The sequence below is a fragment of the Nitrospira sp. MA-1 genome (genome assembly GCA_032139905.1).
Classification (GTDB): Bacteria; Nitrospirota; Nitrospiria; order Nitrospirales; family UBA8639; genus Nitrospira_E.
The window spans coordinates 173,015-230,685 of sequence record JAQJDB010000003.1; the positions used below are offsets into that span (position 1 = coordinate 173,015).

Here is a 57,671-nt window from a genome sequence, read left to right on the forward strand (position 1 = left end):
CCCATAAAGGACTTGATTGGCGAGCTCAAAGCTCACAACCTTGGTCCCTCGTTCTCCAGAAGCAATGTAATTAAGATAATCGACTTCTGAAAGGTTGAAATAGGCGAATACCTCACGATTATCAGACAGTGAGGTTAAGATGTCTCCTTCGGCTATCAAACTTCCTACTTTATTTGGAATACGGTTAATGAAACCGTCAAAGGGAGCTCGTATTTTTGAAAACGAAAGGTTTAATGCTTCCTGCTCTTTGTTGGCCATCGCTTCTTCCACGTCGGCTTTCAATGCATCTACCTTGGCTTGAATAACATACAGCTCCGATTTAGACACAATATTTTTTTCTACCAACACGGTCACGTTTGCTAGTTCAACTTTGGCAACCTTCAGGTCTGCCAAGGCACTTCGATACGCCGCGTTCGCTTTTTGCAATTCCTTTTCAAATACGTTATTGGTCAAGGCAAACAATAACTGCCCTTTCTTGACCGGTTGCCCTTCATCAACATAGATTTTTTCAATATAACCTCTAATCTTACTTCGTATCTCTACATAATTCACCGATTGAATTTGGGCGACATATTTGCTGCTATATTCCGCGTCTTCTACGACCGGATAAATCACCTGATGAGTATCGACAGTTTCAGCCTCTTTTTTATACGTGCAGGATACCGTGAGCAAACAGACTGAAATAAACAGAAATGGGCTAATTTTCATTTGAGTGTTTCTTCTATGTGAAATCGTGAACAATGGAACGAATTGAGCTCTCTTGATTCGATCAAATACCGATGGGGTTCCCAACCAGAGAAACTCTTCAGTGCAAAGAAATTGAGCCTGCACACGAAATAACGCCTACTCATAGGGAGAAACAGAGCCCAATCCAGTTGAGTAAAACAAGTGGAGGAGTCCGACACCCCATAACTAAAAAACCTATGCGTAAATATATTTTGGGTACAGCCTTACAGATATGGAAAGCACAGAAAGAAAAAATACACTTCCTCAAATCAAAACAAATCCGATTTGAGTGCAGGTAGGGATACACAATCGACAATCAGCATCCCCAAGAACACCATAGATCAAACCTAGGATTTTTTCCGCACCGACACTGGCTTTCCTCAACGTGAGTCCAAATGTTCTCTGCAATGACAGACAACGGGTTTTCATGGAAATGAAATAAAGCCCGATTGAGGACATAACGCAGGCGCCATAAATTTCATCCAGATTGCCAGCTACCTATTTTCTCTGAGAATTTGGGCCTCCCTCCCTTAATCACAAAATAAACCTATCCCAATTCATTTCATAAAAACAAAGCTCTCAGTTATCGTTGTTGCAGCCTCGACTTCCTGACATCGTGCGGATGGGACATTCCCACAAATTGGTTTCATTCGTGCGAGGTCAAAACTACCATGGCTATAAACTCCATGGACATTTAATGTTATGGCTTTCAAGACCAAACTGGACAGAACCATACCTAGGGATTTCATCCTTTCCTAAAGATAAAGAGAGCAAATTATGAGCCACAGCCCTCACCTTCGAGACGGGCTAAAAACTTCCAATAAATTGGTGGTAATTATAGGGCGCCATTTGAAAAATGATCCTTACATGTCAGGATGCCACGATCTATCACGCTATCCTCCACTAAACCACGAAAAACCGATATTTAAGCATATTGTTTTATTACCTGGAGTTCCTATCCTGAAGGATCAGCTAGCCTAGAACTGATTTCGTTAAAAAATTTTGATAACGCCCTTGACATACGCCTGCTTGCCTTCCCTTACTTAGTTTAAGTTATCACTGTCGAATAATGCAGTAAAGGCGTCAACACTTAATAAACGGCAGACTAAATGGTGCCACCGGCATACTCGGTCCGCGCTTTAGATATCTGGTTTATTAGGGAGAGATTCCATGGAAGGGCGAGAGGACCATTCATCGCAATAATCGCGACTTTCCTGCACATAGCTGCGAAAGGGATCGGCCATGACAAAAGCCGGACTCCCCTGAAGTTGCAAAACCGACCAATTGATGACATAAGGTGGCCGGCGCGGATCATGATGGCCTGTCGCCTTCTCTAAGAAATCTGCCCACCCTTCCTTAACGATATGGCGAATGATTTCTGATCGCCCGAACGCACGGGTATTTCGTGGTGGATGACCTTTCGCCAACTCGACCAGGTCGTTCGTCGTAAAGCGCGGCGCATCGCCTTCTTCTGCCATGCCATGGTACAGCCCTGCCTGTGGATCGACATTGTGATATTCCAAATCCAAACTTTTCAACCAGGGATCGTCCCATTCCAATTTCTCTGCTTCCCGAAAGGTTTCCAGCAACGAGAGCTTGGAGGCCCAATCAACCCGGCCCACCACCTCCTGATACCCTTTGTGTAAATCCTTCACGACCGATTCCCAATGGGCCAGAACCCAATCTGTTTCCTCATCCTGCCCGGCATAGTGTTTATCAGCGGCTTTCCAAAATTGCTCCTGGATATCCAAGGCAGAAAGGTGCTGGCCGGTTGAGAGAGTGACCATCCATTTTTGCTGAGGGTCGCGGGAGATGGCTCGCAAGGTCTGGACAGGATCATCGAAATCCAACCCTTGTGGGGCATGCCCTTCTTCGATTAATTGCAGGACCAATCCGGTTGTACCCATTTTCAATAGGGTGGCCTCTTCTGCCATGTTCGAATCGCCCATGAGCAAATGCAAACGCCGGAACCGTTCGGGGTCGGCCAAGGGCTCATCCCGGGTATTTACAATGGCCCGGTTGTGTTGGACCCATTCAAAAAAATCGTTGACGATGTAATCCGGACGCTGGGAAATTTGATAGACCACCCCCTCTGCCGCTGATCCCCGTGACCGGTCTCTCCCACGCCCTTCAATATCGTCCAGGTTAATCCAGCCATCCACGGAACGTGCCATCCCGATTCGGCCGGCGCCGGTAAAGACCTGGCGTGTCACAAGAAAAGGCATTAGTAACCCTAATCCTTTATAAGTAAAGGGAAAATCTCGCGTGACCAGGTAGTTTTCATGGCAGCCAAATGTCGCGTCTGTCTCATGATCAATATTATTTTTTATGATCGACACCAACTCAGAAAGCCCTAGTTCATCCAGACAGTCCTGCAATAGCCAATCTCCGGCACGGTCCACAGCCACGAGATCCCACAACGAATGGCATTCCGGCGAGGCATATTCAAGATGTCCCATATCGACATACATCCGGCCTGCGTTGAGCAAAAAGCCTCCATTGCCTGGAGGTTCATCATGCCCACGATAATGCCAATCAATCACGCCATGTTTTTTCTGGCCAAACAAATATTCAATGATCCGGCGTGCGACCCAGGAAGGAGACACGTCCGGTTGATCGGCCTTAATGAGCAGGCCATATTCGGTTTCAATGCCGAAGATTCGATTATGCATAGGAATCTCACTCTGCCAGGATTAGGTGGCAGGCTGGAACACGGGAGGAATGAAGGACTGTAATTCCGACTGACTCAGAACACGATAGGTTTCCATCTTCCCGCTCTCCCGATCCAGCAATACACATTCCAGTGCTTCCTTGGAGAGCGTTTCACGAATTCGTGAAGCAATGGCCTCATCGTCTGGAATGGTGGACATGGAAGTGGCTGCCGAAGAGGTGCTTGCCCCCTCTTCTGAATCCGAAGAGGGGGTCGAGGTTTGGAGGTGACTCGCAATCCCCCACAGCCGGAGACTCACCTCCACCGCCGACGGCAAAGAAGAGAGAGGACTATGGTTTTTCCATTCCTGAGTAAGACACCCACGGATTGACGGGGAAGCCGCCAGCAACCCGAATTCGCGTTGCTCCTCAAACATGCCATCATAATTGATGCTGAGCAAGCGGTCGCGATCCTGGGTAGCCCCGACTTCTGCCAGCAAAATTTTGGCAATGTAGGGTGCCTTGAAAATTTCTTCAAAAGCTTGCTTAATGACAGGGGCCAGACCATTTTTCATCAGGCGGGAAGCGGTCACATCCGCGGGTGACCGTTGAAACCCTTCCACGTGGGCCATATCCAAGAGGGTATACCGTAATTTCTCCAGATCAGCCGGGTGCCCCATGCCTCCTAGCGCAATGCGATCGTAAATTTCATAGATCTTTTCCGTACCCCGATTAAAGGTCAGCAACAGAATTCCTTGGGCAAAGGAAACACCGACTAATGGATTGCCTTGTGTGAATTGATCGTCCAGATAATTTCGTCGATTGGCGACAGCTTCAATCCATCGATAGGGTTCTTCATACATGATTCAGCACCTTTTCTGAAAACAGCGATTTCAACCGTTCGGCGGGAATGTTCCTCACTCCTTCAGGGGAAATGCGTTTGACGACGGGGTACAGTTGAGCCTGGGCGTCCACTCCACCGGTGGCAGAATCAAACTCTGCAGCACTGGTCATTAGCCGAAGCACGAACGTCAGGGCCTCTTCTTCATTCATCCCAGCCACGGGACCACTCCCCCACCGATTCATGTAAAACAAAATCCCCCGAATCGTAGAAGATCCTGATCCTGACACGGCATATTCTACCGCCTCGAATTCGGCTCCTAAGATGTCGTAGAAAAAGATCTTCCCGCATCCCTCAAGTTGATCATACCCCGCAAAAATTGGCGCCACGGTTCCGGTTCCTGCCAACGCCGCAGGCGCATTGTTTTTCAACAATGTCGATAAGGCTCGCAACTTTCCCTCAAAACTCAAATCCTGCAATTGGCTTCTCCGGTAATACTTAAAAGAATGCTCTAAGATTCTTGCCATTTCAAACGCGGTGGCAGGAACACCTGCAATGGCCATGACCGAAAAACGATCCAATTCCAAGACCTTATCAGTCCGATCATACATCACGACATTGCCGGCCGTTGCCCGCCGGTCACCAGCCACGAGGACACCATCTGCATACTTGATGGCAAAGACCGTCGTACCGGTTGTAATATCAACATGGGCTGATGGCCCGTTGACATTGAACGGCTGACAAAGATCGTCAACCGCATAGCCACGTTCTCGTAAAATCTGAATAAAATCTCCCTGTTGTCCCATCTTATTCCCCGGTCCGTTGGCGATATTTTTCCGCCTGCTTGGGATCCACCTTGCGCATGCGCTTCATGAGATTATCACGGGAAGGAGAATCAGTTTCCGGCTTTTTAGGACCTGATTCCTGATCACCAGGTCCAGATGGCTTTGAGAGTGGATCGATTGGCTGCTCTTTTCGTTCAAGGCCTCCGGTTTGGATATATGCATATGTGCTTTCCATAAATCTCATCCTCCACATGAACTTTTTATGCTTTCCAGAACAACATACATTAAACTTTACGTAAATACATACCTGTTTGAAAATTCCCACCATAAACAGGATAGCAGGACATAATGACCTCTAATCCTAGCTTCATTAACAACTCATCAATCCAACTGGGGTTGTAGCAAACGGCAGTTAAATTATTATTATCTTGCTTCCCACCGTTAGCAGGCAAATCACTATTCTCCAAAAAAATATAATTTGGCGTAAATTCCGGATTGCGCTTTGCCTCATATCGACTAAAACAGGTAAAAAAGGCAAAACCATTTCTTACCAATTTGTCAGAAATAAGGTTCATATACATTTCAAAATCTTTAATGTCCAAATGGGAAAAAACGCTCCATGCCCAAACCAAATCATATGAATCATCTAAAAAGTCAAAAACGGGTTCTTTTGTCGAAGCATTTGGGCTGTACATTTTATTCATATAATCAATATGGTTAAATGTGAACCGGTTATCCGACTGAAAGAACGCAATGTTTTCATTAATGTCATTACGATCCACATCAAAACCAGAATATTCGAACTCGACATTGATATGTGAATCTTCAGCCAATTTTCTTGGTATGCGCCCCTTCCCACATCCAACATCAAGTATTTTTATCTTTTTTCTCTGAAGGTCCTGAATGAGTGCGGTGAACCGTTGATACTCGTATACTTTTTTTTCATCAGAAAGCCAGAACCCGCCATCAGTGAGTCTAACAACTCTATTTCTTTCAAGGAAGTTAAAGGAGTTAGGCATGACTCCCTTATTGGTTCTTAGATCAACTAACAATTCTCAAAATTCCCTTTTTCATCCGGTGAAGTTCGGGGACGACTTTCCCCCGCCATCAGTAGGTTCGCTAGAAAGATTACCAACCAATTCATGGAGGTATTATTCCTAACCGGGAGTATAAATCACTCCAAATTTTTGCTAAATATTCTGCTAAGGTGAAGTGAAATATCCAAAAATTAGAATAATCTCACCTAAAATTACTGCTCCCCTGTCAGAGCTTTCATCATATCCAATGGAGTCGCGGCATATTCAATTACAGACCGACAGCGAGCCACTGACACCGGCTCAAGGTGATCCTGCAGATCAAGATGCAGTCCCCCATTTTGGCCACGAAAATGAACCCCTTCCCATTGTATCGACGCAATGTCTTTTTCAAATCGTTGGACACACAATCCACGGAGCCCCCCACGCGTATCGAGTGGTCCATGCTTCATGGCTTTCTGAATCTCTTGTTCCTGACATAGCGGGGTTGTTCGACCTTCGGATTCCAACCCGAAGAACAGGCCGCGATCAGGATTCAGATTATGATATTCCAGATCCAGACTGGCAAGCCAAGGGTCGTCCCAGCCGACGGCCTCGGCCTGGCTAAAGGTTTCGAGTAACCACCATTTTGTCACCCAGTCGATTTTCCCCACAAGCTGCAATCGATCCCGCTCGAGAAGGTCTAACACATGCTCCCATTCGCAAAGAATCCAGGTCGTCTCTTCATCCATTTCGATGAAGAACTTTCTGGCCAAATTTAGATATTCCCGTTGAATATCCAGCCCAGAAATCATGCCGCCAGTTTTCCGCTTCACAAGCGTGTTCAATTCAAAATCAAGCGACAGCGCCTGAATCGCCTGCACCGGGGAGTCTAATTCACAGGGCGGCACGAGCCCACCCGCAATCATATCTAACACCACCCGTGTCGTACCTATCTTCAAGGCGGTGGCATACTCACACATATTCGCATCGCCCACGATGAGATGGAGACGTCGATAGCGCTCGCGATTCGCATGGGGTTCGTCTCGTGTATTAAGAATGGGGCGGTTGTGCATGGTATCCACCCCCAACTCGGTCTCCATAAAATCTGCGCGTTGGGACAATTGAAACCCGCCGGGCACAAACCCGCGCTCTTGCGCTTCACGACCGACCTTGCCTGCGCCGGCAATCAATTGTCGGCTAACCAGGAAAGGCATGAGCCCGCGAGCCAATTTCTCGAAATTGAGTGTGCGCGAGACCAAATAATTATCATGGCAACCATAACTATGCCCATGAAAATCCGTGTTGTTTTTATACAGCTGGACCATCGGTCCGCCAAGGACCTTGTTTCGGCGTTGTGCCGCCATCCAAAGGATTCGTTCGCCAGCCCGGTCATGCGCGACCATATCCTTAAGAGACCGGCATTCCGGCGTGGAATATTCCGGATGAGTATGGTCATTATAAAATCGTGCGCCATTGGGGAGGACAAGGTCACTTTTCATTTCATGGAAGGAAAAAGGCCGATGGGCATCCTGCTCCGCAAACAGGTCCTCTTCTTTATCCTGAGCTAACTCGGTGACACGAAACCCCCGTTGATCTTCATGGGGATGTTCGCCCTGATAATCCCAACGGCGGGTAAAATGTCCGTCAAGATAGGCCCGCACCAACTCCATGGATTCCACCACAGGATCCGCGGTCTCGACATCTTCCCTCGCAATCCCATACTCGGTCTCAATGCCAAACAGGCGAATCGGGTTCATATCTTCCGATCTTTCAACTGAGAATGTCCCATTTGAGAGCTTGTTAGAAAGGGAGGTTTAAACAATTTGAGAGGTCCGATGTTCTTCTCCGTCTTTTCCAGGCTGAAGGGACGACACTCCAACAACCTGGTCGGGATGGTAATCCAAGAGTTTTAACCATTCCTCAGCTGAATCATCAGGGGGAAAAATTTCACTCTCCTTGAATTCTTCATTGGTGGCAATGAGTAAATCATCGAGGGTCAGCCCCGATGGTTCTTGGTCACCCGCTTGAATCGCCCGTTCAATGGCCCGTTCTTTGGCACGCCGGACGATTCCCGCCAACACCGCTCCACTCAATAAATCCCGCCGGTAGAGAATTTCCCGCCGGCCGTTACGCAACCGGATAGCCAGCACGCGATTCTCCTGGCTCCGCTGAAAGAGATTCTCTAACAGTCCGTCGATGATACGCGAAACCGGAGTCCCATCATCTTCTCCGCTGCCGGCAGATTTCTTCGTGTCGTAAGGAAGATCAGCGGTCAAATAGACACGCAAAATTTCCCCAACATCGATTCTCCCAGGTCGGCCAACTTTGATTTTTCGATCGATTCTTCCAGGTCGAAGCACCGCCGGATCAATCATATCCGGACGATTCGAGGCCAAAATCACGACCACCTGAGAAAGGCTTTCAATCCCGTCGAGTTCAGCGCAAAACATCGGAACCAGCGTGTTGGAGACATTGTAGGATCGCACTGCCCGTCTCGTCCCTAAAATAGATTCGGCTTCATCGATAAAAATAAACGGTAACTTTCCGGCCAGTCGTTGTTGCCGGGCTTGGAGAAATAAATCCCGGATGATTCGTTCGGATTCCCCGACCCACATATTCAAAACTTCAGGACCTTTGACATGCAGAAACACGCCACCTTCAATCGGCGGAAGTTGCGAGAGAGAATCCTGTCCCTGGGTTCCTACATGAGGCGTGGGCGTTTCACGTTCTTGCGCTAAAATTTGTCCAAGGCTCGCAGCCGTAGCCTGGCCGATCAGCGTTTTTCCGCAGCCGGGTGGGCCATAAAGTAGGAAACCCTTGGGTTGCTGGAATTGATAACGGGAGAACAACCCTTCATGCAGGAGCGGATATTCTATTGACCGGCGAATGGCCCCAATGGCTTCCTGCTGGCCACCAATATGCTCCCACCGCACAGTTGGTAACTCCGCTAAAAGATGCGATTGGCCTTGTGAATTTTCTAAACGTTCAATGGCAATTTTGTGAGTCGGGTCCAATCGAACCTCATCGCCAACCTTCAGGTCCGCACTTGCAAGCTCCTCCGCCCGTTGAATGAGAATGCCTTGTCTGCCGACCTCTTGATCAATTCGAAGACGGCCATCGCCTAAAATCTCTCGAACTTTCACAATTGGACCACTCCGATCATACCCAAGAGACCGGATGACGACATATGCCTCATTCACTAAAATCTGATGTCCAACCTTTAAGCCATCCCGCTCGAGCCTGGGATCGACATTGGCATAGTATTCCGCCCCACCAACCATGATTCTGGCTACGCCCTCATCAGGCTGACCCAACAACGTCCCGATTCGATTTGCCGGGGCCGTCAGCTTTTCAAGCACCCCCTGGAGTTTTTTCATGTCGGCTTCCTGTTGTTGAGAAGCCGTTGTTTGTTCAACAAGCCGGTGTCGAAGTTGATAGAGCAAGGGAATGCGTTGATCCCCTTCCGGCAATGATGCCAAACATTGGTCAATGAGTGCTAACGGCGAAATTCCCGACTGACGGGAGGATTTTGAAAATAAGGAACCACCTGACGGAGAAGAATCCTTAGGGGAAGAAAATTCTGAAGAATCGCTCATCGTATATATCTTTCCATTCTATTTCAGTTGGAAGATGAAAGCCGTGATGCACATTAAACCATTGCCGAGTCATCTTGTCCGGCAGTTGTCAAATCATTCTACAATGTTTCCTGACCATTACCCAAGGTATAAAAAAAGCAGAGGATCCAATACCGGATCCCCTGCTTCTATTAAAGTGTAACCTTTAGTGACTTAGTGCGTTACCAACGGTCTCCACCGCCACCACGGTTTCCTCCGCCGCCACGATTTCCGCCACCACCGCCACCACCAAATCCCGTTCGTGGCGCTTGAGGCTTCGCTTCATTGACCGTCAGGGTACGCCCTCCCATTTCGGTCCCATTCAGCGCCTCGATCGCGGCCTTGGCTTCAGCATCCGAGGCCATTTCCACAAAACCAAATCCCCGAGACTGCCCGGTGTATTTGTCCGTAATAATTTTAGCCGACGTCACGGCGCCGTGCTGCCCAAAAAGGTCAGCCAATTCCTGCTCTGCCGTGGAATACGGCAAGCCACCCACATAGATCTTTGAACCCATCGGGGTCCCTCCTTCTAAATGCGATATTGTTTTGCATGGTTCGAAGAGAAGAGAAGGGAAGGAACGGCCCGAGAACGCAAACCAGATGGCGACTTAGGACTAACTTCCAATCAGACTCCTTGCGGATTCCTTGGCAAAACAACATCAGTGATGGGCCCGTCACTCAAACATTCACCACGTGGCCCGAATGTCGTGATGAATTTCTTTTGATAAGCATAAGTCAGAATGGGAAAGAATGCAACAGACCCCAGGCGAGAAACAACTATTGAAGAGCATTATTTTCAGGAAATTAATTGGGGAACACCCCTGCCATCAATCGCCTCTTCAGTGATTACCACTCGCTTAATATCTTTCAGGGCTGGAACATCATACATCAAATCCAGCATCACTTCCTCCAGAATGGAACGCAATCCTCTGGCTCCAGTTTTCATAGACGAGGCCCTTGTGGCAATGGCCTGAACCGCCTCAGGGGTAAAATCCAACTGCACCCCATCTAATTGAAATAATGCTTGATATTGCTTCAGAAGAGCATTTTTCGGTTCCTGGAGAACCCGAACCATATCCTCCACGCGCAAATCATTCAGAGACGCCAGAATCGGGAATCTGCCCACAAATTCAGGGATGAGTCCATATTTTAAAAGATCCTCAGGCTTGAGTTTTCCCATTAATTGATCAGAGGTCAGTCCCTCACCATTAGCGGAAACTGCCCCAAAACCCATTCGCTTCTGATTGGTCCGTTGAGCAATAATATCCTCCACTCCGACAAACGCACCGCCACAAATAAAGAGAATATTGGAGGTATCCACCCTGAGGAATTCCTGCTCGGGATGTTTTCTGCCCCCCTTGGGAGGCACATTACATAACGTCCCTTCCACTAATTTCAGCAATGCTTGTTGGACACCTTCCCCGGACACATCCCGCGTAATAGATGCGCTTTCAGATTTCCGGCTAATCTTATCAATTTCATCGATATAGATAATACCCACTTGGGCTCTGGCCATATTAAAATCGCACGACTGCAATAACTTCAAGACCACATTTTCGACGTCTTCTCCAACATATCCCGCCTCCGTCACCGTAGTGGCATCCGCGATGGCAAAGGGCACATGCAAAATTTTCGCTAAGGTTTTCGCCAGTAAGGTCTTACCGGTTCCCGTCGGCCCGATCAACATTACATTCCCTTTTTCCAATTCCACATCAGGCAGGTCTTTGCCGCTAAACACCCGTTTATAATGATTGTGGACGGCAACCGCCAGAACCTTTTTGGCACGGTCCTGTCCAATCACATACTGGTCAAGCACCGCTTTGATTTCAGGAGGTGTCGGCAAGGGACCCGCTGGCGGCTCTATGACGGAGGGACCTTCGTTATGGCCTGATAAAAACTTGGAACATTGTTGGATGCAATCTGCACAAATCAACACCGACCCTGGTGCCTGACATTGCGTACAAGCCAATTTTGTCGGGGCCTGTATCAAATTCGTTGCTCCAGGTTTTGCCCGACCACAAAAGGAGCAGACCGCATCCGCACGATTTCGTCCTTGCTTCGAATCCCAAAAAGCCACAGCAGTTACCTTTCCTTACTCTTCGCCAGATATCAATCTAATCAGTGCGATCACTCACCCATGAAATGATGATCTTAATCTTCAAGAGGAAGGATATCAAATCATCTCCCTTTCAGGATAAACCTCCCAGGGATTCCTCCACAACCAGCGGCACAGCCTTCCATGACAATCCACGGTCCACCGTCCGAAAAAGTCCTTTTCCATTCGTGCCCACATAGAGTACATCGGAATCGACCGGGCTCATCGCTAAAGCTCGAATATTAACATTGGTCAAGCCCTCACTTCGAGCTTCCCAAGTTATTCCTCCATCTTCACTTCTAAAGACACCGTCACGATTGGTCACATACACGACATGGGGGTGGGTATGATCGAGAATGAGGTCACTCAACATTTGATCGGGGAGGATATCTCCAATGCGAGTCCAAACTTGCCCCCCATCCTTGGTGACGTATAATCCATTCAGAGTGGCAGTATACACGGTATCGGATTCACGAGGGTCAACCTTAATGCGAGTCACCCCCAGTGCCCTGGAAGATTTCAGGACGTCCGAGGCCACCAGCCCATTATTGACCATCCTCCAGCTTCGGGCACCATCAATGGATTTATAGACTCCCCCACTTGTTCCGGCATAGAGCGTTTGAGGTTGCCGGGGGTCGCAGTCAAGTGCCACCACCATGAGCACTTCTTTCATGCCCTCCATCCGCTTACTCCAGGTTTCTCCCCCATCGTCTGATTCAAACACCCCTAACGAGGTGGCGGCATAAACATGGGCACTGGAACCCGGAGCAAAGACCAATTGATGAACCACAGAAGAAATCGTCACATCATCCAATCCCGTCCGCCGTGACACCCATCGTTGGCCACCATCATAACTTTTATACACCGCGTCACCTTTAGTCCCGGCTACAATATTGGCCGGGAACAGGGGATCAATGGCCAGGGCAATGACGCGAGAATGGGTCATACCCGCAGACATGTTCTGCCAGGTCATTCCTTCATCCCGGGATTTATAAATATAGTCATTGGTAGCGAGGTAAAGAATCTTGGAGTTTGTGGGATGAAGGGCGATTTCCACCACCGCCTCACTTTTCCCACAGCCGGCCAACATCATGCAGGCAACCACTGTTGGCCAAAATAAACCCGGCCTAACGATCATTCCGTACCTTGGATTACTTTTACCCGGCTTCTCAGGAAGAGGCCGCACCATAGAGACACCTTCCACAGCTAGTGACGGAGACGAGCCCCGTTTGGTTGTTGTGGAGGAGGTTGAGCAGGAGATGGCATAATGGGGGGGAGATTGCCCACAGGCGCTTTCGCAGCCTTTTCATACAGACCCATGGCTTCAGGCATCCATTTCGTGAGATCGGCAATCCGGGTTTCATGGGCTGGATGGGTGGATAAAAATTCCGGTGGAGCGCCATCAGAAGTCGCTGCCATCCGTTCCCAGATGTGAATCGCTTCCCGTGGGTCGTACCCCGCGTCGCCGGCAAGCAGGATGCCGATATAATCGGCTTCTGATTCGTGTTTTCGGCTAAACGGTAACAGCACTCCTGTCTGCACCCCAAGCCCCATCGCCTGCATGGCTAACGCGTTTAACGCCGGATTTTGACCTTGGGTCGAAAGTAAAATCGACGCTGTGGTCATTCCATATTGAGCCACCAGTCCCTGGCTCATCCGTTCACCTCCATGTTCCGCCAATGCATGAACCACTTCATGCCCCATAATGGCCGCTAATCCGGCCTCATTTTTGGCCATGGGGAAAATGCCGGTATAGACCGCAATTTTCCCCCCAGGCAAAGCCCAGGCATTTTTCATATTGTCATCTTTAATGACAGTCACTTCCCAATCAAATCCTTTCGCCACCTCCGCGTATTTAGAACGCTTGGCCGCCTCAATAATACGAGCCGCGACCCGTTTGACCGGCTCAATTTCTGTGGGATCTTTGGAAATAACGACTTTCGGGTCCTGCAACACCTCACTATACTGGGCAGCCCCCATCTGACTCATCTGCCCCGACGGCATCAGGAGGAGTTGAGAGCGATTCGTATAGGGATTGGTCTGGCAACCAGAGAGCAGAATACTCAGGAGCAGTGCACAGGATAAGCCCGTACGAACCATGATGGCCCTCCACAATATCGGCATCTCAGAACCTCTCTGAATTCAGCATAGATCCCAAAGAGGCATCCAGCTCCCGTTACATGCAGCGCGGACCATCTACATTCCGGCAGAAGGCTCTGGAATGCGAATGTCCAATTCTTGAATTTTCTCGTAACGAGCCAATGCCGGTTTTGTGCCTACACGAGGGCCCACCACCAAAATGGCAAACTCCTTAGGTCTCAAATGTTTGTGTGCAGCCATTCGGACTTCAGCCGTGGTGACCTTTTCTATGCCCTGGCGAAATTCTCTCAGCCAGGTTGAAGGGTACCCATAATATTCATACGTCAGGTATTTACCAAGCACTTTCGTGGGAGAATCCACTGAAAAGACAAAGGAATTTAAAATGCTGGCTTTCGCGCTCGTCACTTCTTCATCCGTAGGAGGCTCAGCGACCATATTCCGAGCTTCCGCAATTAACGCATCAATTCCCTTCGCCGTCGTTTCTGTTTTCGTCGACATCGAAAGAATGGCCATGCCCGGATAGTCCCATTGTAACCCGACGCCCCCATGAACATCATAGGCCAGCCCTTGCTTGGACCGGATGTTATAAAATAATCGGGCCCCAAATGACCCCGAAAGAATTTGATTGACGATCACCAATGGATAATAATCAGGATCGTCCCGACGAATACCCAGATGTCCCATAGCAATTTTGGCTTGGGTCATATCGTTTTTTTCAACATAAAATACACCAGCCGGAACGTTTGCCTGAATGCCAACCTGAGCATCCGATACCTCTGGGCCTTTGGGCCAATCACCAAAAATCGATTGAATGAGCGCCAACGTCTTTTCTCGTTCGAAATCGCCACTCACACCTAAAATGATGCGATTAGGATGAAAGTATGTCGAATGCCACCGGATCACATCCTCTCGCGTGATAGATCCCACGGAGGCGTAAGTCGGCTCCCATGTATATGGTGATTCTTTCCCATAAATTAACTTTTTAAATTCTCGTGACGTAATCTCATCGGGATCATCGTTCTGACGCGAAATCCCCGCCATCACCTGATTTTGAGCAATTTTTAACTTCTCAGGATCAAATACGGGAAACCGCAACACATCCCCGAATATCTTCAACACATCCGGAAAATCTTCAGTGAGAGAACCCATCGATGCGGTTCCCGACGAGTCCCCAATGTGTGTTTCAATCGCGGCGGCCTTCCCCTCCAAATACTCATCCAGCGCATCTCCGCTCAGAGTTTTTGTCCCCCCGGTGCGAAGCACGGTTCCCGTTAAGGAGGCCAACCCAACTTTTGCTTCGGGTTCCAACCGAGATCCTGTCCTGATCATGGCTGACACACCCACCAATGGTAACTCATGGTCTTCCATCAGCAATACCACCAGTCCATTATCCAGAACCACGCGTTCAGGTTCAGGAATGACCAGTTCGGGTAAGGGTGGAAAATGCAACTCCTCGACTTTAGTCACCTGCGCTTGCACCCAAACGGGTACACAAAACATGACGAAGACGACCAATCCCGCGCTCAGGATTGACCATCGGCCTACTCCACACACCGCAGACTGCTGAGACATGATGCGATTCATGATTGACCCTCCCCGGAAGTGACTGCTTGAGGACTATCGGCAGGAGGAACCGTTTCAATCATGCCCACGATTCGGTTCGTGGATTGAAACATTGTGTTGGCGACCCGACGAATTTCGCTCTTGGTCACCTGATCCAACCGATCGATGGACCGGAATAACTCGCGCCAATCGCCAAACAACATCTGATAATCAGTCAGGTACATCGCCATGCCGAGGTTATTATTCAAGGCCCTGACTAGCCCGGCTTTCGCTCTGGTGCGAAATCGAGCCAACTCCTCATCGGAGACGTCCTGGGTTTTAAGCCGGTCAAACTCTTCTCGTAAGGCCTGTTGCACGGCCTGATTTGTCACGCCCCGGCCAGGAACAGCATAGGCCATCCACACATGCGGGTATTTGTCACCTGGATATTCCCCATAGGCTCCGACCGAAACCGCAATGCGTTTGTCCCGTATCAGCGATCGATACAACCGGGACGTCCTCCCATTCGTCAAAATATCGTCGATCGCATCGTACACCGGTTGATCAGTATGAGTTACAGGGGGTTTATGATACCCCTCGACATATAACGGTTGGGAAGGATCCTGCAGTTTCACAATTTTTTCGGCGATGGACGGAGGCTCAACGATTCGAAGCGGAGGGGGCGAGGGAGCAGAGGGAATTCGATTGAAATATTTTTCAAGAATCGGAATGACCGTCTCCGCTTTCACATCCCCGACGATCGCCGTTACTAAATTTGTAGGCACATACTGCGCCTCATAAAACTTCTTCGCGTCGGTCATCGTGTAGGATTGGATGTCGCTGGCAAAGCCAATCACCGGATGATGATACGGGTGAGCCATATAGGCCGTCGCGACAAACTGTTCGAGCAACCGGCCGAAGGGTTGGCTTTCCGTCCGCATTCGACGCTCTTCCATGACCACGTCCCGTTCCTCATAAAACTCTCGAAAGACCGGGTGCAGAAAGCGCTCAGACTCCAGATAGGCAAACAGTTCAACCTTATTGGCCGGAAGAGCATAAAAATACCCGGTCACATCAGCACCGGTGAACGCGTTTAAGGCGACCCCACCCTCTCGTTCAATGATATCGCCGAACTCATTTTTCACCACATAGGCAGAGGCCTCTTGTTGTCGTTTTTTAAAAACCGCATACAGGCGATCCACCCTCTCCGGGTCAGGATCGGAAGAAAATTTCTCCGTTTGATAAGCCTGGTAGGCCTCTTCCAATGCCTCTAGCGCAATCTTTTCTGCGTCGTAATCGGTTGTTCCAATGTGGGGTGTTCCTTTAAACGCCATATGTTCAAACATATGAGCCAGTCCCGTTTGCCCCATGATTTCCTGAGCCGATCCCACATTGACGCGCGTCATGAAGGCAAAGACAGGGGCCACTGGCCGTTCCACAATTATGAAGGTCCACCCGTTCTTTAACGTATGCTGGGTCACACGTTGTTCAAAGGAGGCCAGATCCTGACCAAACACGAACCCTCCGCTGACGAACCACGCCAGCCCCACAAGTCCGAGGGTCTTGCTCCATCCCATCATTCGGTTACCGATTCCCATTAATCACCATCCTGTTTAAGCAACGTATCTAATCTGACCATTAATTAATCCTACCCAGTAAATGAGAATTCTGGCAAGCAAGAAACGATTGAATGCGGAAACCGCATCGTAACAACACCTGCTCGTGTTATGACGGGATACCAATCTTGTCCTGAGACTTGCGGCAAAAAAGATTTGCCTTACCTAATTAAAAGAAAAGCTGTTGACAATGGGACCGCCGCCCGTGCGATAGAGATATTCGTGCACAACCCAGAAATGGTAACACTGAGTAATACTCTTGGCCTTCTAGCTCAACGCTCCTTTTATTCAACGACGATCACCGATGAGGGCTCATCTCTCATCTCCATCCCAAGCCCGGATTCTTCCCAGGGGTGCAATACGGGTCCCTCATATTGATACCCTCCTTGAATTGGATCCCCAGACAACAGTAGCGGCATATCAAGATCTAAAAATTCAAACCCTCCCAAGCCCAACACCAGACTCCAGGAGCAGCCCATCGCCACACGGCTTTCTACCATGCCACCAATCATGAGCCCGAGTCCTGAAGCCCGCGCCAACCCGGCAATATCCATAGACTCCACCACCCCGCATTTCGTAATCTTCAGATTCAGTACATCCACGGCGTTTCGTTCAATCAATCCTCTCGCATCCTCTACGGATCGAACCGATTCATCAGCGGCAAGAGGAATCGTTCCTTTCCGTCGCAAGGCCACGAATCCCTCAACATCCTCTCGGGCAACCGGTTGCTCGAATAACCTCACAGGTAGATGCAATCGCTCTATTGCTCTTATACACTCACTTGCCTGCTCCAATGAAAAACCTTGATTCGCATCAAGGACCAGCTTCGAATCGGGACATGCGGCAGACACTGCCTCCATCCGCCGGATATCCTCATCCACCTCCAAGCCGACTTTCATTTTAAATACCCGGAATCCCCTGGCAAACCACGCTTGGGCGGTGCCTACCATCTGGTCGAGTGGTCCAATTGGCAACGTAACATCGGTCTCCTGTCGTCGCACATCCGCCCCTCCCCAAAGTCCCCACAAGGGGATACTCATGCCACGGCACAATGCATCAAGGAGGGCCGTTTCAAGGCCACATCGCACGGCAGGAGTCCGGCGGGCCACCTCACGAAGCTGCTGTGCTAATTTTCTGAAATGAGTGACAGATTGTCCCAGACATTCCCTGGCTGCAAGAGGAAAGACTTGAAGGCAACCCGCCTGATCCTCTCCTGAAATATCAGGAAAGGGTGCCATTTCCCCAAAACCGTAGGCCCCGTTTCGAAGCGTGACACGGACAAAGACATTGTGAGCCTCCGTCATGGCTCCTGATGCCACGACAAAGGGTGCCAGGAGCGGCAAGGCGATTGGCCACGCTTCAATTTTGGTAATACAGAAAGGATCACGCACGGGCATAACTACATGAAGAGTCCACAGAAGAGAAAATGAGACGCGCTCTACCACGGTTTCCCGTCACGGCATTTCAACCATACCGATCATCATTCCAGGGAAGAGCGGTATTGGAATACCCACGCACTTCCCAGAATCCCCGCTCATCTCGTTCGGAAAACGTAATTTTTTTGACCCACTTTGCGCCTTTCCATCCATAAAGCTTGGGAATGATCACGCGTACCGGGCCACCATGATCCCTGGTTAATGGCCTCCCGCTCCAATGAGTTGCCAGAAGCACATCATCATCATTGCAAACCTTAAGAGTCACATTGGTCGTATATTCATCAAAGGCTTCGAATAACACATACTTCGCCTCGGGCAAGGGACGAACCAATTCCAACAGATGTTGAAACTTCACACCTCCCCACTCATTATCCAACATGCTCCAGGACGTCACACAGTGAAAATCAGCAGTCAACTGCACTTGGGGCTGTCGTTGAAAGGCCTCCCAATCCCAGGTCAATGGATTGGCCACGCATCCATCAATACTTAAGGCCCATTCCGCCAGCACGATCTCCGGCTTACAGCCTAAATCAAGGACTGGAAAATTATTCACAACATGTTGCCCGGGCGGAACACGCTCATCTTGAGGTTCATCCACCTCCCGACAGGAAAATTCCCGCCGATGTTGGGCAACCTGTTGCTTCGCTTTTACCATCCGTTCGTTGGGTTCCATTTTTGGCCTTTCCTCCTCGGGTCCAGGAGAGCAGTCTAAAGGAAGCGAAACATCCGTCCCGTAATCAAAATCTCACAGCAAAACACTGTTCCGCTTAGTATAGCGAGGTTGCCAGGCCAGGAATAGTCGAAGAAGGAGAGCCAGCCTACCCTGAACCATCGGCCTCTCTAGTCTTCACCGGATTACAAATTTGAAGGTTTTCAAGAATCCCAGGCATCTTTTCATCAAGCAGCAGAATATTTCCGGATCACATAGCCAAGAAAAAATATTTCTGATAGATTATTGCATTCGTTCACCAACAGTCTGGAAGCAAACGGTTGTTCCCCATCTCGTTTTAAACCGCCCCCATTTCCAGCCAACTGTTATATCAGCAATATTTTTTGCGGAGGATCAGTTTCATGGCACTGCATGTATTGGCTCGGATTGTCTGTAGCTTCTTGCTGGTGGCCTCGGCAATGGCCACATCTGCACAGGCGGATTCACAAGAGGGAGGCTCACCCATGACCGTTTCCGAAGGAAAGTCCGTCTCAATGGAGTATACCTTGACGTTGGAGAACAAAGAGGTGCTTGACACCAACGTGGGGGGAGAACCTTTGACGTTTACTCAGGGATCCCACCAAATCATTCCTGGATTGGAAACAGCCCTGGATGGCATGAAGGCGGGCGAGAGTAAGCAGGTGACGGTTGCCCCGGAAGAGGGATATGGGCCTATCAACCCTCAGGCCGTCCAGGAAGTCCCCATTGATCAAATTCCGACTGATGCACGAAAAGTCGGAGTAAAATTACAAGGAAAAGATGGCCAAGGGCGAATGGTCACCCCGACCGTGACGGAAGTGAAAGAACAAGTGGTCGTCTTAGACTTCAATCATCCCTTAGCGGGAAAAACACTCTACTTTGACGTGAAAATATTGGACGTCAAAACTGCCACTGCCCCATAAAATTAAGGGAATATTTCAACCAAGAACCCCGCCACTTTAGGCGGGGTTCTTGGTTCCCCGACACATCATCACTTCCACCCGAAACATCTTGCAGAAAGCCCTTTCAATAATACCCCGAAGAGGGCACCATTTCATTACTTTCTGTTGAGGGTGTCATTCCATTAATTTGGTTTAAATGTATCACCGCAGATTTGGCATGACTGGTAGCCACATCAGCATGCCCGGCTTCACCATGGGCAATGGCCTCCCCTAACTCGGCAATGGCCGCATCAAGGTGAGGATTATTCATGTCTTTTTTAGCGGCCTGCGCATGTTGAAGAGAAGCTTCCACATGCGTCACAACCACATCGGCATGCCCCATACCACCATGATCGACAGCTTCCTGTGCATGCGTTAACGCTTCCGCCACATGTGGATTGACCGTACCCGTTGAATAGGAAGCACAACCCGCCATAAGCCCCATACACAAAAGAGCAATAGTGAGCCGAGGGATCCAGGATAGCATCGTCACTACCTCCTTTTATTGAAATAAAAAGACCTCCCCACCAGCGAATTCTAGTGCAAAATGCATAGCTTCGTCCTCATCTTTCAATCATCCAGGACACAGGCCCTTCTCAAACGGCAGGTTATCCGGCATGAAGAGCTTCGTCATTTCGATTGTGCGTGGAGCAAATGCCACACCGAAGAGCAGGTCGGTTGCGATGGTCACGAGAGGACCGACAAAAAGGCTTTACTCATCGACATAAACCGGCAATACCAGGGGTATGATCGTTAGCAGCGGTGCTTCCGCGATTCGCCGTTTCCCTTTTGGCCTTAAACCGCCACCGGCGCAGTGCGATGCACCTCCCCTGCACATTCTCATACAGAAAAGTGTAACGCAGGTCATTGTCGAATCAGCCAAAAACCCCATAAACAACCTGGGGTCACAACCTGGACTAAAATGAGAAAAAAAGAAAAGGGGAGAAATAGAGACAATTCAAAAACGATGAAGCCCGGATCATTCTGACCCGGGCTTCAAGAAAAAACCCGCGATGCCCTTTATGAAGATAAAGAGGCTGCGTGTGATGGTTTAGGAAGCTAAGGTAGATGGACGCGGTCGGCGACCAGCCGGTCGGTCATGCCGTGCCGGACTTCCCGATCGGGGAGCGCCGAAACCTCTACCACCGGAATTTGGCCGAGGCCCACGTCTCTCCTGTGCAACGGGCGGCATCGGCGGCCGGCTTCCTGGGGCACAGGGAACCGCCTTCCCCAGCAATTTTTCGATCATTCGTAATGAACGATTATCCTCACCGGTCACAAAACTGGTGGCCCACCCTTTGGTATTCTTACGCGCCGTCCGACCAATACGATGAATATAATCTTCAGGCACATGGGGCAAATCATAATTGATCACGTGTTGAATATCGTCCACGTCCAATCCTCGGGCCGCAATATCAGTCGCGACTAAGATTTCAAAACGTCCACGGCGAAACCCTTCCAGCGCCGCTCGACGTTGAGGAAGCCGTCGGCCGGCATGCAACACTGCAACGCGACAACCGACCTTTTCCAGGGTTTCCCCGATCCGGTCAGCGCGATGTTTGGTCCTGGTAAACACGAGGACCGAACCTTCTGTCTCCTTTAAAATAGAAAGCAGGAGGGATGTTTTGTCGGAATTGGCCGTGTGATGCACGGTATGAGTCACGCCTTCAGCCGGTGTGGCCGATTTCGCCACCAAGGCTTTAAACGGATCGTTGAGAGACATCCGCGCCAAATCCGCCAGGTTATTTGGCATCGTAGCCGAGAAGAGTAAGGTTTGCCGGGATTCCGGTAACGCCTCAATGATTTGATTGAGCTGAGGGGCAAACCCCATATCAAGCATCCGATCGGCTTCGTCCAGAACAACCATCTGAAGCTTGGCAAAGGAAACCGTTCCCTGCCACATATGGTCAAGCAGACGACCGGGCGTGGCCACAATGATATCCGGACGCTGCCGTAACCCACGGACCTGTGCATGCATATCAGCGCCACCCACCAGGGTGGTCGCAAAAATCCCGCGCACGCGCCCATACTTATCAACTGTTTCTTGAATTTGAAAAGCCAATTCCCTGGTTGGCGCTAAAATCATCGCCCGTGGGTGGCCCTTCGGACCATCTGCCAATCGTTCAATGATGGGAATGACAAAGGCGGCAGTCTTTCCAGTGCCGGTCTGGGCACAACCCAGCACATCCCGACCTTCCAAAGCCGGAGGAATGGCCTGGATTTGAATCGGAGTCGGTTCAGTTATTCCGAGTTTATTTAAAACCCCAACCAATGTAGCAGACACACCAAGCGCACCAAACTGTGACAACGCAGTTGCAGACATAAAACTATTCCTTTTGTTACAAGGATCGTATATACACGGGGTCAGAAAACCGGGTGAAGCAGAAGTAGGTGGGAAGTCCGCTCCGAGCAGGATCTGGTCGCGATACGATCGCGGGGCCCGAAAATTTATAGGATGTTCCCGTCGTCGGACCGAATCGACATGAACAGACCACAGGTTACAGCACAATCCATATTGTGTCAAATTTCCCTTCACGATAACATCGCATGGTCAAACCTCTATCCAAATGATACGATCTCGGGCCAATCAACTGAGTAGAGTGAAAGACAGCAGCACTTCATGCACTCGAACTCCATAATGTTAAAGGAACAAAACCCATGAGCACCATTTACGATATTCCCTGCCAAAGCATTCAAGGAAAGGATGAGACTCTCGCCGCAAAAAAGGGCAAGCTCCTACTTATCGTCAATACGGCCTCCAAATGCGGGTTCACCCCTCAATTCCAAGGGCTCGAAGATCTCTATCAGAAATATTACGCCCAGGGCCTGGAAATTCTTGGATTTCCTTGCAACCAGTTCGGAAGTCAGGATCCGGGGAAGAACGAAGAAATCCTCACGTTCTGCCAAACACAGTATGGAGTAACCTTTCCCATGTTTGCCAAAGTTGACGTCAATGGGCCGGATGCCCATCCCCTCTTCAAACATCTCAAAACCGAGGCACCGGGAGTACTCGGATCAGAAGCCATCAAGTGGAACTTCACCAAATTTCTCGTGGACCAAACCGGTGCCGTCAAAGAACGCTTTGCGCCCGCAACCAAACCCTCAGATCTCGAGCCGGCCATCAAGGCACTTCTGAATACTCCGGCAAAGCCGGCATAAGTGACTCGAGGCTTTTCAAGCTCACCCAACTTTCATTCACAACTCGGAGCTTGCACGCCAAGCAACAGCCAGAACGCAACCCATTCCTTCCATCCGGGCCATTTGATATCATGGCACCCATGCTTGATATTTATACCATGATCCTTGCCGGTGGCCGCGGTGAACGGCTCCTCCCGCTCACCCAACACCGCGCCAAACCTGCTGTGCCCTTTGGAGGTAAATACCGCATCATCGACGTGACCTTGAGCAATTGCCTCAATTCAGGACTTCGCAAAATTTCCGTGCTCATTCAATATAAATCCCACTCATTAGACCGCCACATCCGAAGAGGTTGGTCGATTTTCAACCCGGAGCTGGGCGAATTCATTTTTTCCATCCCACCGCAGCAACGTATCAGCGCTGAATGGTACCGGGGCACAGCCGACGCGGTGCATCAAAACCTGTTCCTGCTGGAACAGGAACGCCCGAAGTTTTTATTAGTGCTGGCCGGCGATCACCTTTACAAAATGAACTACGCTGACATGCTCAGATTCATGCAGGAGACGGAAGCGGATGCCGTCGTGGGCGCCCTTGAATGGCCAGTCGAAGAAGCGCGACAATTCGGGGTCCTCGGGGTCGATGCATCCAACCGTGTCACCAGGTTTGAAGAAAAGCCGGCCAACCCGTTTCACTTACCCGATGATCCAACACATGCGTTTATTTCCATGGGCATTTACCTTTTTCGCACAGACCATCTCTATGAAGAACTGCGAAGAGATGCCGAAATGGCCACGGCCCATGACTTTGGGAAAAATATCATTCCCAACATGATTCAGAACAACAAAAAAGTTTTCGCCTATAATTTTGAAGATAAAAACAAAAAACAAGTCAAGTACTGGCGGGACATTGGTACCCTGGACGCCTACTACGAAGCCAACATGGATCTCGTCGGGGTTGATCCCCACCTCAACCTCTATGATGAGGTCTGGCCAATTCGCACGTATCAGGGCCAATACCCGCCAGCCAAATTTGTCTTTGCCGATGAGTTCACGGGAGGGCGCAGAGGCATGGCACTGGATTCTATTATCTCAGGAGGCTGCATTATCTCCGGAAGTCTGGTACAAAATTGTGTGCTCTCACCAAATGTTCGCATTGAGGCTCATGCCGAAGTCCGCGATTCCGTCATTATGGAAAATGTTAAAATCGGGGAACGGTCGCGTATTCGCCGGGCCATCATCGATAAGGGCGTCGTCATTCCACCCGATACCATCATCGGTCACGATATCGAGCACGACAGTCAACGCTTTTCTGTCACCAAAGATGGCGTGGCCGTGGTCACACAAGATTCACCAGGAAAGTAATCGAGTCCAACCGGAACAGGCACATCCCAATATCGGGCAATCCCTCAAGTCACAATCAACATCCACAGTCCACACACAATCAAGCCGATCCCGGCAACCCATCCCAAGCCTCCACTCCAGATGCCAGGGGGCAATATCTTTTCAAAAAAAACAAAGACTGTAATCATTGCGATCCAGAGCACGTTCATCACTCCGCCCACAAACAACAACCCCATCAAGGCCCAACAGCAGCCCAGACAAAACACACCATGATGAAGTCCCAAACGAAACGCGCCACACACGCCGGGTCGCCAATGCTCGCTAATAAAATGAGCAGGTGCCCGACAATGATCTAAGCAGGCAGCCTTCCAGGGGGTCATTTGATAGATGCCTGCGAGGATCAATAGCGCGGCTCCTACGACCTGACTGTTGGCCTTCATCATGGGCGAAAGCATGGCCATTTCATGCAATCCCCACTGCACAACAGTCGCGCCCACACTAAACACACTCCATAGAGCCAAATAGCCACCAACAAAGGCCCCCGTCGGAGCCATGTGAGTGCTCTGCCGCTCGGCTTTGCGAACCATGCCTGCATACAACAGGGTCATCGGGACGGCACCCGGCAACATCATCCCGACCATCATGACGGCCCACATCACATACACAAACACAAAGTCCATTGGCATCCACGGATGCAACTGCAGGATGGCCTCAGGCGCGTCAGCATTCATCATGGGCATCTTTGCCCAGAGATACAGGACATACGCCCAAGCTAAAACAATCACCCCAATCAGGGCTGAGAAAATCGTTATTCGATCACGCGTGGGTAACGAAGAAAATGAAGGCGCAGGAGAGGGGCTCATGGAAATGGACTATAAGAACCCCTGCAACAATCAGCAACTGACCGGTAAGTTGAAAAACTACGATGATGACTGACGAAGGAGTAACCGACAAGGATAAACGCATCCCACCACAATCAGGCCCTGATCACTCCATCCTGATTCATGTAAAGAATATTAAATTGCCCATAACTATTAGACAGATTCAATGCAATTCCGGCTTGAGCCTTCGTCGACCCATTGCCCACTTCGGCCACGGTGTATTCAAATCCCTCCGGTAAATTAATCCTGGCGCGATGGTCTCGTCCGGTATGGGGATTGGAGATGGGCGTACCCGTCGACTCGACCAAGCCCGGCACATTCACCGTGGCCTTTCTGGCGTCCACATCTATGGAAAGATCAATTGGAACAAACTGCGGTTCCAACACGTTGGACATCGTACTATTGAATACAAAAAAATGAGTAGCCCCCGGGATCGTCGCCTCGCCATGTAATATTTTCCGGAGGGCTTCGCGTTGCAAGGTATTCGCCCGTTCATCAATGAAAATCTGCTGCGTTCCATTTCCTTGTGCAATTTCCCCCGGCCATTGCAAGAGCATGACGTAGTTCAATCCATCCAGACGCGTGTCATTGAAATACCCCTCTTCAATATATCCCGAGCCCATTGCCTCGCAAAATCCGTTCGTCGAGGGGGCATTAAACTGGCATCCACACCCATAGCTACAGTTGCAATTGGAAAACTCGACACCGCGCAGCATCCATTGATCAGCCATCGTGCGCTCCTTTCAAAAGCAAGGCCGGATACCCCCCCAGTTCTTTTCATCTTTTACCATGCGGGCCACCAATGTTTCCATCATCACCAGGAGCATTTCCCAATCACGAGAGTTCTCGGGCGAGAACCTCTGTCCTACTTTTTATTTCCTTCTAAATTCCAACTTTCCACATCGCGCCATCTATACTTTTTCTCTCAGGTTCGCTACCATTCGCCTCCGAGCGGCACCATAGAAAAGCCGTACTACTAACAACACAAGGAGCACACCATGGGCAAGAGCCAGGACGCACGCAAAGAAACCAAAAAGAAACCAGCGAAAACCATGAAGGAAAAGCGGGCCGAGAAAAAAGGCAAAAAATAACTCCGAGCATCCCTGCCCAATAGATCAAGACTCATGGGTTGACGAGGCGGAAGGCAGCACCCCTCGTCAACGCTCAAACGATCTCTTCCACTTCTGCCAACCACAATTTCAAGTACCCATAGATCCAGAAAAAACAAACAGGGCTCCAGATGGACAGGACCACATCGCACCTCCTCACCTGTGTATCAGGAAAAGAGTACACGAGGAAGACCATCTAATTGAATGTTATTCAGCCATGGGGTGGAAACGTCAGCTGACAATTACTAGTTGGACGAAATATCATCGGAATGTGTGGAGCCAGCGGCTTGCGCCGCATGTTTTAACGCATCCAATCGTTTTGCATAGCGATGATCCGGGCGAATATGGGATAGCACCCGGAACCCTTCTAACGCCTGAGTCACGTGAGGTTGCATCCCCACAAAAAACAAATGCTGTTTATGGGCGCGAACGATACGCAGCATATCATCAATAGCTAATGCGGCTGTCCCATCGATTGCCGAAACGTCCGATAAATCCAACACACAACTGGTAAACTTTCGCAATCCCGGCACGGTCTCTAAGCGACGCACCATGTTTTTGGCTGACCCAAAACTCATCGGACCATCCACATGAATCAGCAATATTTTCCCGGCGTTGCGCTCCATAACGGCAACTTCTTCAGATCCCAGGGGTGATTCATCATGCACCTCTGTGATGACTTTCATATTGGCCAATTGCAAATCAGACATTTCCTTAACAAAAAATAAACTCGCCAGGACGACACCCACCGCGACAGCCGTGATTAAATCAACCGCCACGGTAATCAAAAAGACCACAATCATAATTCCCACATCCGTCTTCGGGGCATCCCAGATATGTTGCAAGAATCGCCAATCAATAATATCCACCCCGACCTTCAGCAGTATGCCTGCCAGTACCGCCAGCGGAATTTTTTCGGCCAACGGACCCAACCACAACAAGGTGGCTAGCAGCACAAGGCCCATCAGGGCACCGGAAATTGGGGTTCGCCCCCCGGATCGAATATTTGCCACCGACCGCATGGTCGCACCGGCACCAGGCAAGCCACCAAAAAGACCTGCCACCATATTGCCGATTCCCTGGCCAATGAGTTCACGGTTGGAGTTGTGCTGAGTGCGGGTCATGTTGTCGCACACCAAGGAGGTGAGCAAACTGTCAATCGAGCCCAGTAGGGCAAAGACACAGGCCCCTTCTAGCATGAGAGGCAGGAACTCGATCTCAAACGCAGGGACATGCAATGGCGGAAAATCAGAGGGGACTGAACCAATTACCGGTGCATCAGGAAAAAAGCCAATCGCGATTGGTGTACAGAGCAAAAGGGCCAATAACGGTGGTGGAACCACTCCTCCGATAGATGGGGGGGTAAGATATGTGATGAGCAAGGCGATCCCTCCCAATATGACCGCATGCAAGACGGGTTGTGTGAGAAACTCCACCACCCCCATCACATTGGGAATTACCCCTCCTGGTTTAGCCGCATGCCCAAATAGGGGACCGATTTGCAAAATAATAATGATGGCCCCAATGCCGCTCATAAACCCGGAAATGACTGGATAGGGCATAAGACGGATATACCGCCCGATTCCTAACATCCCCATTGCGATCAAAACCACACCACCTAAAATTACGGTCGTATACACCAGTTGCAGGTTGTCGGCCATTTCGATCATGAGGCCCGCAAACACCACCGTCATGGGGCCCGTTGGCCCTGAAGCCTGCGCAGGAGTCCCACCAAACAACGCTGCGAAGAATCCTACAAAGATTGCGCCATACAGGCCCGCTGCAGCACCGGCCCCCGAAGCCACGCCAAATGCCAAGGCTAAAGGGACCGCGATGACTGCGGCGACCACTCCTCCAAAGACATCTCCTTTTAGGTTGCGGAAATGAAGACCGTGAATCAGCATCATATCGCTAAGCTCACAGCTCTAGAGAGAAAGGACTCATCACAGGTAGAAGCGACTGAAAAAGGTTAACAAGGACGGCAACGTTGTGAGAATTCGATTGACCATAGGACTCGAGTGACCTAAGGATGCAATACCTCAGTACCCCAGACCTGAAACATCAGAATATCTTGAAGGGCCTACACTGATACCCACTCAACAAGGCACGAGCAAGGAAATTCTACGATGCCGGCATTTACTTCGCAACCAAAGATCATTTTTCTCGTTGAAACCAACCCAAATATTTCTTACGGACAATATACCAGCCGTGTTACCGGTCAAACTGAAAGGGTGAGCATCGTACGAATTCAGCTTCCACCAGGATGGGTGAAAAAAAGGAGGGTGCCCAGGAGGCCTTGTGTGATGGCCGGGTGCCCCAGAACGCGACCCCAATCACCACGACCATCACCATTCTGAAACAAGGCGAAATTTCCGCATCTTTGCACTCTACCCGTACCGGAGCTTGAGGATGAAAATCCAACCAGCTAGAAACAGCGCCACCATAATGGTGATGACGAATGGCCAATCTGGATTGATCAATCCCTACACGCTCCAGAGAACCAAGCCCGAAGTCAACATTGAATACATACTCAGGGAAAAATCTTTGGTTCGTTTCGTTTTTACGATTTGAATCGCCTGAGGAAGAAACAATAAGGTCGTGCATGCCTCCGCGACATACCCCATCACGGGTACCCAATACATGGTGCCTCCTGTGTGATTTCCCAATAAGCCAATGCGGTTGTTCCCGTGAATCACTTTGCTCAAATTTCTGCTCATGCCGTGCACTCTACCCATTGTCAGATAGGACGAACGAGATGACAGATTTTTGATTGGCAAAACCATTGAGCCGAAAGAGGCGTCACATGTTTTCCGGATCATGCAACCAGTTGAGTCCCGGAAAGAAAATGACGTATGTTGGATGGCGATCTTTCACGAAGGTTTAAAAGAAAGGATTCTCAGGACAATGACATTGCACGCTCATGCGGAAGCACTATATGCAGGCATCCGATCATTAATCGGTCAGCATGACGCGAACCAGGTGCAAGCTACACTGGAACGTGACCTGCGCCACATGATTCCAACCTGGAATCACACAACACCTGACTGTCCCGGATGGTATTGGTTTAAAGCGCCGGGCGTGAGTGAACCCCGACTATTGTATGTGGGTCATGGCAGGATTGACACCAAGCTCATGGCAGATTTGGGTCCGCCGAATAATCTTGTGGATGTGCAGCGCATTAAAGGTCAATGGGCGGGGCCCCTTCTTCCACCAACCTAAGGGAGAGTGTTAAAAAACATGCCCTGAGTCGGGCCGAAGGGCCCGCCAGCGGCGTTCTCGCCTCGTTGTCATGCTCACGTACTTGCGTGTACGCTCCGCGCGCTAACTTGCTGATGCCTTACTGGACAGGCTTTTTGAACACTCTCCGCATTGCTCTCGATTGCTCAGCAATGAAATAGTTAGGGCTGGAACTGGTGGGAATTTAAAATGATTCAACAGTCTTAAAATCTACCTTGTTTCTTCAGCCACTCCTAGTGGTCATATGGTCCAACTCCCGTTCCCCATTTCAAATCTGACTGGGGTCCAAATATTTGTGGACAACGCTCACCACATCCCGCAGCTTCTTCATCTCCGGTGAGTTATCGTAAATGAGCCAGATCCGGTCTTGAAGCGTGCCAATCAGTTTCACCGTTGGTTGATGATGAATGGACCCGACAGCCCACACGACTTCCGTGAGCACAGGAAATTCGATATCCGAGGAAGACCTAATCTTCAACACAGCATGGGACAGATACTTCAGCAACATCGTCATCACCTCAGCATCCCCGTCTGCTCGCAAAATTCTTCCTAAACCCTTGGCAGCGGCAGCTCGAATCGGGACCGGTTGGTCCTGACATTCAAACAGGTGTTGAAGATGCGGAACCACCTCATGGCCCAACCCGGACAGAGCGAAAATGGATTCATTAGGGGAATGCCCCTGTTCAATTCGTGTCAAGAGATAAGGAAGGGCTTCCCGGTCAGGGAACTGACGGAGCAAATCAAGAATAACCATTTGACGGGTTTGGGGTGTCTCAGGATCGGTGAGCAAGGCCACCAGTCGATGCGTCTGTCCCCATTCACTCAGTAGCATAACCGGAAAATCAAGTGTTTCAAGTTCCCGTGTGAGTTGTTCAAAGACAGAAGCTCCGATGTCTACGGCCTGAGCCTCTCGCGGAAGGACGGAATCCTCCTGAATGGAGGCACGCACTTCTTTGTGCCACCCAAGGTCCTTCCTCTCCAGGCGATAAGATAACTGGCAGGCCGGGCCATACCAGAGCCGGTCCGGCGTATGGGTCAGCTCAGCATCTCCGCCATAGCGTGCAACGCTTTGTTCGTGCTTCCGTTCTTCACAGATTACGTGGAATTCCACATCATGCGGTTGGGCGGCATCTGTGACCACCTGAAATCCGAGCTCTTCGAAACGCCGTTGGACCACGTTGAGGATAATCTCCGAGGACACAAAGCCATTTTCGCTCAGCGCCAGGGTAGAAATCCAAATTATTTGAATCCTGGAGAGCTGTGTTTTTTGTTCAGAAGTTAAAGAGGCGCGGCGGGCCAAACTGTCCGTGGGCCAGACCAACATCAGAAGAATAACGAGATGCACCACCATTCCCATCATGGCAATCTCCCTTATGGTCAAGACTACCAGAGATTCCTTTAATCGCAAACATTTTTTTGGTGGAAGGAAAAAGTTTGCGGATAAAGGCTAGGTTCCCTCTCCCAACGCCTATTGCTTCACAAGCAGCAGGGAAACAAGAATTTCAGGCGGAATAGTAGACAATTGCAGACAATTTCCAATGGGACCGCATCATCACTCATACAGCCGGACACTACGGCCTCATTATACACCAGGGCTCACTTCCCGAAGATTTCCTTTGAAAAGTGGAAAACGATAAGACAGAACGAACACGAAAATAAACGAATTCATTCTGGCGTATCAGGTAACGATGCCATATCGATGACGAAACGGAAACGGACGTCGCCCCGCAGGACGCGTTCGTAGGCTTCATTAATTTGTTGGATGGGAATGACTTCCACATCAGATGTGATGCCATGCTCCCCGCAAAAATTCAGCATGTCCTGCGTCTCGCGAATCCCGCCAACCAGGGAGCCCACCAGACGTCGCCGCCGCATGATAAGCTGAAACGCCCCAAGGGCAATCGGCTCACTCGGCGCACCGACAAGAATGTATGTGCCATCGGTTTTCAGTAATTCGAGATGAGCATTGTAATCATGCTGGCCCGAAACCGTATCAATGACAAAATCAAACTGAGCCGCCAAACGCCTAAACGTCCCCTCCTGCGAAGTCGCAGCAAATGCTGTGGCCCCAAGACGTTCAGCCTCCACCCGCTTTTGGTCGGTGCGGCTAAAAACAGTGACCTCCGCTCCAAGGGCCTTTCCAAATTTCACAGCCATATGGCCAAGCCCCCCCAACCCCACGACCCCGAGCTTATGTCCTTTTCCCACACCCCATTGTCGCAGCGGAGAGTAAGTCGTAATTCCGGCACACAAGAGTGGGGCTGCACCTTCCATCGAGAGAGTTTCCGGGATTTTCAGCACGTACTGTTCATTGACAACGATGTGGTGGGAATACCCGCCATAGGTGGGGTGACCGTTTTTATCCAGCCCGTTATAGGTCGGAATCATTCCCGGTTCACAATATTGTTCTACACCCTGGGTGCATGCCGGACAGGTGCGACATGAGTCGACAAAACATCCTACTCCGACCCTCTCACCTTGCCGAACCTTCCTGACGTCTTTTCCCACAATCGTCACGGTCCCGACAATCTCATGGCCCGGGACCATGGGAAAAATTGATCCGCCCCATTCGTCACGCGCCTGATGAATGTCGGAATGGCAGACTCCGCAATAGTCGATCTTGATCAGAACGTCATTCGATCCGACCGGTCGCCGGTCAAAGCTGAACGGTTCGAGTGTGGCGCCGGCTTGCAACGCCGCATACCCTTTGGTGTTTCCCATGGTTGCGCTCCTTTCTTTGGTCAAATCAATCCTGCCAGAGGGAAGGAGCATTATGATGGCTGATTGAGAAATCTTGGGCGATCCCTGACGGAAATCATTCGCATCAGATCCCTCACGGACAAAATTCCCACAATGGCATGGTTTTCCGTAATGGGCAGATGCCGAATATTTTTTTCGGCCATAAGATCGCTGGCATCATGCACAGTCCGGTTGATATCAATATCGATCAGCGCTTGCGTCATCACGGAACCCGCCCTGGCCTGAGTCAGATTCCGGTTCTGAGCCAAACCCTTATAGACCAGATCACGCTCCGTGACAATCCCCACCATCTCGCCGGCCTGCGTGACCATAAGGGCACCAATCCGCTTGTCGGTCATACGCTGGGCGACGGTGATGAGTGTCGCTTCCCGATCGATCGTTTCAATGTCACGCCGCATCAGCACACTGAGGGGCCGGTACACATCATCAAGATCGCGAATCGGCCCTTTCTCAGCATAAACAAAATGTTTCACCAGATCGCGAACGGAAATCAGCCCGACAACCCCTTCCCCTTCTGTCACACAAAGATGCCGAATGCCATTTTTCTCCATGAAATGGCTGGCATCCAGCATCGTTCGATCAGAGGGAATGGAGAGTAACGGGCTTGCCATAATCTGCCCCACGTTCGTTCCGGCCAGAGTCAGGTCCTTGGCTATGACCAGGCGAATAAGGTCGGTCTCTGAAATGAGCCCGATAATTTTTCTTTGCTGAGATTCCTGCCCTGCCGAATGGACAACGAGACTCCCAATCCGTCTGGCCGCCATAAGACTCACCGCATTCACCACAGAGGTGTCTTCGCTTACACCTTCAAGATCGCGCTGCATATTATGCCCGATGGTTTCACGAATATCGACGCTCATAATTTTTCCTTCTTTATCATGGGATAAATGCCGGCCGGGCCTCTCATGCTGATTCGAAAGTGGCCCCTGCTCTGGACATGCCGATTAGGTATGTTCCTGTTCTTGAATAAATTGCCTCGCATTGGTCAGTTCATCATACAGGCATAATTGATTCTTCACTAAGAGGTGCTCAATCGCGGCAATCCTGAACATCACTTCAGGTAGCATAATATCAAGGCGTTCATTGAGAGACTCAATTGTTTTGGCCAGCCCTCCCGGTGCCCGAGAAGAACGGGCGCGTTGAGGCTGTTGCGATTTTCTGGAGGCACCCACTTTTTTTCGAGTGGCTGTCCCTTTTTTGGAGGAAACTGTCCCTTTTTTGGAGGAGGCTGATCCTTTCTTGGAGGAAGCTGGTGTTTTTTTGCGAGAAGGCGTCTGTTTTTTGTTGGAAGAAGGAGTGCGTTTGTTAGGTGCTTGACGGATCGACTTCTTTTTTACGGCCATACTACCCTCCAATTAACCAAAAATGAATCTCACAAAGAACAACGGGGCACAGAGACTTGCGTCCTTTTGTCCATGAATACGCTAAACGACTATACACCACCATGTCAGATTTTTTCGAGCACACGGGATTCCATGGCAATGAACAGAGCCAGCACTGTTCTACCTGGTCACTTCGGGTTTTTCAACTCCTTCTCAATGGTAACCTGACAGTCGGGACAAACCCCGTGCGTCAGATTTGGCATGATTCCGCCACCTAGAAGATCAAGACGGGAAAGAGCTTCTTCCAGTTCCACCCAATTCTGATTCGAGAGGCAGGCTTTGATACACCAACTACAGATCCTGAGATATTGCCTTCCCCTCTTCACATCAGGGTCAAGTAAGGGAACGGGGCTCCGTGAGTCCTCACGAAGGGGATGTGTTGAGAACATCAGTTCGCCCTCAGGGAGAGGAGACACGGTAAGGAGAAAATATCGGCGACAGACTGAAGAATCACAGCGGAATTTGATTTCCTGAACTCTTTGTGTGGCCCTAACCGTATTCAAAATCAACCGATGAATCTGTCTGTTATCTTCCCCATCGATGAACTCCCAAAGCGACTTTCCGATGACATAGGCACGACTCAGGTGTGCTCCGTCATTTTGGCAGGCGAACTGCAACCAGGCCTCATTGATAAACCGGATATGATCGGTGCTGTCGATGCTGTATTGAATCGACATGACGCTGCAGGACCTCCTGCTTGTATGGGACTTCCCACAACAATCGTGAAGGGTGGGTTCATCTTACGCCAAATGGTAAACCAATTCAAAATCGACAGGAGGGACGTCTTGGATGGACCGTGCACCCGACACCGCATCCATTCCACGGCTGGTGGTCCTCATCTTCTGGAAGAAGTTTCGGTATTCTTGGTAGGGTGTGAAAGAACTTTTTCCCGGTTTCCCAAATCTTTCATGAGGAGTGGCTGAATGAAATATGTCCATCTTGGTCGATCAGGATTAAAAGTCAGTCGGTTGTGTTTGGGCACAATGAATTTTGGTCCGGAAACCACAGAAGCCGACAGTGGACCCATCATGGATACGGCATTGGAACTCGGCATCAATTTTTTCGATACCGCAGACGTATATGGTTGGGAGGTGGGGGAAGGGATTACCGAACAGATTATCGGGCGTTGGTTTGCACAAGGAGGCAACCGCCGGGAAAAAGTCGTGCTGGCCACCAAAGTGTTCGGGCGGATGGGAGACTGGCCCAACCAATCCCGTTTGTCCGCACTCCATATCAAGCGGGCCTGTGAAGCAAGTTTGCGACGGCTCCAAACCGATTATATTGACCTGTATCAAATGCACCATGTTGACCGGCATGCTCCATGGGAGGAAATCTGGCAGGCCATGGAACAACTCATGCGCGAGGGAAAAGTTTTATACGTGGGGAGTAGTAACTTTGCCGGATGGCATCTGGCCCAAGCGCAGGAAATGGCCAGGCACCGGAATTTCCTTGGACTGGTGGCCGAACAAAGTTTGTACAACCTGAATGACCGCATGATTGAGCTTGAGGTCATTCCGGCCTGTGAAGCATACGGCATTGGCTTAATTCCCTGGAGTCCGGTCGCGCGCGGCCTCCTGGCCGGGGCGCTTGAACCGGCGACGAGCGGACGACGGGCCGATGAGGATCTGCGGAAGAACGTGGAAAAATACCGTCCACGATTGGAAGCCTACGAAACGCTGTGCCGGGAATTAGGCGAAGCGCCTGCACATGTCGCCCTGGCCTGGCTCCTTCATCAACCAGCCGTCACGGCACCCATCATTGGTCCCCGAACTATGGACCAGTTAAAGGGCACCATGCGCACCACCGAATTAACTCTCTCCAAGGATGTGTTAAAAAAGCTCGATACGATCTTCCCCGGACCTGGGGGTCCGGCCCCCGAAGCCTACGCCTGGTGAAAGCCATCGGTGGGTGTCAAATAATTATAAATTGTGTCTAAAGGGATAACCCATAGGCAAAATAGTGACGTGTGCGTCCTGCCCTCACTTACCTCGTCATTATTCTAATTCCTTACAACTCAATAGGTTGTTTCCCCCCGAAACAAAACAATCACACACTTCTTCTTTGGCATAGCAGTTGCTCTAAACAACGGATTAGAAAGCTCACACACGACAAGGTAGTCGGGCAAAAGGCCTCAAGCCAAGGAGGATGTCATGCAAACGACAATCCCCATTCAAGCATGCGCCATCGGATTAGCCCTTGTTCTCGTTGGAGGAAAAATAGCCGAAGCCGAAATGCCGCCACCCGAACCGGACGAGGCCTACTTGGTCGACGAAGATATCAATATTGTAACCGGCCTCTACATGCGGGAATATTCCCTACGCAAAGACGGAATCGTGGATTACAAAACCGCCCGTCAAATCCTCATCTCGGAATATAATGAACATTGGAATTCAGTCGTCGAAACCAAAGAATGGCCCTTATTCTATTGGCATGATGTAAACCGGGATGGTCATTGGTCCATGTATGTGGATCGAAAGGTCAACGGCTGCACCTGCGATATTGTTCCTTACGAAGTGAAGACAGAGGACACGATCGCGCCGAACGATCCTTATTAGATATCCACTCCCACTCGTCAACCGTTACGCCACCCAACAGCATCTCCCGCTCCACAGGACCAGGCGCCCCGCTCCCTCGCCTATGCCTGGAAATCAACACGTTTCCTGCCTTCCTCCACACCACGGTTAGGAGCCTGCTTAACGTTGATCCTTTTCGCCAATGTGCCTGGGTACACTCTTAGGCTAATTTCTTGTTAATCTAGAATAGAATTATTCATACGGTTCGAATAATGAAAGGAGATAAACATGGGGCACACATTAGAACAGCTTCAAAAAATTGCAGATGATCTGAAGCGTCAGCGTGACGAGCTTCAGGTCAAACTCCACCTGGCCAAAGCGGATGCGCGTGATGAATGGGCGAAACTTGAAACACGGTGGGAAGACGTCAAGACCAAGATGGAAGCAGTCCGCAAGGAAGCCGGTCACACAACCGAGTCCGTGTCTTCCGGACTGGGACTTGTGCTGGACGAACTAAAAAAAGGCTACGACAACATTCGCAAGACATTGTAATCTGTGCCCCCTGTCGATTCCTCTTCCTTGTCTGATCTTGGTACCGATGAGGGACAGTACAATCATACAAATTAGATGAGGCCCTCCCAACTTCTCTAAACGCTCATCGGAACACCCAGGATGACCCGCGACGAATTCACCAAAATCATTGACCATACTGCGTTAAAACCGGAAATCACGAAAGACGAGATACGACAGGTCTGCGAAGAGGCCGGTACGTTCGGCTTCGGGGCGGTCTGTGTCGCACCGCTCTGGGTCCCGCTGGCCACGCGGTGCCTGGCGGGATCTCCAGTCCGAATTGCCACGGTCATTGGCTTTCCTCACGGCAACACGCTTCCGGACGTGAAAGCCTACGAGGCCAAACTGGCGATTGAAGCCGGGGCGCATGAATTGGATATGGTCATCCAGCTTGGCTTGCTTCGAGCGGGCAATCATGGAGCCGTCCTGGACGATATCCAGGGCGTCGTGAACGTCGCACGGCGTGCCCACTCTTCAAAAATCCTGGTCAAGGTCATTCTCGAAACGTCGCTCTTAAATAAGGAAGAACAGCAAATTGGCTGCCAACTGGTAGAGAAGGCCGGGGCCGACTTTGTGAAAACATCGACCGGATTCACCGGCAGCGGAGCCACGATTGAAGGCGTGGGTTTTCTGCGGGGCATTGTCGGACAACGGATAGGGGTCAAGGCTGCCGGCGGGATACGCGACCTGATCACGGCCGTGGCGTTGGTCAATGCCGGAGCCTCCCGCCTGGGAAGTTCGTCGTCCGTGGCCATTATGAAAATGTGGCCGGGTTAATGCCTGACTTCCTTCAAAATTCCCTCCCTCTCTCTCTATAGGCATTCCAATAAACTTCTGCTGTGTTCGGAGCAAAGTCATGCCTGCTTCCACCCACATCTTACTTACTGGAAATGATGTGAATCGTAGTATAGATGCCGGGTTTCGGCCCGGCAGCCGAGGTCCTTTTGTTTCGGCAAAAGGACCCAAAACCATTGACGCCCCGTCTGGCCTCCTTGAAGAGGAGGGACGCTAACTCTGAAGAGAGCGGACCAACTCGCTAGGCTCAAACAAGGTCCGCAAGCTGATAAGAGCGTCCCTCCTTTGGGCCAGCCGGCAGGCGTCGGATCATAATTAAAGCGTGCCGACGTAGGTCCATCGAGGGCGGACCAACTCGCGGAGCCTGACCTGAGTTTTCGAAGGGCTCAAACAGGGCCCGCCCGTTGATGAGAGCCTTCACCTCTGGGACCGGACGCCAGGCGCCGGTCAAGGGGAATGAATGGGTTGAGGGGCTTAGGGAACTACACATCGCATTTCACGATGTGCTGTGGTGTTGTGGACGTTCACCGGTTGGCCGGCAACGAACGATGGTGTTTTACCCAACCAGCAACATTTCGGAAATTATTTGGAATGACTATAAAATACCGGGTATCCTTTCCTTGCCCTTTCCATTCATCAATTCCGCCGGTCGTAAGCGGGAATCTATTCTTCCAGCTCGTCTCTTCCGTACCCGATCTTCCCGAATGCCGGCCGGGCATGATATCGTCTCATCCTGCTGGAGTGGTTGGCGACAACCTGGAGTAGCAAATGGAAACTGAATCCACATCCGAAATGGGGAAAGATGCCCAACACCATCCCCTCTTAGATGAGGTGATGAAGCAGCTCACTGATCATCGCCAGGCCTTTCACGCCTTCCTGACCCGCCGACTCGGCAATCCTGCCTTCGCCGAAGACCTCCTGCAACAATGCTTCATGAAAGCATTGGCCCATTTCCATTCCATCAAACAGATGGACCGGATCATCCCCTGGTTCTACCAAATCCTTCGACATGCGCTGATTGATTATTATCGAAGCAAAGAAACGGACAACAAACGGTTCCAGGCTTTTCTTGACGAGACCGAGACACTGGGCACCCATCAGGTCCCTTCTCTGGATGAACTACAACCGACGATTTGTGCCTGTCTGGATCGCCTCGTATTGACCCTCAAGCCCGAATATGCCGCCATCATTCGACGGATTGATTTGTCCGGAGAATCCCTTCAATCCGTCGCCAAGGATTTACAAATCACCACGAATAACCTCACGGTCCGTTTGCATCGGGCGCGCCATGCCTTGCGCAAGTCCCTGGAAGATTCCTGCGGGATTTGCAGTAAACATGGCTGCTTGAATTGCACCTGCGAATAAGTTTTCACGCCCCATTGCACGAAGCCTCCCGCTTCCCTCCTCATCTTTGTTTTACTAGAATTCCTTCCCTTTTCAACAGGTAAATTGTCCCAATGGAATGTTCAAAAAGGTCCGTCCAGCAAGGCCGCAGCCTCTTGAACGGGCGGAGCGTACGAAGGAGTACGTGAGCACGGCCAAGGGGTGAGAACGCCGCTGGCGGCCTTTTTCAACATTCCCAACTGTAAGAATCGAGGTAGGGCTCCGTCTATATAAACAAACGGGGCATGTCGGACACAGAACGTGACATGCCCCACACACAAACAAATTCCAACAAACGGAGGTTCCCATGGAAGATCTCACACTCACGATTCAAGGCATGAGCTGCGGTCATTGCGTTCAAGGCATCACCAACATCCTATCCAATTTGAAGGGTGTGAAGGTGGATCAGGTGAAAATTGGTGAGGCCACCCTTGGCTTTTATCCTCAAACCATCACACCAGAAGAAATTATTTACGCGATCGAGGAGGAAGGCTATAAAGCCCGGCTCAATGTGGAGGCCGTATGAGCACCATTGAATGGACCGTCATCATCGGTGGACTGACCGCGATTGTCTGGGTCAATTGGTACTTCTTCATGGCCCAGGCCATGGCGGGTAAGCGAATTCAGAACACCGAAGAAACCAGGCAATCATCCAAGCGGTGAACGGGAAATGAACCTTCGTTCTGCCGATTTTGTCATCCTGAGCCCCTGGCGAAGGATCTGTGCCCAGGTGCAGATATCTAGGCTGAGCGAGATCCTTCGCTTCATTCACTCAGGATGACAGAGTTCCTCAGGATGACAGCAGGGTGAGAGCTGAACCGAGGCAGTCGTATTTTTTTAATACCTGAATATTGAAATCACATGGTACCCACTTCACATCGAGCAACAAGAATAAGGAGACGTACATGAACACCGTCATCGCAAAAACAGAGAGAACACGATCGCATCCTCCCAGGAGGAAACGAGACGAACCGCCTGACATGGCCCCAACCCGGAAAGTGAGTCTCTCGGTCGGCGGGATGACCTGCGCCGCCTGCCAAATCCGCGTGCAACGCGCGCTGGACAAGGAACCCGGCGTCCTTCAGGCCTCAGTCAATCTCATGTTGAAATCGGCCGAGGTAACTTACGATCCCGGCACCACGAGCGCGGATTCGGTCAGACAGGCCATTACCCAGACCGGGTATAAAGCGGAGATCAATTCCCCCGACCACATGGACCAGGATGAGCAGGCCCAACAGGAACAGACTCAAGCTCAGGAATTTCGATCATTTCGCAACAAGGCGATTGTCAGCGGGATACTCGGGGTGGTCGCCATGGTGCTCTCCATGCCGCTCATGAGTTCCGGACCCACACACGCGCACGATGGGGTGACCGATCCGTTCATGCAATGGATTATGGGATGGATGACACCCTTCCTTAGATCATTCGCCCCCGGGCTCTATTCAGTGGATACGGCTTGGCTCTCGGTAACCCTGCTCGCCATGACCATCTTCGTCATGACCTGGGCAGGCAGGCATTTTTATACGCGGGCCTGGGCGGCCTTCCGCCACCATTCGGCCGACATGAATACCCTGGTGGCGGTTGGCACCGGGGCAGCCTTTCTCTTCTCCCTTCTGGCCACCCTCGCGCCGGAGATCTTTCTCAGCCGGGGCATGGCGCCGGAACTCTATTATGAGGCCGTCATCATGATCATTGCGTTGATCCTGACGGGAAATGCCCTTGAATCAAGAGCCAAGCGCCAAACATCAGCGGCCTTGCGAAAACTCATGACGCTTCAACCCCGAACCGCCCGGATCATCCGGGACGGCCGGGAACGGCAGATTCCGGTGGAAGAAATGCGAACCGGAGACACGGTGCTGGTCCGCCCAGGGGAACGCATCCCCGTGGATGGCACTTTGCTCGCCGGAACCAGCTCAGTCGACGAATCGATGCTGACGGGAGAATCCATGCCCGTCGACAAAAAACCCGGCGATCGCCTGATCGGGGGAACCATGAATACCACCGGCGCGTTTCAATATCACGCCACGACTTTGGGCACAGACAGTGTCCTCTCTCGCATTGTGCAACTCATGCGCGAGGCCCAGGGGTCCCGCGCACCAATTCAAAAACTGGCCGACCGTGTCAGCGGAATCTTTGTCCCCGTGGTCCTGTCGTTGGCGATTGCCACATTTATGGTGTGGTTTGTCATGGCGGATACTGCCCCTGCGATACGCGCCCTGGTCGCCGCCGTGTCGGTGCTGATCATCGCCTGCCCCTGTGCAATGGGATTGGCGGTGCCCACAGCCGTCATGGTGGCCACCGGAAAAGGAGCCGAACTGGGCGTACTCATTAAAGGTGGAGAAGCGCTCCAACGGGCCAGCCAGGTCACGACCATCGTCATGGACAAAACCGGTACGCTCACCGAAGGACAACCGGCCGTCACCGAAATTCTCTCCGCCCCCGGCACCACACATTCCTCCCAAGAAATCCTTCGTCTGGTCGCCTCAGTGGAAAGTTCGTCGGAACATCCGCTTGGCCAAGCCATCGTGCGGCATGCCGCAATCAGGAAAAACTCCTTACTCCCGGTGCACGCGTTTCAAGCGATGACCGGGCGAGGCGCCGTAGGTATGGTTGAGGGACGAAAGGTCGCAGTAGGGAATCTCGCACTCATGTCTGAGTTGGACATTCAGACCACCGCCATCCAACAGGATGTCGAGCGATTCGCCAGAGAAGGAAAAACCCCCGTGTATGTGGCCATCGACGGAATCGTGGCGGCCTTAGTGGCCATCGCGGACCCACTGAAAGCCTCTTCTCGCGAGGTGGTTGACCGCCTGCACCGGCTGGGGTATCAGGTCACGATGCTCACTGGCGATCACCAACGAACGGCAGAAGCGGTGGCACGAATGGCCGGAATCGCACGGGTGGTGGCGGGTGTCTTACCGGAAGGAAAGGTGGCGGAAATTACGCGGCTCCAATCGGCAGGAGAAGTCGTCGCCATGGTCGGTGACGGAATGAACGACGCACCCGCCCTCGCCCAAGCGGATATCGGCATCGCCATGGGAGCGGGATCCGATATCGCCATTGAGGCCAGCGATGTCGCGCTCATGCGCAATGATCTGCGAGCAGTCGGGTCTGCCATCGAGTTGGCCCGGCAGACCATGAAGACCATGAAGCAAAATTTATTCTGGGCTTTTATCTATAATGTGGTAGGCATTCCGATTGCGGCCGGTATCCTCTATCCCATCTGGGGCATTATGCTCAGCCCTATCCTGGCCAGTGCGGCCATGGCCCTAAGCTCAGTCAGTGTCGTCACCAACAGCCTCCGGCTCCGCATGTGGTCGCCGGAGAACTGAGCCTCGAAAGTCAACTTGAGGGACACCAGGCAGCCGGGAAGAAACGGACCCGTTTCCTCCCGGCTTTCTACGACAAGGAGACCGTAAAACTCTTGTCATCCTAAGTGGAACGAAGGATCTCGCTTAGCCGGTAGATCTACAGAAGACATAGAGCATAGTTCCCGTACTTGGCTTCAGGAAATGGAGCCAACGATTTTCAGCTCTCACAACATCATTCTGTTTGGCATGTTGTCTCCACATATCTCGAATCCTTTTCAATGGTGTCGACAGGCGATGCCACACAACGGGTTCACTCCTTTGCCCTCCTCACAAGGCCCGCCATATGTCACGTGTCTAACCTTTTCGTCTTTTTTTCCTTCCCAAACCATATTTTTCCCCTTCTGGCGGAAGCTGAAGACCTTCGCCTACCTTGGAAGGTACGCCCATTTGATACAATTATGGGTTACCCCTAATCAGAGCAAATATGACTTCTTTCACACCTGAAACCGCATTGATCAAAATGACCCCCTACGGCCTGTACTGTCCCCAGGGGAGGTTTTACATCGATCCGGTCCGAGGACCGATCGAGCGGGCCGTCATCACCCATGGACATGCCGATCATGCCAGAAATGTCGCCGAGACCTACTTCACCACCTTTGGATCGTCACCGATTTTGCAGAAACGTTTGTCCAACGACATTTCTTTGCATACGGTTTCCTATGGGGAACCATTTACTCTTGGGGAAACCACAGTCAGTTTGCACCCGGCCGGCCATATTTTGGGTTCGGCTCAGGTCCGCGTGGAGCATCAAGGAGAGGTGTGGGTGGTGACCGGGGATTTCAAACGGGACCACGATCCGACCTGTCAGCCGTTTGAGGTCGTTCCCTGCGATACGTTGATCAGCGAAGCCACGTTTGCCCTTCCGATTTATCGTTGGCCCCCCGCCGGGCAGGTGGCCCGGGACATCCTGGCGTGGTGGGACGAAAACATCGAACTCCACCAGGTCTCGGTTTTGTTCTGTTACGCATTGGGGAAGGCACAGCGCGTGTTGGCTGAGCTCAAAAAACTCACCGACCGCAGAGTGTTTCTGCATGGTGCCATCTTACCCATCGTGGATATCTATCGAGAAGCGGGCATTCCCATGGTGCCGGCGGAGAAAATCGACCTCCAAAACAAACGGGACTATGCCGGTGAAATGATTCTGGCTCCTCCCGGCGCGCTGGGATCGCCATGGATGCGACGGTTTAAAGGCGCTCAGACCGGCTTTTGTTCAGGCTGGATGCGGGTACGCGGCAATCGCCGTCGCCGCGGGTATGATCGGGGCTTTGTCCTGTCCGATCACGCAGACTGGCCATCGCTGCTGCAAACGTTTGAGGACAGCCGAGCGAGCCGTATCCAACTGCATCATGGGTATTCCGATATTTTGGTCCGATACCTCGGAGAGCAGGGCGTGGATGCGATCAGCCTGGGATCACCTTTTGCGGACCTGGAGTCGGGATGAAACGGTTTGCCAACCTTTACCGGGCTTTGGATCAGACCACCTCGACAAACGGCAAACTCACAGCCCTGCGCCGGTATTTTGAGTCGGTCCCCCCGGCGGATGCCGCCTGGGCGCTGTATTTTCTGTCCGGCCGCCGGTTCAAGCGAAAGGTGGGACCGGCCAACTTGAGGCAATGGATGATCGAGGCCTCGAATCTTCCGGCCTGGTTGGTGGAGGAAACGTACGCCAGTGTCGGGGACCTGGCTGAAACTGCGGCACTACTGACCGATACCCGAGCGCCAACTTCAATCAAACATTCCCTATCGGAATGGATGGAGAAAGAAATGCTGGTGTTAGGCATGGAACCTCCTGACCAACAACGACGGCGGATCCAAAGTTGGTGGCAATATCTTGATTACGATACGTGCTATTTGGTGAATAAACTCCTGACCGGCTCGCTCCGGGTTGGCGTCTCCCATCTTCTCGTCGCCCGCGCATTAGCCGACAGCGCCAATTTACCGCGGCCGGTCATTCTGCACCGGCTGATGGGCCATTGGGAACCGACCCCGCAATTTTATGACCAATTGATCGCTCCGGATGACGGCTCCACCGATCATTCCCGCCCGTACCCTTTTTGCCTGGCCAGCCCCTTTGAGCAACAGAAAACTCCTCATGAGCTGAAGGCGCAATTGGGCGACTCGCGCGAGTGGTTGGTGGAATGGAAGTGGGATGGCATCCGAGCTCAACTCTTGCGACGGCCTGGGGCATGTTACATCTGGACCCGCGGAGAAGAACTGGTCACTGATCGCTATCCTGAAGTGAGGGACGCCGCGTATGGATTACCTGATGGGACCGTGCTCGACGGAGAAATTCTGGCCTGGTCCGAGGAAACGGGCGTCATGCCCTTTACGATCCTGCAACGCCGGCTTGGCCGCAAGACGGTCGGCAAAAAACTGCTGCAGGACATTCCCATTTGTTTCATGGCGTATGACCTCATCGAGCATGAAGGCCAGGACATGCGTCAGCATACGACGACGGAACGGCGTGCCCTGCTGGACACGCTCCTCGATCAAGCCGGACCGGTCCTGAAAATTTCGCCGCTGCTGTCTGCAGCCAGCTGGGAGGAGGCCGCACAGTTGCAGACGCAATCGCGGGAACGACTCGTGGAAGGATTGATGTTGAAACACCGGAACGCCATGTATGAAGTCGGGCGTCGGCGCGGACATTGGTGGAAATGGAAAATCACTCCTCACACCCTTGATACGGTCATGATGTATGCCCAACCGGGCCATGGGCGCCGCGCCAATTTATACACCGACTATACGTTCGGCGTGTGGCAGGATCAGGAATTGGTTCCGATTGCCAAAGCCTATTCCGGGCTGAGCAATGAGGAAATTTACGAATTAGATAAATGGATACGGCAAAATACCCTGAAACGATTCGGGCCCGTGCGCTCCGTGAAACCCGAACAAGTTTTCGAATTGGCCTTCGAGGCGATCAACCGGTCATCCCGCCACAAATCAGGTGTGGCCTTACGGTTTCCCCGAATTGCCCGATGGCGACGGGACCTTCATCCCAAAGATGCAGACTCGCTTGCCGATGTACATTCCCTGCCGGGGACGGGACAAGCATGAGGACAGGCGCACGCATCGACGCGTATTTCAAGACGAAAGGGTGGACCCGATTCCGCTTTCAACGGGAAGCCTGGCGGGCCTATCGCCAAGGGCGGTCTGGGTTGATCTATTCCCCGACCGGTAGCGGAAAAACCCTGGCCGCCTGGCTCGGGCCGGTTCGTCGGGCGCTCGAGACCCCCGCCGACAACAAAGGGTTGCAGGTTTTGTGGATTACTCCTCTGCGCGCGTTAGCCAACGACCTGGCAACGAATCTACGAGATTCGGTCGAGGCCCTGGATCTGCCCTGGCGGGTGGAGATCCGGACGGGCGATACCGGCTCTTCCGTCCGTTCCCGACAACGGCAAAAGCCTCCCAACACCCTCATCACCACCCCCGAAAGTTTGTCGTTGCTATTGAGCTACGCCGAAGCAGACCAATTTTTTTACCGTCTGCATACCGTGATCGTCGACGAATGGCATGAACTCATCGGAACCAAACGCGGGGTTCAGCTTGAGTTGTGTCTGGCCCGACTTCGAGGCTGGCGGCCGGACCTGCAGACCTGGGGTCTGTCGGCCACACTGGGGAATGTCGATGAGGCGATGGAGGCCTTGCTGGGTCCGCATGGGGAGGGAATGGTGATCCAGGATTCGCAGACCAAAACGACTCACATTGAGGCGGTCCTCCCGGTCTCAGCCGGAAAATTTCCCTGGAGCGGCCACCTGGGACTTCAGCTTCTTCCCCAGGTCATTGAACTTTTGGAAAACAGCAGAACCACCCTGCTGTTTACCAATACGCGGGCGCAGGCCGAACAGTGGGCGGAAGCTCTTTGTAAAGCCCGGCCCGACTGGACGCCGGTTATCGATCTCCACCATGGATCGATCGATCAGTCCTTGCGTCACCGTATCGAAGAAAAATTGCGGGACGGGGCCTTGCGCTGCGTGGTGTGCACTTCATCTCTGGACCTTGGGGTGGATTTCAGCCCCGTGGACCAGGTGATTCAGGTGGGAAGTCCGAAGGGCATTGCCCGCCTGTTACAACGGGCCGGCCGAAGCGGTCATCAACCTGGCGCCGAATCCCGAGTGGTGTGCGTCCCCACCCATGCGTTTGAACTCGTCGAAATCGCCGCCGCCCGGCATGCGGCGGAAGCCGGCCTTTTGGAATCCCGCCCCCCCCTCCGGTGGTGCCTGGATGTGCTCGCGCAGCATCTCATTACCATCGCCCTGGGCAGCGGCTTTGAAGCCGGGGCGATGCGGGAAGAAATTGAATCCACGATGGCTTTCGTCGGTCTTCAGAACGCGCAATGGCAATGGGTGTTGGACTTTATCACCCGGGGAGGCCAAACGCTGCAGGGCTATCCGCAGTTCCATAAAGTCATCGAGAGCCATGGGGTCTATCGGGTGGAGGATCGACGTATTGCGGCCCACCATCGGATGAGTATCGGAACGATCACGAGCAGCACGGCCATGCAGGTCCGGTGGCTACGTGGAGGGCTCCTCGGTCATATTGAAGAGGATTTTATCGCCAAACTCAGAAAAAACGATCGCTTTCTCTTTGCCGGCCGACTGGTCAAATTGATGATGGTCCAGGACATGACCGCTTACGTGCAGCATGCAAAGAACGGAGCGCGAACGGTCCCTCGATGGCAGGGCGGGCGCATGCCGCTCAGTAGTGAGTTGGCCGACAGCGTATTGGCTCTGCTCGGACGTTCCCGAGCGGGGGATGTTCCCGACCCCGAAATACAGGCCATCGGGGATCTGCTTACCCTCCAAAGCCGCTGGTCTCGCGTCCCCGATCCCTCCATCCTGTTATGTGAGACGGTAAAGGGACGGGACGGGGTGAGCATGTTTTGCTACCCCTTCGGCGGGCGGCTGGTGCATGAGGGCCTGGCGACCCTCCTGGCCTACAGGCTGACCCGCCTCCGTCCGATGACCTTCAAACTTTCCGTCAACGACTACGGCTTCGAATTATTATCGAAAGAAGACCCCGACCTGGACGAAACGCTTCTTGCAAAGATGTTGACGACCCAGAATTTGTTGGATGATCTTCACGGGTGTGTGAATACCACGGAACTCGCCCGGCGCCAGTTTCGAGATATCGCGCGCATCGCCGGACTCGTCTTTCAGGGATATCCCGGAAAAAGTAAAACCACCAAACAAATTCAGGCCTCGAGCAGTCTCATCTACGATGTATTCACGGCCTATGATCCCCATAACCTGCTACTCGATCAAGCGTGGCGCGAGGTATTGGAGAACCAACTTCAATCGGCCCGACTGGCCCGCATCCTCGAGCGCATAGGCACCCAAACCCTCGTTCTGACCCATCCGAAACGCCTGACGCCCCTGGCCTTTCCCCTCTGGGCCGGGCGAATACAAAGTCAAACGATTTCCAGCGAAACATGGAAGGAACGCGTGCTGAAAATGATTGCCACGCTGGAGCAGGAATCCCACGAGCGGCCAGGTGCCAGGATGGCACGCGTGTGAACCGGTCATCGCAGATGAAATCCACGCGAACCGGTCATCATCAAGAACTGGTCATGAACTGCGCGGGGGAAACCCTCATTCTCCATAGTCAACGAGCCCTCTTTCGTCCCGCCACCCGGACATTACTGGTAGCTGATATCCATCTGGGGAAAGAAGCGGCCTTTGGACGGGCCGGTTTGGCCATGCCGTACGGTATTCACCCCTCCAATCTTCTGCGTCTTTCCCGGCTCATCTCCTGGTGTCGGCCGGAACAGCTCATCGTGCTCGGCGATTTGATGCACACAGCCCCCGGAGATACCGAGACGTGGCCGGATGAATTTTTAGGATGGGTGAAAACTCATTTGTCGTTGGACATCGCCGTGATCGCCGGCAACCATGATTGCGTGAAGAGTCAGGGGATGTTCGGTTCGCGGGTCAAGTGGCTGAATGAACCCCATGTCGCGGCCCCCTTTGCCTATGCCCATCAACCCATGTCTTGTGAGGGACTGTTTACGCTCGCCGGGCATCTCCATCCCACCTTTGTACTTGCCAGCCGTGGAGACCGGCTCCGGAGCCCGGTCTTCTGGTTTCGGTCCGACTCGGCGGTCCTCCCGGCATTCGGCACGTTCACCGGGGGATACAATATCTCACGCATCCCCGGCGACCGAATTTTTTTTATCGGTACCGAAGAGATCATTGAAATCCCACCACGCTGAACTGTGAATCAATCCGCTGTTGAAGGCCGTTCACATAAAAGACGATGGGCAGGGACATATGGACTATGGTGGAGGGAACCTTTCTTCAGGTCTTCAAATACCATTAAAGATGTAGAAGCTCCGCAACCATCAAAAATGGCTGGCTCTTTGGCATGTCAAACAAAGGATTAGGAATTGGTGGATTCAAAATGATCGGGTCTCAAGACACTGGCATCGAGCACAAATAAACTTCCCGAATGCCGCTCGAGGAAGGGCTTCAGCGCCGAGAGGATGGGCTCGACCTTATCCTCAGGCACCACAGTCAGGACCATTTGCAAACTGCTCGTATCATTGAACATGAGGTGACCCTTATGGTATCCGCTGTGCCCTTTGCCTGAAACATCACTAAAGACGGTATACCCGCTGGCCTTGATTCGATCCAGCACATCGGTGACAAAACGGATATGTTCTCCTTCAAGAATGATTTTTATCTCTTTCATGGGGTATAGCCTGATGGTCATAACGTCGCACGCCTCCTTAAAAGGGAATTAAAGAATAATCCGCCACTCCTCCGGTGAATCATACAGAAAGAACTCCATGGTGACCGGGTCGAGGGCCACCAGATTGATCCACTGATTTCCGATTAAATTCTGCAAAAGTTGGTGCCTCGAAATGATGAGGGATATGCGTTCCAAAGGCGCTTCAATGATGCCAAAGAGCCGCATCGGTTCGTGGTAAGGCTTGGGACCATCATACACCGTCTGCAAGGGCAGTCCTATGCGCAAGTCACTCTGGGAACCAGACATCACCCCGATCCGGCCGACGACATTATGGTACACCTTACTCCCGGCTCCGTATACCTCGGGATCCACGGTGGAAAAATAATGTTCCATGTTGATCCAATTACCCACAATCAACGGGGCCGTCATAATAATCTCTAGATATTTTCCCGTGGGGTCCTGGAGGTAATCGTAGGAATGCAAAAATGCTCGTCCTTCCAGATTCAAGCCCCGCGTCAATAACCGCCGGCCGATGATGAACGTCGAGTGTCTCGACAAGCCCCATTCAGGCCTCACCTGGGACCAATCCCAACTTCGTCGTTTGGCCAGACTGAGACTTCTTGGCAACGACGGCGTGCCGCTCTCGTCCGGTAGGCGGCTCAATCGTTCCTGACTGTTTCGGCGTCCCGCTTCCTCCAGATCGTGTTGGAGGCGCTGAAGGTCTTTCCGGTGAGTGGCGGGAACGTCCTCCAAATCGTACAACTCCACTTCGTCGGTGGTGGTATTGTGTTGTCCCGGTAAAAAATGGGTGTCTGGCGGAATAAAAATATCTTTCTGGGCAAGAAGCTGCCGGACAAGAGGCTTATTGGCCATGGCCGCAAAAGCCCGCGCGTTCGAGATGCCCTCGTTACCGCCGCAAGCCCCGCAGTCCAGAGCCGACTCATAGGGATTGTTCTCCGATTCACTCCCATGGCCGCAGATCAATACTAGCCTGGCAAAGCCTGTGGTAAACCCGATAATCCGCAAAGCGGTTTCCACATAATAGGCCTGTTCATTTGTCGTAAACCCTTTCTGGGTAATCCGGTGCATGCGCCGGCTGACTGCCCGGTGATGAATGCCGGAGTCCTTTCGCAACTCTCCCAGAAACTGTTCATGGCCGCTGGCATTCCATCCTAACAACCGGTCTAGAGAATCTTCCTCCGTGCTATCCGTTTCAAGCTGCAAGGCCTGCCTGCGAAGTCGATCCACTTGATCGTGCGGAACGGCCAAACCCAGACGACCGTAGCGTTCGATTAAGAGACGATAAATTGTCGCCCGATGTTCAGACGCCACAATTTCTTCAGCCTCCTCCCTGGACAATTTGTCCACGGTTAAGGTGGTGGCAATCGGAATCGCAAACCATTCCTTCAACCAGGCGGTGAACGTCCGGTACCAGGCCGGAGCAATCGTCTGGCCGAAGAGTCTGAACCCGAAAAACCAGCCGATCGCCTCCACCATCACATACGGGGTAATCACATTTTCTTTCAAATCATGAAGCAGGGCATGTCCGGTCTTGGCCAGAGTCTGACGTTCGAGAAATCGTTCAGCCGCTTTTCCCTGAGAGGCACGGGGAATTTCCCTGACCACGTGTTTGGGTTTCAGCAGGACCGGACATTGATCCGTTTCCTGTTCACTCCCAAAACCCTGAAAACAGATGGGAAGGCCGAAAAATCCCGCGAATCCGAACGTTTCATTCCCCCCCGCTTCTTCAAGATGCCGGCGGAACCCCTCAGAGCGCACATCAATACAAAACATCGCCTGGGCCGGCGGTCTGGAAAAATTGGGTTTGTCCTTTTTGGAATCACTTTCATGCACGATGGCTAAATTGGGAGAAAGGCCCCTGACGAAGCCTTTCACATAGCTCATCTCAAAAGCCTGGAGCCAGAGGGGCCCATGCGTGGAGTCGGGAAAATTGGTGGTCCAATCCAGCAGCGTATCCAGGACTTCAAGCGGACATTCCACCAGGTCACTCAGCGGAAGTCCCAGTGATCCGGCCAGGTGACGAAGAAGCAACGTGTCTCCCTTGGCCGTTAAATCCTGTTGGACCGATCCCCATTTGGAGTCCGCTTCACGTCCTACGCCATCAAGCGTTTGCAAGGAAAGCGGGGTTGTGGAGAATAGAGTCTCGTCCAATGTGGGAAATATCTCCGGATCCAGCCTTCCAGCAAGAAACATCCGGTAGAGACCGAAGCCAAAAGGAAAATGCTCCATGGAGGACAGGATGGCCGTATAGGTGCCCGGAAGTCGGAGTCGATCCTGACACACCCGCTGCACCAACTCACGCTCGTAAAAGAGACGAACCGCCAGATATTGAACCAGATCGATGGGAAAGGCTGTCTGCCATTCATGGTCAACCTGGTCGGCTCGCCACTTCAAAAACCCGGTCCACCCTGGAAGCTGGGCCAAGTGCAGGGTAAACACATTGCTCCAAAGATCGTGAGGAACACCCATGGACTGGAGGCAGGCCAGGACGGCATCTTCCGGCCGGTCAGGAAGGTGTTGCAGTTTGCTTGTCCAATCCGGGATGCCCAGCAGGAACCCGGAGCCCTCCCGCTGAGCCAAAGCCTTCCAACTCCCATAAAACGTCTTTTCCCGCATGGGCATCGGCCAGGGAGCGTGCCCTTGATCCAGGAACCCCGCACACCACTTGATGAGCTCCTGATTGATCTCTTCCTGAATGGACGTGTCACACATCCGATCGCACCATGCGGCCAGCGTCTCCTGTGTCCCCAGATTCTTTCCGGCCTGATCTGTCTGATGGCGTAAGGAAAGGTGAGCGTCCCCATGCGTGCCACGGGGCTGAAGCCGGAGAAACAAATCCCTCACACGGGGGTCTTCACACGCCTTGAGAAACACGGCATTCCGGACATCATGGGGGACGGCGCCGGTCCCATGAATCAGGAGCATCCGCAAGATTTCGAGGTGGGAAATGTTCCGCGTACCGATCGTGACAAAATGGTTGCCGGCAAGCGGTGCGACGGCATCAGTAATCGCCTCCTCCAAAAACCGGCCCTGTTGATAGAGGTCACGGTAATCCTGATTGGGTAAATATCCCCGTCCTCCCAAAAACGTTCCGGCCTCCGCAATCGCCCGGTGGATGGGTAAGTGTTCCAGGCCATGAAGCGGATTGTGGTGAATGAAGGTCTGCATGGGCCAGAACTGGGAAATCGTTTCACTCGCTAAATGAATCAGCGACCTGACCTCGATGCGCTCGATTTCTTTAAATGACTCGACTTCCTGTGCCGTGGAACCTGTCATCGTCTCCATCCCTTGGTGTGTTGCATCAGACATTCAACCGTATTAAGCCATCATTCCGCACACGCTTGCCGTGCCCATCAACAGGAGCAATGTCCAGAGTTCATAGACCGATAAATCACGATGGGGGACATCGGGTCGGGGCTTTCCGAACGCGGTTTGATGCAGCATCGTGGTAAAGACCCAACTGACTGAAAGCCACACCGTGAACAACAACAGCCAAACCGGGAACAGGAAATGTGCCTCAGGGGCGTCGGGCGGAATATTCTGGAATGCGGCCACTACCGGCAGCACCGGTAACAGCATAATCAGAGAAATTAAAAACGTGAAGATGCCCCGAAAACGCGGCAGCCCGGCACCCAACCCTTGCAGAGTGTTCAGAGGATGAGCTCCGTATCGTTCGTGTAAAAAGGCATACGCACACAACAGCGCACTCATCAACAATGCGACCGCCATCCCGAAGGGAAGCCCCCATTCCGCAATATGAGAAAACTCACCACTCAACCCCCACAGTAACGCGAGGAAGGTGATCGTGGCATAGGCCAGGCCTTCACGAGGGAGGCGGTGTCCCATCGCTTTCAGGGAGGCATAGAGGGCGCTCACCAGCGCAAGCACCGGCAACACGCCCTTCCATTCCACATGGAGTATCAGCATGGCCTCCAGGTCCTGAAGCTGGGACAGCCCCGCAGCCAGCCAGACCACAAGCCAGACACTGCCGAGAGATTCACGGGAAGACCGGAGGATGCCCAAAAAGGGCAGATGAAAAGGCACAAGTGGCAAAAAGGTGAGTACCAGAAACAGCACTCCGACACCGCCACCTCCTTCCTCCATGAAGATCGCCAGCACAGCCAGCATCAGGGCTAACGAAACATGCACCAGAGCCAGGGTCTTTTGAAGAGAAGCAGTCAGGTGTCGGGCCAGAAAAAATCCGGCATAGGCGAGAAGACCGATCACAAAGATCCGGTTGACCGGCTCCATACCGAGCACTCCCCCCAGGCCCAGTCCGCCCAGCAGAAGGGTGGGCCCCACGTCATCGGAACCACGTGATGAGCCTTGTTGCCCAAGGATTCCACAGAAACAGGCAAGAAGAATGGCGGCGGCAAGGAGACGGTTGGAGGAATCGGATTCGGTGTCCCATCCAAATACGGTCAAGACTCCCCCGGCTACCAGAATGGTGCCTAACCCGATTCCCCACAACCCCGATGGCACGGTTCGCTCCATATTAATTCCCCACCCTCCAAAGGCCCTGCATTAAAGAGAAGGACGGACACCAGTCATGTTCAAGGTCCATATTCACCATACGTTCTCATTTGACCAAGACGAAGATTAATACCGGTATGCCACTTTCTCCGCCAACCGAAGCAGGGCAGAACCCAGTTTTTTAAACAGGCCATCCACATAACACCGGTTGATGAAAAGAACCCAACCGGTCTGCCGTATCGAGAGCACCCAATGAGGATTGAGAATTTTCTGTCCACGAGACGTGGTATACATAATCAGCCAGCCAAACAGCACCACCAGGGTCGCCACCAGGATCATCCCATCGAACACCTGTGGCGGGAAGGCGGCGGCCTGGAAAAATCCATTGGCGACGCCCGGATCCGGATACAGAAAATGCGTGAATGTTTCGCCCGCCCATAAATACACGAATCCGATAAAAAACAACGTCCCGATCATCGCACCGGCGACCTTCCAGGAGGCCACGGCCTGCAGGCGATAGAGACTGAAAATGGCCTGGGAGGCCGTTACCCATCCGAAAAAGAGAAAAATCACCGCCCCATGAGCATCCTGAAGCGGAACCTCTAACACCCCATGGGCCACCAGAAGAATGAACAACGGCATGAGCAGCGTGACGCTCAGCCCGGTCATCCAGGTCAGCCCGGTCGGCAGCCTGGTCGGTCGGTGACCGGAGGTCGGCGGAAATTTCGGTTCATGTCGCGCGGCTTGAATGAGACTGCCCGAAGCCAGAAACAGGGTGGCCTTGAAAAACCCATGGGCAATGAGATGGAAGATGGCCAGGGCAAACGCTCCCAGGCCGCATTCCATAATCATATAGCCCATTTGTCCCATCGTGGAGAACCCCAACGTTTTTTTGATGTCATTCTGAACCAACATCATCGAGGCGCCGAGCAGGACGGTGCCGGCCCCCACGATGAAAACGAGATGAAGAGTTGTGGGTGAGAGAGCGTACAATGGGGCCAACCGGTTCAGCAGGAACCCTCCGGCGTTGATGATCCCGGCATGCATGAGTGCGGAGACTGGCGTCGGGGAATCCATCGTATCCGGAAGCCAGACGTGGAGAGGAAATTGCGCGGATTTAGCCATCGCGCCCACAAAAATCAGCAGGGCGATAACCGGAACAATGCTGAGTTCAAGGGGGGAACCGGCCCACAACCGAATCATGGGAGGATCAGAAGCCGCTTGTTGAAACACGGCGGCAAATTCGAACGTACCAAAATATTGATAGATGAGCAGGAGGCCACAAAGAAAACTGACATCTCCAATTCGATGAACCAATAAGGTTTTTCGCGCATACTCGGAAGCCAGGGCATGAGAAACATTGAAGGCCAGGAGGAGATACAACACCCAACTCAAGAGTTGCCAGAACAGAAATAACACCAGGAAATTCGGGCTGGCCACCAATGAGAGGATGGTGAACGTCATTAACCCGAGTAACCCGAAAAACCGCTGGTACCCGGGATCACCCTCTAGATAGCGGCGGGAATACAGATGAATGACTGTGCTGACACTGGAGATGAGCACCATCATCACCGCTGTCAGCCGATCGACCAACATCCCCACGGTCAGGGAAGGAGCGGCTTCCTGCCCCCAGGACCAGAAGGTGAGGTGAATAGGACCCTGCGTACTGACGTGGTAGAGGGTCAGAAAAGAGAACAGGCTGGACCCGGCCGTGGCCACGATCCCGATCAAGGCAACATGGGACTGCAGTCGTTTGCCCTGCCATCCGATCAGCATGGCGGCGAGCAGCGGAAGGAGGGGAATGAAAATAGCCGTGTTCATGGGGAATCAACCACATTCTGGAAGGCGAAGCAGCATCGAGAACGCCCCGATGGCTCGTACGCCGCCACATGTTTTCCGGTTAATAATATTCCGTCTTGCTCCAATCAAGCATAATCCTTTTACTTAACGATTGATATTGCAATACGCAATAATGTGTTAGACCTAATTCATGGGCCTTTCGGTTCTCACCTCTTGATATCTTTTGGGGGAAAATTACCAAGGCACCGAACGGCTCCCTCCACCCCGCAGAAGAGGTGAACAGGTATCCACGGTGCGATTCTTCTGAAGAAGAATGGTTCCTGTCAGATCGTTTAGCGATGCGCAAGCCGAGCTAATCCTTCATGTACTATATAGGCCTCTTGATCCATGAGGATGAATTAAAAAATAAACGATAAAAAGAAGAAATAATTACACGGAGATCCTTTTTTAAAGATGACGGCCAAGAAAGAGGCTCCTGACCCACGCTTGACTTTCCTTCTGACAGGCCACCCCGTCCCCTACCAACCGGGAAAAGGTGCGACAAGAAACACACCCTTCTGGGACTTTTAAGATTTTCCGAACGACGGTTCCGAAAGGTATAATTCCCCTTCATTCTGCGCAGGTGAGGCCCTGGCGGAATTGATCGGTTTGAACCGGTGAGGAAAGCATCTATTGCGACCGTCTAATCTCAGAAGAAGGGAATCAACATGCCAGACAAAAAAATTATTGCCGTTGTGGGCGCCACGGGTGCGCAAGGTGGCGGTTTAATCCGTGCAATTGTGCATGACCAGAATAGTGGCTTCATTGCTCGCGCGTTGACGCGGGATATTCATTCGGACAAGGCCAAAGCTCTCGCCACCCTGGGGGTGGAGGTGGTAGCGACCGACTTAGACGATCCTGAGAGCTTGAAACGGGCTTTTGAGGGTGCCTACGGCGCATTCTGTCTCACAAGTTTTTGGGAGCATGGTTCCCCGGAGAAGGAGTTGGCTCAGGCCAAGGCGCAAGCGCACGCGGCCCAACAGGCCGGAGTGTCCCACGTCATCTGGTCCACGCTGGAAGACACCAGACAGTGGATTCCGCTCGAAGATACCCGCATGCCGACCTTGATGGGAAAGTACAAGGTCCCCCACTTCGACGCGAAGGGTGAGGCGAATGACGAGTTTTCGAAACGCGGGGTGCCGACAACCTTTTATCTGACATCATTCTATTGGGAGAACCTGATTAACTTTGGCATGGGCCCCAAGACGGGTCAGGACGGAATCCTCCGGATCACCCTGCCGATGGGAAACAAAAAACTTCCCGGTGTCGCAGTGGAAGATATCGGAAAGGGCGCACTGGGCATCCTGAAGAAAGGCCGGGAATTCATCGGAAAAACGGTCGGGATTGCCGGCGAGCATTTAACAGGCGACCAAATGGCGGCGGCACTCACCCGCGCCCTCGGACAGAAGGTGCAGTATCAATTAGTGAAACCGGCCGTCTATGCTACGTTCGGATTTCCCGGCGCGGATGACTTGGCCAACATGTTTCAGTTCAAGCAAGAGTTCGAATCACAGTTTTGCGGGGCACGCGATCCGGATCTCAGCCGAAGACTGAATCCGGACTTGGAAACCTTCGACCAATGGCTTGCGCAGAACAAAAACCGCATTCCGATCGAGTAACCCTGACGCCCCCTGTGTCCTGCTGAGCCCCTTCATGTGATCTTCATCCGTTCGCCTTGGCACAGGGTCGTTGCGGTCCGATCGCTCACCCATTTTGCCATTCCTGAAGTCTCTGGCAGAAATGAATCTGTCTCTCAAATGCGAAGGCCCTCACCCGTGGTGTCACTGGTTGGAACGGATTGGCTATCTATGCCAGAATGAAACGTGGAGGATAGGAAATGGCAACAATGAATGTGTCGGTTCCCGATCCCATGAAGGACTGGGTGCAGGGCCAAATTGGGACGGGAAAATATGCCAACGCCAGCGATTACGTGCGCAATCTGATCCGGCGGGATCAAGAAAAAATCGAGGTGTTACGGAAAACACTTCTCGAAGGAGAGCGTAGCGGTGTGAGCCGCCGGAAGGTTGAAGACATTATGAACGATGTCAAAAAACGACGTGTAGACAATGAGTGAGTATCAACTTTCGAAAAAGGCAGACCAGGACCTCCAGAGAACCTACGAA

General features: G+C 51.9%; 51 protein-coding genes and 1 pseudogene (2 of these 52 running past the window's edge). 21 read left to right on the top strand and 31 right to left on the bottom strand.

Translation table 11 applies throughout. From position 1 onward, the window contains the following. From PJI16_02725 to PJI16_02800, 16 genes and pseudogenes are all read right to left on the bottom strand, one after another. A protein-coding gene (locus tag PJI16_02725) for an efflux RND transporter periplasmic adaptor subunit (protein MDT3776471.1) crosses the window boundary here: on the bottom strand, positions 1–708 show its 5' portion. 387 nt of this gene lie to the left of the window's left edge; the window shows 708 of its 1,095 coding nt (coding positions 1–708); its start codon is at positions 706–708; the stop codon falls past the left edge of the window. A 1,157-nt stretch (positions 709–1,865) separates the two neighbouring features. Next, entirely contained in the window at positions 1,866–3,398 is a 1,533-nt protein-coding gene (locus PJI16_02730; protein MDT3776472.1) for a proteasome accessory factor PafA2 family protein, read from the bottom strand. Positions 3,399–3,419: 21 nt separating this feature from the next. Next, a complete protein-coding gene (locus PJI16_02735; protein MDT3776473.1) occupies positions 3,420–4,238 on the bottom strand; it encodes a hypothetical protein in 819 nt (272 codons plus the stop codon). After that, positions 4,231–5,022 (bottom strand): proteasome subunit alpha, encoded by a 792-nt coding sequence (locus PJI16_02740; GenBank protein MDT3776474.1) that lies wholly within the window; start codon positions 5,020–5,022, stop codon positions 4,231–4,233. Before PJI16_02740 ends, PJI16_02735 begins: the two co-directional genes overlap by 8 nt. 1 nt (position 5,023) lies before the next feature. After that, positions 5,024–5,236, bottom strand: a complete 213-nt coding sequence (locus tag PJI16_02745; GenBank protein ID MDT3776475.1) for a ubiquitin-like protein UBact — start codon at positions 5,234–5,236, stop codon at positions 5,024–5,026. 49 nt (positions 5,237–5,285) lie between these two features. Next, positions 5,286–6,020: a class I SAM-dependent methyltransferase gene (locus PJI16_02750; GenBank protein MDT3776476.1), complete on the bottom strand. Its 735-nt coding sequence runs from the start codon at positions 6,018–6,020 to the stop codon at positions 5,286–5,288. A 230-nt stretch (positions 6,021–6,250) separates the two neighbouring features. Further along, positions 6,251–7,774: a proteasome accessory factor PafA2 family protein gene (locus PJI16_02755; GenBank protein MDT3776477.1), complete on the bottom strand. Its 1,524-nt coding sequence runs from the start codon at positions 7,772–7,774 to the stop codon at positions 6,251–6,253. Positions 7,775–7,831: 57 nt separating this feature from the next. Beyond that, complete coding sequence (locus tag PJI16_02760) at positions 7,832–9,613, bottom strand: AAA family ATPase (protein MDT3776478.1); 1,782 nt, start codon at positions 9,611–9,613, stop codon at positions 7,832–7,834. A 212-nt stretch (positions 9,614–9,825) separates the two neighbouring features. Next, positions 9,826–10,146 (bottom strand): annotated as a pseudogene (locus PJI16_02765) (RNA-binding protein). Positions 10,147–10,427: 281 nt separating this feature from the next. Then, the gene (gene clpX, locus PJI16_02770) at positions 10,428–11,708 is read right to left on the bottom strand and encodes an ATP-dependent Clp protease ATP-binding subunit ClpX (protein MDT3776479.1); all 1,281 of its coding nucleotides are present in this window, start codon (positions 11,706–11,708) and stop codon (positions 10,428–10,430) included. A gap of 112 nt (positions 11,709–11,820) precedes the next feature. Further along, positions 11,821–12,915, bottom strand: coding sequence for a hypothetical protein (locus PJI16_02775; GenBank protein ID MDT3776480.1), 1,095 nt, complete (start codon positions 12,913–12,915; stop codon positions 11,821–11,823). A 17-nt stretch (positions 12,916–12,932) separates the two neighbouring features. Further along, complete coding sequence (locus PJI16_02780; GenBank protein MDT3776481.1) at positions 12,933–13,826, bottom strand: M48 family metallopeptidase; 894 nt, start codon at positions 13,824–13,826, stop codon at positions 12,933–12,935. Between the two features lie 96 nt (positions 13,827–13,922). Next, positions 13,923–15,410, bottom strand: a complete 1,488-nt coding sequence (locus tag PJI16_02785) for a pitrilysin family protein (GenBank protein MDT3776482.1) — start codon at positions 15,408–15,410, stop codon at positions 13,923–13,925. Next, a complete protein-coding gene (locus tag PJI16_02790; GenBank protein ID MDT3776483.1) occupies positions 15,407–16,966 on the bottom strand; it encodes a pitrilysin family protein in 1,560 nt (519 codons plus the stop codon). The genes PJI16_02785 and PJI16_02790 overlap by 4 nt, the downstream gene beginning before the upstream one ends. Before the next feature lie 302 nt (positions 16,967–17,268). Continuing rightward, the gene (locus tag PJI16_02795) at positions 17,269–18,375 is read right to left on the bottom strand and encodes a dipeptide epimerase (protein MDT3776484.1); all 1,107 of its coding nucleotides are present in this window, start codon (positions 18,373–18,375) and stop codon (positions 17,269–17,271) included. Between the two features lie 73 nt (positions 18,376–18,448). Then, positions 18,449–19,093 carry a sulfite oxidase-like oxidoreductase gene (locus PJI16_02800; GenBank protein ID MDT3776485.1) on the bottom strand — a complete coding sequence of 215 codons (645 nt, stop codon included), beginning with the start codon at positions 19,091–19,093 and terminating at the stop codon, positions 18,449–18,451. A gap of 398 nt (positions 19,094–19,491) precedes the next feature. Here PJI16_02800 and PJI16_02805 point away from each other — a divergent pair, with 398 nt between their 5' ends. Beyond that, positions 19,492–20,031, top strand: coding sequence for a peptidylprolyl isomerase (locus PJI16_02805; protein ID MDT3776486.1), 540 nt, complete (start codon positions 19,492–19,494; stop codon positions 20,029–20,031). Positions 20,032–20,134: 103 nt separating this feature from the next. Here the strand turns inward: PJI16_02805 and smbP are convergent, their stop codons facing one another. Next, entirely contained in the window at positions 20,135–20,536 is a 402-nt protein-coding gene (gene smbP, locus PJI16_02810; protein MDT3776487.1) for a small metal-binding protein SmbP, read from the bottom strand. Positions 20,537–21,100: 564 nt separating this feature from the next. Then, on the bottom strand, positions 21,101–22,372 hold the full coding sequence (locus PJI16_02815; GenBank protein ID MDT3776488.1) for a DEAD/DEAH box helicase: 1,272 nt from the start codon (positions 22,370–22,372) through the stop codon (positions 21,101–21,103). A gap of 335 nt (positions 22,373–22,707) precedes the next feature. Here PJI16_02815 and PJI16_02820 point away from each other — a divergent pair, with 335 nt between their 5' ends. Both PJI16_02820 and glgC read left to right on the top strand, forming a co-directional pair. After that, positions 22,708–23,208, top strand: coding sequence for a glutathione peroxidase (locus PJI16_02820; protein ID MDT3776489.1), 501 nt, complete (start codon positions 22,708–22,710; stop codon positions 23,206–23,208). A 119-nt stretch (positions 23,209–23,327) separates the two neighbouring features. Beyond that, entirely contained in the window at positions 23,328–24,548 is a 1,221-nt protein-coding gene (gene glgC / locus PJI16_02825) for a glucose-1-phosphate adenylyltransferase (GenBank protein MDT3776490.1), read from the top strand. Positions 24,549–24,592: 44 nt separating this feature from the next. Here the strand turns inward: glgC and PJI16_02830 are convergent, their stop codons facing one another. Next, positions 24,593–25,261: a DUF2182 domain-containing protein gene (locus PJI16_02830; GenBank protein MDT3776491.1), complete on the bottom strand. Its 669-nt coding sequence runs from the start codon at positions 25,259–25,261 to the stop codon at positions 24,593–24,595. Between PJI16_02830 and PJI16_02835 the strand changes: the two genes are divergently transcribed. Further along, positions 25,260–25,463 carry a hypothetical protein gene (locus PJI16_02835; protein ID MDT3776492.1) on the top strand — a complete coding sequence of 68 codons (204 nt, stop codon included), beginning with the start codon at positions 25,260–25,262 and terminating at the stop codon, positions 25,461–25,463. The two genes, PJI16_02830 and PJI16_02835, sit on opposite strands and share 2 nt — an antisense overlap. A gap of 40 nt (positions 25,464–25,503) precedes the next feature. Here PJI16_02835 and PJI16_02840 read toward each other — a convergent pair whose 3' ends face one another. The 3 genes from PJI16_02840 to PJI16_02850 all read right to left on the bottom strand — a co-directional run bounded on the left by PJI16_02840 (position 25,504) and on the right by PJI16_02850 (position 29,121). Beyond that, positions 25,504–26,139, bottom strand: coding sequence for a DUF1326 domain-containing protein (locus PJI16_02840; GenBank protein MDT3776493.1), 636 nt, complete (start codon positions 26,137–26,139; stop codon positions 25,504–25,506). 623 nt (positions 26,140–26,762) lie between these two features. Next, a complete protein-coding gene (locus PJI16_02845) occupies positions 26,763–28,424 on the bottom strand; it encodes a SulP family inorganic anion transporter (protein MDT3776494.1) in 1,662 nt (553 codons plus the stop codon). Positions 28,425–28,728: 304 nt separating this feature from the next. Further along, positions 28,729–29,121 carry a hypothetical protein gene (locus PJI16_02850; protein ID MDT3776495.1) on the bottom strand — a complete coding sequence of 131 codons (393 nt, stop codon included), beginning with the start codon at positions 29,119–29,121 and terminating at the stop codon, positions 28,729–28,731. Positions 29,122–29,421: 300 nt separating this feature from the next. On the opposite strand from PJI16_02850, the gene PJI16_02855 reads away from it, so the two are divergent. Continuing rightward, positions 29,422–29,736, top strand: a complete 315-nt coding sequence (locus PJI16_02855; GenBank protein ID MDT3776496.1) for a hypothetical protein — start codon at positions 29,422–29,424, stop codon at positions 29,734–29,736. Positions 29,737–30,022: 286 nt separating this feature from the next. On the opposite strand, the gene PJI16_02860 is transcribed toward PJI16_02855, so the two are convergent. From PJI16_02860 to PJI16_02880, 5 genes are all read right to left on the bottom strand, one after another. After that, a complete protein-coding gene (locus PJI16_02860; protein MDT3776497.1) occupies positions 30,023–31,114 on the bottom strand; it encodes a hypothetical protein in 1,092 nt (363 codons plus the stop codon). Positions 31,115–31,419: 305 nt separating this feature from the next. After that, positions 31,420–32,475: an NAD(P)-dependent alcohol dehydrogenase gene (locus PJI16_02865; GenBank protein MDT3776498.1), complete on the bottom strand. Its 1,056-nt coding sequence runs from the start codon at positions 32,473–32,475 to the stop codon at positions 31,420–31,422. A 50-nt stretch (positions 32,476–32,525) separates the two neighbouring features. Beyond that, entirely contained in the window at positions 32,526–33,374 is an 849-nt protein-coding gene (locus PJI16_02870) for a CBS domain-containing protein (protein ID MDT3776499.1), read from the bottom strand. A gap of 84 nt (positions 33,375–33,458) precedes the next feature. Continuing rightward, entirely contained in the window at positions 33,459–33,857 is a 399-nt protein-coding gene (locus PJI16_02875; protein MDT3776500.1) for a hypothetical protein, read from the bottom strand. A gap of 167 nt (positions 33,858–34,024) precedes the next feature. After that, positions 34,025–34,573, bottom strand: coding sequence for a PAS domain-containing protein (locus PJI16_02880; protein ID MDT3776501.1), 549 nt, complete (start codon positions 34,571–34,573; stop codon positions 34,025–34,027). A gap of 246 nt (positions 34,574–34,819) precedes the next feature. Between PJI16_02880 and PJI16_02885 the strand changes: the two genes are divergently transcribed. The 13 genes from PJI16_02885 (at position 34,820) to pdeM (ending at position 48,736) form a co-directional block, all read left to right on the top strand. Then, the gene (locus PJI16_02885) at positions 34,820–35,791 is read left to right on the top strand and encodes an aldo/keto reductase (GenBank protein MDT3776502.1); all 972 of its coding nucleotides are present in this window, start codon (positions 34,820–34,822) and stop codon (positions 35,789–35,791) included. Between the two features lie 255 nt (positions 35,792–36,046). Further along, the gene (locus PJI16_02890; GenBank protein MDT3776503.1) at positions 36,047–36,451 is read left to right on the top strand and encodes a hypothetical protein; all 405 of its coding nucleotides are present in this window, start codon (positions 36,047–36,049) and stop codon (positions 36,449–36,451) included. Between the two features lie 246 nt (positions 36,452–36,697). Then, entirely contained in the window at positions 36,698–36,961 is a 264-nt protein-coding gene (locus tag PJI16_02895) for a hypothetical protein (protein MDT3776504.1), read from the top strand. Between the two features lie 120 nt (positions 36,962–37,081). Continuing rightward, the gene (gene deoC / locus PJI16_02900) at positions 37,082–37,756 is read left to right on the top strand and encodes a deoxyribose-phosphate aldolase (GenBank protein MDT3776505.1); all 675 of its coding nucleotides are present in this window, start codon (positions 37,082–37,084) and stop codon (positions 37,754–37,756) included. Positions 37,757–38,181: 425 nt separating this feature from the next. Next, positions 38,182–38,553, top strand: a complete 372-nt coding sequence (locus tag PJI16_02905; GenBank protein ID MDT3776506.1) for a hypothetical protein — start codon at positions 38,182–38,184, stop codon at positions 38,551–38,553. Then, positions 38,543–39,139 (top strand): sigma-70 family RNA polymerase sigma factor, encoded by a 597-nt coding sequence (locus PJI16_02910; protein ID MDT3776507.1) that lies wholly within the window; start codon positions 38,543–38,545, stop codon positions 39,137–39,139. The genes PJI16_02905 and PJI16_02910 overlap by 11 nt, the downstream gene beginning before the upstream one ends. Before the next feature lie 325 nt (positions 39,140–39,464). Then, positions 39,465–39,683, top strand: coding sequence for a cation transporter (locus tag PJI16_02915; protein ID MDT3776508.1), 219 nt, complete (start codon positions 39,465–39,467; stop codon positions 39,681–39,683). Beyond that, complete coding sequence (locus tag PJI16_02920; protein ID MDT3776509.1) at positions 39,680–39,820, top strand: hypothetical protein; 141 nt, start codon at positions 39,680–39,682, stop codon at positions 39,818–39,820. Before PJI16_02915 ends, PJI16_02920 begins: the two co-directional genes overlap by 4 nt. A gap of 242 nt (positions 39,821–40,062) precedes the next feature. Next, positions 40,063–42,489, top strand: a complete 2,427-nt coding sequence (locus PJI16_02925) for a heavy metal translocating P-type ATPase (protein MDT3776510.1) — start codon at positions 40,063–40,065, stop codon at positions 42,487–42,489. Positions 42,490–42,952: 463 nt separating this feature from the next. Then, positions 42,953–43,969: a ligase-associated DNA damage response exonuclease gene (locus PJI16_02930; GenBank protein MDT3776511.1), complete on the top strand. Its 1,017-nt coding sequence runs from the start codon at positions 42,953–42,955 to the stop codon at positions 43,967–43,969. Beyond that, on the top strand, positions 43,966–45,582 hold the full coding sequence (locus PJI16_02935) for an ATP-dependent DNA ligase (GenBank protein MDT3776512.1): 1,617 nt from the start codon (positions 43,966–43,968) through the stop codon (positions 45,580–45,582). Before PJI16_02930 ends, PJI16_02935 begins: the two co-directional genes overlap by 4 nt. Beyond that, positions 45,579–48,041, top strand: a complete 2,463-nt coding sequence (locus tag PJI16_02940; GenBank protein MDT3776513.1) for a ligase-associated DNA damage response DEXH box helicase — start codon at positions 45,579–45,581, stop codon at positions 48,039–48,041. The genes PJI16_02935 and PJI16_02940 overlap by 4 nt, the downstream gene beginning before the upstream one ends. Then, positions 48,038–48,736 (top strand): ligase-associated DNA damage response endonuclease PdeM, encoded by a 699-nt coding sequence (pdeM, locus tag PJI16_02945; protein ID MDT3776514.1) that lies wholly within the window; start codon positions 48,038–48,040, stop codon positions 48,734–48,736. Before PJI16_02940 ends, pdeM begins: the two co-directional genes overlap by 4 nt. A 167-nt stretch (positions 48,737–48,903) precedes the next feature. On the opposite strand, the gene PJI16_02950 is transcribed toward pdeM, so the two are convergent. The 4 genes from PJI16_02950 to PJI16_02965 form a co-directional block, all read right to left on the bottom strand. After that, entirely contained in the window at positions 48,904–49,236 is a 333-nt protein-coding gene (locus tag PJI16_02950) for a P-II family nitrogen regulator (GenBank protein MDT3776515.1), read from the bottom strand. Between the two features lie 27 nt (positions 49,237–49,263). Further along, a complete protein-coding gene (locus tag PJI16_02955) occupies positions 49,264–52,512 on the bottom strand; it encodes a DUF2309 domain-containing protein (protein MDT3776516.1) in 3,249 nt (1,082 codons plus the stop codon). 42 nt (positions 52,513–52,554) lie between these two features. Further along, the gene (locus tag PJI16_02960) at positions 52,555–53,730 is read right to left on the bottom strand and encodes a hypothetical protein (GenBank protein ID MDT3776517.1); all 1,176 of its coding nucleotides are present in this window, start codon (positions 53,728–53,730) and stop codon (positions 52,555–52,557) included. A gap of 105 nt (positions 53,731–53,835) precedes the next feature. Then, positions 53,836–55,530, bottom strand: coding sequence for a proton-conducting transporter membrane subunit (locus PJI16_02965; GenBank protein ID MDT3776518.1), 1,695 nt, complete (start codon positions 55,528–55,530; stop codon positions 53,836–53,838). 686 nt (positions 55,531–56,216) lie between these two features. On the opposite strand from PJI16_02965, the gene PJI16_02970 reads away from it, so the two are divergent. The 3 genes from PJI16_02970 to PJI16_02980 form a co-directional block, all read left to right on the top strand. Beyond that, entirely contained in the window at positions 56,217–57,167 is a 951-nt protein-coding gene (locus PJI16_02970) for an NmrA/HSCARG family protein (GenBank protein MDT3776519.1), read from the top strand. Between the two features lie 218 nt (positions 57,168–57,385). Then, a complete protein-coding gene (locus PJI16_02975) occupies positions 57,386–57,622 on the top strand; it encodes a type II toxin-antitoxin system ParD family antitoxin (protein ID MDT3776520.1) in 237 nt (78 codons plus the stop codon). Continuing rightward, positions 57,615–57,671: the 5' portion of a type II toxin-antitoxin system RelE/ParE family toxin gene (locus tag PJI16_02980; protein MDT3776521.1), read on the top strand. 234 nt of this gene lie beyond the right edge of the window; the window shows 57 of its 291 coding nt (coding positions 1–57); the start codon lies at positions 57,615–57,617; its stop codon lies off the right edge, out of view. Before PJI16_02975 ends, PJI16_02980 begins: the two co-directional genes overlap by 8 nt.

Excerpts from the sequence above, each read along its gene's own strand:
- PJI16_02730 (MDT3776472.1), bottom strand. The coding sequence starts at position 3,398 with ATGCATAATCGAATCTTCGGCATTGAAACCGAATATGGCCTGCTCATT.
- PJI16_02735 (MDT3776473.1), bottom strand. The coding sequence starts at position 4,238 with ATGTATGAAGAACCCTATCGATGGATTGAAGCTGTCGCCAATCGACGA.
- PJI16_02740 (MDT3776474.1), bottom strand. The coding sequence starts at position 5,022 with ATGGGACAACAGGGAGATTTTATTCAGATTTTACGAGAACGTGGCTAT.
- PJI16_02745 (MDT3776475.1), bottom strand. The coding sequence starts at position 5,236 with ATGGAAAGCACATATGCATATATCCAAACCGGAGGCCTTGAACGAAAA.
- PJI16_02750 (MDT3776476.1), bottom strand. The coding sequence starts at position 6,020 with ATGCCTAACTCCTTTAACTTCCTTGAAAGAAATAGAGTTGTTAGACTC.
- PJI16_02755 (MDT3776477.1), bottom strand. The coding sequence starts at position 7,774 with ATGAACCCGATTCGCCTGTTTGGCATTGAGACCGAGTATGGGATTGCG.
- PJI16_02760 (MDT3776478.1), bottom strand. The coding sequence starts at position 9,613 with ATGAGCGATTCTTCAGAATTTTCTTCCCCTAAGGATTCTTCTCCGTCA.
- PJI16_02775 (MDT3776480.1), bottom strand. The coding sequence starts at position 12,915 with ATGGTGCGGCCTCTTCCTGAGAAGCCGGGTAAAAGTAATCCAAGGTAC.
- PJI16_02780 (MDT3776481.1), bottom strand. The coding sequence starts at position 13,826 with ATGGTTCGTACGGGCTTATCCTGTGCACTGCTCCTGAGTATTCTGCTC.
- PJI16_02785 (MDT3776482.1), bottom strand. The coding sequence starts at position 15,410 with ATGAATCGCATCATGTCTCAGCAGTCTGCGGTGTGTGGAGTAGGCCGA.
- PJI16_02790 (MDT3776483.1), bottom strand. The coding sequence starts at position 16,966 with ATGGGAATCGGTAACCGAATGATGGGATGGAGCAAGACCCTCGGACTT.
- PJI16_02800 (MDT3776485.1), bottom strand. The coding sequence starts at position 19,093 with ATGGAACCCAACGAACGGATGGTAAAAGCGAAGCAACAGGTTGCCCAA.
- PJI16_02805 (MDT3776486.1), top strand. The coding sequence starts at position 19,492 with ATGGCACTGCATGTATTGGCTCGGATTGTCTGTAGCTTCTTGCTGGTG.
- smbP (MDT3776487.1), bottom strand. The coding sequence starts at position 20,536 with ATGCTATCCTGGATCCCTCGGCTCACTATTGCTCTTTTGTGTATGGGG.
- PJI16_02815 (MDT3776488.1), bottom strand. The coding sequence starts at position 22,372 with ATGTCTGCAACTGCGTTGTCACAGTTTGGTGCGCTTGGTGTGTCTGCT.
- PJI16_02820 (MDT3776489.1), top strand. The coding sequence starts at position 22,708 with ATGAGCACCATTTACGATATTCCCTGCCAAAGCATTCAAGGAAAGGAT.
- glgC (MDT3776490.1), top strand. The coding sequence starts at position 23,328 with ATGCTTGATATTTATACCATGATCCTTGCCGGTGGCCGCGGTGAACGG.
- PJI16_02835 (MDT3776492.1), top strand. The coding sequence starts at position 25,260 with ATGGGCATCTTTGCCCAGAGATACAGGACATACGCCCAAGCTAAAACA.
- PJI16_02830 (MDT3776491.1), bottom strand. The coding sequence starts at position 25,261 with ATGATGAATGCTGACGCGCCTGAGGCCATCCTGCAGTTGCATCCGTGG.
- PJI16_02840 (MDT3776493.1), bottom strand. The coding sequence starts at position 26,139 with ATGGCTGATCAATGGATGCTGCGCGGTGTCGAGTTTTCCAATTGCAAC.
- PJI16_02845 (MDT3776494.1), bottom strand. The coding sequence starts at position 28,424 with ATGATGCTGATTCACGGTCTTCATTTCCGCAACCTAAAAGGAGATGTC.
- PJI16_02850 (MDT3776495.1), bottom strand. The coding sequence starts at position 29,121 with ATGCACGACCTTATTGTTTCTTCCTCAGGCGATTCAAATCGTAAAAAC.
- PJI16_02855 (MDT3776496.1), top strand. The coding sequence starts at position 29,422 with ATGACATTGCACGCTCATGCGGAAGCACTATATGCAGGCATCCGATCA.
- PJI16_02860 (MDT3776497.1), bottom strand. The coding sequence starts at position 31,114 with ATGATGGGAATGGTGGTGCATCTCGTTATTCTTCTGATGTTGGTCTGG.
- PJI16_02865 (MDT3776498.1), bottom strand. The coding sequence starts at position 32,475 with ATGGGAAACACCAAAGGGTATGCGGCGTTGCAAGCCGGCGCCACACTC.
- PJI16_02870 (MDT3776499.1), bottom strand. The coding sequence starts at position 33,374 with ATGAGCGTCGATATTCGTGAAACCATCGGGCATAATATGCAGCGCGAT.
- PJI16_02875 (MDT3776500.1), bottom strand. The coding sequence starts at position 33,857 with ATGGCCGTAAAAAAGAAGTCGATCCGTCAAGCACCTAACAAACGCACT.
- PJI16_02880 (MDT3776501.1), bottom strand. The coding sequence starts at position 34,573 with ATGTCGATTCAATACAGCATCGACAGCACCGATCATATCCGGTTTATC.
- PJI16_02885 (MDT3776502.1), top strand. The coding sequence starts at position 34,820 with ATGAAATATGTCCATCTTGGTCGATCAGGATTAAAAGTCAGTCGGTTG.
- PJI16_02890 (MDT3776503.1), top strand. The coding sequence starts at position 36,047 with ATGCAAACGACAATCCCCATTCAAGCATGCGCCATCGGATTAGCCCTT.
- PJI16_02895 (MDT3776504.1), top strand. The coding sequence starts at position 36,698 with ATGGGGCACACATTAGAACAGCTTCAAAAAATTGCAGATGATCTGAAG.
- deoC (MDT3776505.1), top strand. The coding sequence starts at position 37,082 with ATGACCCGCGACGAATTCACCAAAATCATTGACCATACTGCGTTAAAA.
- PJI16_02905 (MDT3776506.1), top strand. The coding sequence starts at position 38,182 with ATGAGAGCCTTCACCTCTGGGACCGGACGCCAGGCGCCGGTCAAGGGG.
- PJI16_02910 (MDT3776507.1), top strand. The coding sequence starts at position 38,543 with ATGGAAACTGAATCCACATCCGAAATGGGGAAAGATGCCCAACACCAT.
- PJI16_02915 (MDT3776508.1), top strand. The coding sequence starts at position 39,465 with ATGGAAGATCTCACACTCACGATTCAAGGCATGAGCTGCGGTCATTGC.
- PJI16_02920 (MDT3776509.1), top strand. The coding sequence starts at position 39,680 with ATGAGCACCATTGAATGGACCGTCATCATCGGTGGACTGACCGCGATT.
- PJI16_02925 (MDT3776510.1), top strand. The coding sequence starts at position 40,063 with ATGAACACCGTCATCGCAAAAACAGAGAGAACACGATCGCATCCTCCC.
- PJI16_02930 (MDT3776511.1), top strand. The coding sequence starts at position 42,953 with ATGACTTCTTTCACACCTGAAACCGCATTGATCAAAATGACCCCCTAC.
- PJI16_02935 (MDT3776512.1), top strand. The coding sequence starts at position 43,966 with ATGAAACGGTTTGCCAACCTTTACCGGGCTTTGGATCAGACCACCTCG.
- PJI16_02940 (MDT3776513.1), top strand. The coding sequence starts at position 45,579 with ATGAGGACAGGCGCACGCATCGACGCGTATTTCAAGACGAAAGGGTGG.
- PJI16_02950 (MDT3776515.1), bottom strand. The coding sequence starts at position 49,236 with ATGACCATCAGGCTATACCCCATGAAAGAGATAAAAATCATTCTTGAA.
- PJI16_02955 (MDT3776516.1), bottom strand. The coding sequence starts at position 52,512 with ATGACAGGTTCCACGGCACAGGAAGTCGAGTCATTTAAAGAAATCGAG.
- PJI16_02960 (MDT3776517.1), bottom strand. The coding sequence starts at position 53,730 with ATGGAGCGAACCGTGCCATCGGGGTTGTGGGGAATCGGGTTAGGCACC.
- PJI16_02965 (MDT3776518.1), bottom strand. The coding sequence starts at position 55,530 with ATGAACACGGCTATTTTCATTCCCCTCCTTCCGCTGCTCGCCGCCATG.
- PJI16_02970 (MDT3776519.1), top strand. The coding sequence starts at position 56,217 with ATGCCAGACAAAAAAATTATTGCCGTTGTGGGCGCCACGGGTGCGCAA.
- PJI16_02975 (MDT3776520.1), top strand. The coding sequence starts at position 57,386 with ATGGCAACAATGAATGTGTCGGTTCCCGATCCCATGAAGGACTGGGTG.